Genomic DNA, 57,671 nt, shown 5'->3' on the forward strand with positions numbered 1-57,671 from the left:
CCGCGTTGTCCGTTTCACGCCCACATCCGCAAATCGAATCCACGACTGACGAAGCTACGTTCCGAGATGGCGGTGCTGTTTCCGCGGCGAGGCATGCTGTATGGGGAGCGAGAGGCGGATGTGACGACGGGAGAGTTTAGGGACGAACCCGATTCGGGCGTGGGGCTGCTCTTCATGGGCTACATGGGGGGCATCCATCGTCAGTTTGGTCGCATGGTGAAGACTTGGATGGCGAACTCGAGGTTTGGAGGAGGCGTGCATACTCAGAATGTGGGGGAGGACCTCATTGGTCCGGCGCGGGAGCCGGATCCGGCGAAGGACTACACCACGGTGCTGGGAGGGGCGTATTTTATGGTGCCGCCGCTCGCGTGGCTGGAGGAGTTCAAGCCGACCGCGGCGGCGGGTTCCGACCAATGATCGACTGGCGGCACATGGCGGAGTTGGCGACGGCCCAACAGGATTTTGGGTGGTTCTGTGTCTTCCTGGCTTGGGGGGCGATGGTGACTTTGGTGGTGATGAGGGGGTCGTGGCGGAAGGGTGACCGGGCGGTGTGGTGGTGGTGGGGATTGACAGCGGTGGGGGCGATGGGAGGAGCGATGGGGGAAGGGGTGATGCAGGTCTGGCCTCCGGCTTCGATTCATGCCGAGCGGGTGGGGTGGGATTGGTGGCTGAGCGGCATGGTGCTGTTGCAGGGGATGGCTTTGATACCGTGGGTGCGAAAGGCGGGTGCGCGTCGAAGTTTGGTGGTGGGGTGGGCGGGGCTGGGGGTGTTGCTGTGGGTGATGCGCGGAAGTGCGCCCACGCTGTTGCGGGGAGGAGGGCTGATGTGGGCGGCGACGACGGCGTGGCTGGCCGTGCGAGGCGTGCGGGCGGAGCGCGATGGTCGTTTTGATGCCCGGTGGGTGGAGGGGGCCGTGGGGCTGGTTGTGCTGGTGGTGGGACTGAGCTCGACCGGCTGGTTGGCGGAGGTGACACACCAACAGCGACGGTGGACGGACCTCTCGTTCCTCGGGTTGCCGGCGGTGTTGTCGCAGGCGGTATTGGCGGGCGCGGTGCTGTGGGCCCTGCGACCGGGAAAGGTGCTGTGGCCACGGGGACTGGGCACGGACGCCACGCGGGAGGTGTGGGTGCATTTTGTGGTCCTGGGGGGCTGGTTGGGGATGGGGGGCGCAATCGCATGGTGGACGGGGAGCGCGGCGCGAGAGGCCTTTGAGGAGACCATGCTGGCGCGGGCGGGGGCGGCTTCCGTGGTGGTGGATCGGGATCGCGTGCAGCGACTGCTGGGGCCGGAGTTTCAACTGACCGACTTCAAGAACATGTCGCAGAGCAGTGGGCGGTTGAATGCGTTGGCGACGGTGTCGACCTTGCCGGAGGAGGGGGCGGAAATCGCGGATCAATTGGCGCGGGTGGAGGCGGTGAATCCGGGGGTGTATTGGGCACATCTGGTTTCGCTGCGGGAAGGGTATATGGTGAGCAGTGTGATTTCCTCCCGCCTGGCGGTGGCGCGGGACGAGGTTTCGCTGATGCGACCGGTGCAGCGGGCGGACTGGTGGCACTGGGTGGAGCGGGAAGGTTTTTTTGAGGGACCGGAGATCGGCCCGTGGGGAGAATTGGTGCGTGCCTACGCGCCCCTGGTGCATGAGGAGGCAGGCATGCTGGGGTGGGTGGTGCTGGATTTTGGCGTGCGGGATTGGCTGGCTGCCCAGGCGCAGGCGAGGGCGCAGACCTTTGCGTTGGTGGCCGCGGGGGCGGTGGTGATTCTGTTGGTGCTGGGTGGGCGGTTGCAGGGCGCGGAGCGGCGGGCGATGCGGGAGCAGGCGGCCGTGGCCCAAGCATCGGATCGGGCCAAAACGGCTTTTCTGGCGAAGGTGAGTCATGAGCTGCGCACGCCGGTGCAGAGTATCCTGGGCTATGGGGAGTTGCTGGATGGTGAGGCGACCGAGGCCTCGACCCGTCGCTGGACGAATGCGATCCGCAGCCAGGGACAGCTGTTGGTGCGACTGGTGAATGACCTGATCGACTTGAGTGCGCTGCAGTCGGGCGCGTTTCGGTTGGTGGAAAAGCCGGAGCGCTGGGTGGCGGTGGTGACGGGGGTGGTGGATTCCCTGCGGAATCGGGCCCGGGCCAAGGGGCTGGAGTTGGTGGTGGAAGCGGAGGCCGGGCTGCCGGAGTGGGTGATGGTCGACGACGACCGTTTGCGGCAGGTGGTGTTAAATCTGGTGAACAACGCGGTGAAGTTTACCGACCGGGGCCGGGTGACGGTGCGGCTGCGGCAGGGGCGGGCGTTCGCTCGGGAGGAGGGGCTTTGTATGGACGTTATCGATACAGGTCCGGGAATCGCGGAGCAGGATCAGGCGCGACTGTTCCGGCCGTTTGTCCGCCTGGATCCCGCCGGCGGCCAAGCGGGGGCGGGTTTGGGACTGTCGTTGTCGCGGGCCATTTGCGAAGGGATGGGCGGTTCCCTCACGCTGCGCAGTGACGGGGTTTCCGGTTGTGTGTTTACGGCCCGTCTGCCGCTGGTGGTGACGGCGGAGGCGCAGGGCGACGACGAGCGGGAGGAGGTGATTGTTCTGACGGGGCGGCGGGTGCTGGTGGCGGACGACAATACCCTGGTGAGGGAATTGTTTGTGACCGGCCTGCGCCAAGCGGGGGCGTGGTGTGACATCGCCACGGATGGTCTGGAGGCGTTGGAGATGTGTGAACGGGTGCGTTATGATGCGGTGATCATCGACGTCGACATGCCGTGGATGGATGGGTTGAGCGTGGCCCGCAAACTCCGCGGGGGCGATGGTGGTCCGGGGCGCATCATTGCGGTGAGTGGCGAATCCCGGGGGGACGGGAAACGTGCGGTGGAGGCCGGGGTGGTGGACGCTTTTATGCTCAAGCCGGTCAAACTGGGGCGCTTGTTGGGGACCGTTGCCGGGGTGACGCCGGACTCCGGGGCGCCGTGGCCGCAACGCGGGGGGGACTTGATTCTACTGCGCAAGCTGCGGGCGATGTTTGAAGTCGAGTCGCTGCGACTGGCGGCGGAGATGCGGGAGGCCCGGTCGGGCGGAGACCACCGTCGGCTGTATTCGACAGTTCACTACATAAAGAACAGCGCGGACGCGGCGGGATACCAGGAGCTCAGTTTGTTGTGCCAGCAGCTCCAGCAGACGCTGGAAGCAAGTGGGCAAGGGTCAGGCGGGGTGGTGGATGAACTCATCACCGCTGTGCTGGAGTCACTTTCTCAACCCGCGGAACGGGGGAAGCCTTCCTAGCCCGCAAGCCGGGTGAAACGTGAACCAAAAACCAATGATGCAATGAGTCAGATCTATCACCTCGAATACTCGGCCCCGTTCAATGGACAGGACGCGACCTTTGGAAAATCCACCGCCACCCTGCCCCTCCCGGAGCAGGGCGGTATAACCGAACTCGTGCTATGTCCGACCGACGGCCATCTGGGACCGGGGCAGACACTGGAGATGAAGGTAACGGCGGCGGAAACCGAGTCTGCCATCGTGATTATCACGGCCGGCAACTGGCCGCGTTCCTGTAACTCGGCCGTCCAGCTCGAGCTGGGCGGGGGCTACAACGAGCTCAGAAAGGAATACGGCTCCAACGGCTACGGCGTGCCGGAACGGAGCGAGGTCACGCTGACTTTCGACGCCGAGGGTTTACTGCAGGTGGCCGCAGCCAAGCTGAACTTCTCGATCGATGTGTCCTCGAACAATTCCGCGACTGATCGCCATGAACACCGGGTGATTGTGGTGCCCAAGCCGAATCTGGACGACAGCACCCGCCTCAGCCAGATCACGGTCGAGCTGAATGGAGTGGCCACGACGCTCAATTGAGGAGGGGTCTGCCGGGCTGCAACGGTTGATCGTTCGCCGTGATGACGCGGTGGGCGGTCGACCGGTTGGCCGAGCTGGCGTGTTGTGAGTCCGTTGGTGACGTGGCGGAAAAAATCACCAGGCTGCCGGGAGCTTTTCCCGGCCCGCGGGCGGGGTCTCCCGTTCGGACACCGGGGCCTGATGGTAGGATTCGGAATGAGCCAAGCAGCGAAAATACTCCTGATCGAAGACCACTCCATGGTGCGCCAGATGATGGCGCATTTGGTGCGGGAGGATTTGGGGCATGAATTGGTGGCCGACTGCACTTCGGTGACGGAGGGCACGGCGGCGGTGCGGGAGCACAAACCCGACCTGGTGATCGCCGACTGGATGTTGCCTGATGGGCGGGGCTTCGAGGTGTTGCGGGAAACCGGTCCGAAGCTGCCGCGCACGCGCTGGTTGTTTGTGTCCTCCAATGAGCAGGGGCATCTGGTGCGTGAGGCGGTGCGGCTGGGGGTGCAGGGTTTTGTGATGAAGCGCTCCGACCTCTCGACGCTGCGCACGGCGATCACGCGGGTGTTGGCGGGGGAGACCTACTATTGCCCGACGGCGTCGGCGTTGTTGGTGGGCAATATGGTGGGCGAGGGGCAGTCTTCAGCGGCCAATCTTTCGCCGCGGGAGCAGGTGGTGCTGCGTGGGTTCGCCAGTGGAGAGAACCCCAAGGCGATGGCCGATCGGCTGGGGGTGAGCGCGAAGACCGTGCAGAACGTGCTTTCCACGATCAAAGACAAGCTGGGCCTCTTCGAGCCGGCGCAGTTGGTGCACTACGCGATCCGGCATGGCTACATCGAGGCGCCCTGAGCGGGATCGCGGGACGGCGGCGAGGTGAACTCGCTGCTTATCGCGGCAGGGAGTGCCGGGTCAGCTCGACGGTATGGTAACTCGGTCGCGTGAGCGGCTGGGGGTCGCGCGCGAAAATGACTTTGCTGGCCACTTGGGCGGAGCAGATGCAGCGGATCGACAACCAGAAGGATGAAAGCATGTGTCGCATGTTGAAGTGCTGAGACTGCAATACGCCTGCCAAGTTCTGGCAAATTTTTGCTATTTGTAGACTGATAACAGGGACGGGCCGGGACTTGCGATGCAGGGGCGGACGCTGGCAGCGTGCCTCCCCAAGATGGTTGACGGAGTGTTGATCGATGTAGTGCCGGTGTGGTTGCGCCGGGTGGCCGTGCACCAGGACTATGCTTGGTTCGTGGTCCTGGTGGTTTGGGCCGTGGTGGTGCTGGTAAGCTGGCGGCACCCGCAGCGGGGGCAGCGTTGGGGCTGGTTGCCGGCTTTGGGGATGATGGCGATCGGGTCGACGGCGGTGCAGTTCATGATCTTTGATCCGACCTTTGACTGGTTTCAGGATCGGTTGGTGCCGGGCACGACCAATGTCTATGAGCCCGCGTTGATCCCGGTGGAGTTGTTGGGGGATTTTCTGATGGTGTTGGGGTGGGCGGCGGTAGCGGCGTGGTGGTGGTGGCGGGCTCTGGCTGGGTGGTGGCGCTGGCTGGGTTTGGCGGCGGCAGCGGGGGCGGGCGCGTGGGCGTTGGGGGCACCGGAGGGAGGTTCGCTGGCGTTGGCTGCGGTTGTCGGACTGGGGGCGTTTCTGCAGGGGCGGCATGCGCCGCGGGGTGTGTCACGGTGGGGTTTGGCGGCGGGAGCGGCGATGATGGGGCTGTCCACGGTCGGTCCTTTGGCGGTGTGGACGGGAGGCGGGCAACGGGAAGCGGCGGCAACGGTGTGGGGATTGGGCGCCGCGGTCTTTTACGGGATGGTGGGCGTGGGGTTGATGGTGGTGGTTGGGCGGGAGGTATTGCGGGAGACGGAGGAATTGATCGATGCCGAGGAGGCGGTGCAGAGACGGCGGGAGTGGTGGCTGTTTGGGACGTTGGCCGCGGTATGGTTGGGGTTGGGGGTGGGCTACGCCCACCAGATGGGATTGGATAATCGGCTGGAGTTGCAGCGGCATCGGCTCCGCGCGGTGGCGGCGGAGGCGATGGTGTTTCCGCGGGAGCCGTTGGCGGATCTGGTGGATGTGCGGTGGCAGTTGGAGCGGGTGGAGGTGAGTCCGTTGGACCGGGAACCGCGCGCTTTGCGGGCGCCGTGGTTGGACAGTGTTGCGGCACAGGCGCTGCGGGAGCAGTTGGCGCAGGTGGTGATGGAAACGCCGTTCTTGGATCGCGCGCGGATTCTGGTGATCCGCGACGGGCTTTTGATCGAGTTGGCGAGCAGTCAGTTGCCGCGGGAGTCCTCCTTTGTGAGGGTGGAGCGAGAGGCGACGGCGGCGGATCGCGCGGCGTGGGCGCGGGCGGAGCCCTACATCGAGCGGGATGTGGTGGGGGAGATCGGGGATGCCTATTTTTGCCGGGCGCCGATTTTGACGCGCGATGGGCAGGTATTGGGTTGGTTGGATTATGTGCGGCAGGAATTCTTCCAGAGTCTGGAGCGTAAGTGGCGAGTGGGTCCGCTCACGGTGATCGCGTTGGGGTTGGTGGCCGGGTTTGTGGTGGTATTGCAACGGCGGTCGGTGCGAGCCCAACAACGGGCGTGGCGACGGGCGGCGGCGGAGACGGAGGCCAATCGGTTGAAGTCGACCTTTCTGGCCAAGGTGAGCCATGAGTTGCGCACACCGCTGCAATCGTTGCTGGGTTACAGTGAGTTGCTGGAGCGGGAGGCGAGCGATGCCGTGCAGCGGGCGCGGCTGGGGCGGCTGCGGGAGCATGGAGACCTGTTGCTACGCATCGTGAATGACCTGCTGGATCTGAGTGCGATGGAGGCGGGGCGGTTGCAGTTGGTGGAAGCGCCGGTGGAGCTGGATCGCTTGGTCGAGAAGACGGTGACCTCATTGGCGGCGCAGGCGGAGGCGAAGGGGTTGAGTTTGGAGTGGGAGGTGGCCGACGAGCTCAAGGGGCGTTGGTGCCTGGCGGACGCGGTGCGGGTGCAGCAGGTGGTCTACAACCTGGTGGGTAATGCGGTGAAATTCACGGACGTCGGGCGCGTGGTGGCGCGCTTGCGGGCGGCGGAAGCGGGGCGAATTCGCCTGGAGGTGGAGGATTCGGGGCCGGGGGTGAAGCTGGAGGATCAGGCGCGACTGTTCAGCGCGTTTGCCCGTCTGGATGCGGCGGCCTTGCAGGAGGGCACCGGGTTGGGTCTGGCGATGGTGGCGGCATTGTCGCGGCGCATGGGGGGCGACGCCGGGGTGACGAGTGATGGCGTCGCGGGGGCGGTATTTTGGTCGGAGTGGAGCTTGGAGGTGGTGCCTCCCCCGGCGTTCGAGCGAGGGGTGGAGTCGCCGGAGATGTTGGCCTCGTTGCGGGGCAAACGGGTTTTGGTGGCGGAGGACAATCCGTTGGTGGCGGAGCTCTTTCAGGCGGTCTTGGCGGAGCGCGGAGCGCGTTGTGAATGGGTGCCGGATGGTGAGTTGGCCTGGCAGCGCTTGTTGGCGGAGGCGTTTGATGCGGTGGTGCTCGATTTGGCGCTGCCGCGATTGAGTGGGATGGAGGTGGCCCGGCGGTTGCGTGCCCCGGGCGCGGGCTCGCGGTCGGTGCGAGTGGTCGGCGTGAGTGCGCATGCGAGCCAGCAGGACCAGATGGAGGCGCTGGCCGCGGGCATGGATGTGTTTTTGTCCAAACCGGTGAGGCTGGCGGAGCTGTGTGCGGCGCTGGCTGGGCCGACGAAAGATGGACGTCGTTCGGCGGCACCGTTTGAGGATCCGGTGAGCCGGGCGCGGGCTCGGTTGGAGGGGATATTCCGGCGGGACGCGCGGCGCCAATGGGAGGACGTGCGCGATGCGGTGAAGGTTGGAGACCCCCTGCGGGTGCGCCGGGCGGCCCACTATTTGGCCAATAGCGCAGGGGTGGTGGAGGACGTGGCGCTGCTGACGCTATGCCGCCGTTTGGAATCGGTGGCGGAGGCGGTCGCGCCACGCGAGGCAGTGAGTCGCGAGCTGGAGGGGGCGATGCAGCGTTGGCTGGCGGACGGTGCGAGCGAGGGTTGATCGCCGACGGCCGTTTCCGGGGGGCAGCGAAAGCGGCTCAGCCGCGGTTGGATGCGGTCCACTGAGCCGCTTGAGCGATCAGCTGGGCGGCGTTGGTGATGCCGAGACGCAGCTTGATGTGCTCTTTGTGGGCATCGACGGTTTTGGGGCTGATACCGAGGGCCACGGAAATCTCTTTGGTGGTGCGGCCGAGGCCGATGAGACGGAAGACCTGGAGTTCCCGATCGGAGAGTTTTTCAACGTCGAAGCCGGGGGTCTGGATGAGGGAGGCGGCGCTCAATGTTGAGACGTTGCTGCCGTCTTGGCGGCCGCGGAGCGCGGCGATGGTGGTCTCGATGCCGTCGGTTTTGTGGACAAAATCGTCGGCTCCGGCAGCGAAGGCGCGGCTGCGGTAGGTTTGGGGCTCCATCATGGTGAGCACGACGATGCGAAGCGAGGGGCGCAGCTGGCGAAGCTCGCGAATGAGGGTGAGGCCGTCCTGGTCGCCCAGCATGAGATCGAGCACGGCGACATCGGGTTTAAGATGCGTGACGGCTTTTTTGGCGCTGATGGCGTCGTTGGCTTCCCCGCAGATCGTCAAGTCCGGGCAGGCTTCCAGCAATGCGGCGATGCCGGCACGCACGAGTGGGTGGTCATCGACGAGGAGGATGCGGGCGGGAGAAGGATCCACGGAGTTCATCCTACGAAGTGGCGGAAGAATGCAAGTCGAGGCTGGAAGCATTGGCTGGGTTTACTTTTTATTTGCCAGCTATTTGCGCAATTTTGCCTATCCCTGATCGGGTGGGGGCACTGGGCCCGATAAGGCTTATTGGTGGTAAGAATTAACCTTATTTTTAATTCTGGACGATTTTTGCATAGCGATAGCGTCAGGCAACCGGTTCATCTAGAGGATGCTCCTGTCGTCGACTCCCCGCCTGGAAGGCAGTGCATTGGCACGGCCCGACTTCCCCCCATCGCTTCGCTCTTGGGCGAGATCAATCAAGAAATGGACCATGGTTGCCGGTGTGATGCTGGGAGCCGCGGTGGCGGGAGCCACTGACAACTGGGCTCCGGAGGGATGGTTCAATTCTCCTCTTTTCACCCAGAACGTCATCGCCGATCGCGTGACCGAAGGGCCGGACGGCAAGCTCTACGCCTCGTTCTACAATGGCGGCGCGATCGACGGTGTGAGGGACCGCGGGCAGTATGGCGCGATCATCCGTCTGCATGGTGACGGGTCGTTGGACGACTCGTTCAACATGGGGCCGCTCCTCACCGACGCATGGGCGATCGCGTTCCAATCTGACGGTCGACTCGTGGTGGGCGGCATTTCTGGCGATGAGACCTACCAGACGGGTCTGCCGCAGTATCGGGTTTATCGCCTGAACTACGATGGCAGTTGGGACTACAGCTTCCAGTCCCCGGTTTTCCGCGGCATTCCGCGCTTCATTGCCGTCGATCCAGTTGACGACTCGCTCATCGTGGTGCCCTCCAGCGGGGATAGTGGCAATGGAGGGATCCCGACGCTGGCCCGGTTGAACGCCGACGGTTCTTTGGATGGCAATTGGAATGAGCCCGATTTGGCGGGTGGCTTTATTTTCGCTCCGCCGGTCATCGACGGGAACGGGAAGATTTTGATCGGTGGGGTGTTCGACAACGTCAACGGAGCGACGCGTCACGGCGTGGCGCGGCTCAATGCCAACGGCACCTTGGATTCGAGTTTCGTGCCCTCGGGCTATAATCCGGATTGGGCACCACACCAGATCCGCGGCCTCGCGGTGCAGACGCAGGGAAACAACGCCGGTAAGGTAATCGTGGCTGGCGGCACGATTCTCGTTCCCGGCTCTGATGACGCTGCGGCCAATCGTCCGCTCATCCGCCTCAACTCGAACGGATCGCTCGACACCACGTTCAGCCTGACGACCCAGGGCGACGCCGGCATGTATGCGCGCCCGCGCTTGGTGGAGGTCCTGCCCGACGACAGTATCGTGATAGTGGGTGGTGGCGTGGCGCGGTTCAGCGCCGATGGCGTGCAGTTTCCGGCGCCGGTCAACGATCCGGGGGAATCCGGAACTTACTCCCGGCCGACTTTTTCCACCGAGTTCTTCTGGATGGAAGCGCTCTCCGACGGCAGTGTGATCGTGCCGCCGCAACAGGGGGCTTGGATCAATGGCGAGTATGCCCCGACGTTTGTGAAGTTTGATCCGACCGGTGTGGTCGACGGTAACTTCAACGCTCCGCAGTTCACGCGCACCGTTTATCCCAGTGGTGTGCACGGATACGGGGAGGGCGATGGTCGTTTCCTCGTTTGGGGTAATTTTGATACGGTGAACGGCGAGCCCCGGCCGGGTATCGTTCGATTCTTTAACAACGGTAGCATCGATTATTCGTTCAGCACCGACTTCGCTTACCCGCCCTCCTACGTCAGTAGCGCGCATGTCGCCGATGACGGCGATATCCTGGTCACGATCTTCGATCCGTTTGGCGGCGGGTCCCAGATCACTCGCCTGACCGACAGTGGTTCGGTCGACACGGGCTTTGCGATCGACGAGTCCCTTGCCGGCCAGCTGGGCGACGTGAGTTTGAATCCGCTCTCCGATGGTTCGATTCTGCTGGTGGGGGTGAACGCCCAGCGACTCTACGACGGCAACCTGCTCATCGCGAAACTGACGGATACAGGAGCCATTGACACCAACTTCAACGGAGCAGCGCTGTTGGACGTCGGCGCGGTTTTCCGCGATGGCGACGATGTGATCCAGGCAATGACCTTGGGTTATCTCAATTTCATGGCTGAGGACGCCAATGGTCGGCTCATCTTCAGCAAGTCGGTCGGACCCTATGTCGAGAATCAGACCTCGATGGATATCACGTTGGTGCGCACGAGCAGCACCGGTGTCGTCGAGGCTCCCCAAACGTTCTCCGCGCCAACGATCAACTGGCTTACCAATGGCGTGACGTTCCCGTCGATCTACCAAACGACCACCGAGAACTACCGGCAGGTTGCCACGACCTACGTCGGTTCCCCTTTCCAGAAGGTGGTGGCGCAACCTGACAACAAGATCATCGTGGGCGGCCTCTTCGAGGAGATCGCCGGTGAAGCCCGCTCGGGCATCGCCCGGCTCAATGCCGACGGCAGCTTCGACTACGGGTTTAATACGGGCAGTGGCGTTGCCTTCGACGCGGCGCCCAATCGGCTCGCGCAGATCACCGATATCATGGTGGCGGGTAATGAGCGCATCTGGCTGACGGGTTACTTCGATTCCTTCTCCGGTGAACCTGCGCCGGGTGTGGTGCAACTTGAGTCCGACGGCAGCCGCGTGGCGAACTTCAACGCCTTCATCGAAATGCTGCCTTACACGGGAAGCGACATGACGATCACGCCGACCGAGGGCGGCTGGGCGATGTTGCTCGGAGGCACCTACCGCACGCAGAACGAATGGTATCCGGTGGCTTTCCACCGCATGCTGCAGCTGCCGCTGGTCAACATCTACGCCCAGCCGCAGAACATCTCTATTCCCTACGGTTACTCCGGCGCGTTGCGCGTCGGTTACGACAACCCGCAGGCCGAGGTGAGCATTCAGTGGTATCGTAACGACGAGCCCATCCAAGGCGCCAACGACGCTGAGTTGAACTTGTTTGGGCAGAATGACACTGCCGGTTATTACTACGCGGTCTTCACCGCACCCAACGGCGAGACCCAGCAGACCAACATGGTCGAGGTGCGTCTCTCCGGCGCGGGCGCGTTCTGGCGGCGCGACTACGGCTTCAACGCGCCCCAACTCACGTCCGACCGTCTCGCCGGCCGGGTGACGTCCGATGGCAACGGCGGCTATTACGGCACTTGGGTGAATGGCAACTACCTCTCCGGCGCCGATGGTGTCGTCACCGGTCCGGTGGTGCACATCAACGCCGATGGCACGGTCGACGGCTCCTTCAACACGGGTGCGGCCCTCAACGATGCCTGGGCGGTTCAGCCGCTGCCGGACGGCGGTGTGTTGGTCGGCGGCGTGGCCTCGGAAGAGAGTGGCATCAGTGGCCAGGCGCTGCCGCGGGTCTTCAAGTTCGACGCTTTCGGCAACCTGGATCCCAACTACCAGTCTCCCGTCCTGGGTGGCCTGCCGCGTTTCATGACGCTGCAGCCGGATGGGAAGTTGATCGTTGTGCCGACCGGCAACAACGGCAGCAACGGCGGCCCGCAGTGGATCGCCCGTCTTAACACCGACGGCTCGCTGGATGAGAGTTTTCACCAAGTCTGGTTGAACGGCGTCATCTTCGCTCCGCCGGTCGTGGATCCCGTCAGCGGCAAGATCTACATCGGCGGCAGCTTCTGGACGGTCGACAACCAATACCGACCGGCGGTCGCTCGCCTCAACGCGGACGGCTCCCTCGATACGGAGTGGTATCCGTCCGGCATCAATCCCAACGACAACGCGCCCTACCAGGTGCGCGGCCTCGCCTTGCAGACCCAGGGCGACAATGCCGGCAAACTGCTTGTCGCGGGCAACCCGCTCTATGTGCCCGACGGGAACGAAGGCACCTTCGACGCGGCGGTCGTGCGACTGAACCTCAACGGTTCGCTCGACACGTCCTTCACTCACGTCAGCCAAGGCGACGCCGGTATGAGCCCGCGCGCGCGTTTGCTGCATCTGCACGCCAACGACGACTTCAGCATCGTCGGTCAGTCGGTCACCCGCTTTGACGCCGACGGTGCACTGCACAGCACCTTCCAAGCGCCCTCCTTCAGCGGCGAGGCCTACTGGTTCGCCGTCGATACCAACGGCAAGATCGTGGTGCCGACCGAATGGGGCACGTTGCTCGAGACGGCGGAGAACACGCCCGATGTGAGTGGCTGGGTCCGCTTCAACAGCGATGGCACCTGGGACACCGATTTCCACGTGGCCCGGTTTGAATTGGCGACCTTCCCCAACCGCTTCGCCATCATGGAGGATGACGGAATCCTCACTTGGGGAGGCTTCTCCAAAGCAGGTGACACGTATTGGCCCGGCATCGTGCGGATCGATTCCGACGGCCGCGTCGATACCAACTTCAATCCCTCGTCCCTCCAGTGGCCGGTCGGAGTCGTCTTCGCCGAAGTGACCCCCGGTAACCAAATCCTCGCCACCACGACCGACCAGGTCACTGGCGAGCGCGGCTTGGTGCGCTTGGACAGCGACGGCACGCTCGACGAGACCTTTGCGGTCGACAGCGAGATCGGCAGCATGACGGGCGTTGAGACCAAGGTGCTCTCCAGTGGGAAGATCCTCGCCTGGGCGGCAGATGCCCAACGGGTGATCGACGATGAGACCGGCTTCACCCGTTTGCTCTCCACCGGAGCGATCGATGACACGTTCACTGGCACTCCGACCCTGCCGGCTCTCGGTGCCGTTTACCGCAACGAGGATGGCTCCATTCGCAATCTCAGTATTGGTAACTTCCGCATCCTCACGGTCGATGCCGACGGCAACTTCTACGCCCGCACGACCATCGATGGTTACGGGGAGTGGACGGGCGGGATGCTCCACACCATTCAGCGTTTCAGCGCCGAGGGCGTTCTGGATACCAACTACAACGCGCCGGGCATCTGGTGGGGCACCTTCGAGAGCTATCCGACAGTGACCGATGCGCAGACCAACGGTGGAGTCGCCGACCAGGTGCGGGCCGATGTGGCCTACACCCCCTTCAATGGGGCGGTCGCACTGGACGATGGTTCGGTCATCGTTTTCGGCCGCTTCACCTGGTATGGCGACCAGTATTCCCCGGGCATCGTCCGTCTGACCAATACCGGTGCGGTCGATTCCGACTTCTCCGCCAGGGTAGGCTCGGGCGCGTCGTTCCTCGCGGCCCCCAACCGCAACGGCAACATCACGGCGGTCACGCCGGCCGGCAACGGTCAGTTCTGGGTCGCCGGCTTCTTCGATAGCTTTAACGGCCACGCGCTGCCGGGCATCGCGTTGCTCAACAACGACGGCAGCTTGGACACGAGCTTCGCGACCGACATCGAATTCCAAGCCTACTTCGCGACGGCGATGGGCGTGGGCGTCGATTCCCAGGACCGATTGGTTCTCGCCGGCTCCTATCAGACCTACGCCGGCGTCAACATCCAACCGTTCCAGCGCTTGGTGAAGACCATCGGCTTTGTGAACGGAGAGCTGCCCTACAACATCACTTACGCTGGCAATGAGACCATCGAACTTGATGCCTCGGTGGCTGGTATGGTTAACCCGGTCTTCGTCTGGAGAAAGGACGGCATCATTCTGCCCGGAGAGACCGGACCGATTCTCACCCTGGAGAACGCAGGGCCTGATGACGCCGGCTTCTATGCTGTTGAGGTCGAGGACGACAACGGACGCTTCGCCGGGAGCACCTCCACGCTCATGATGGCGGGCGCCTTCGCCGGATCGGGTCCGATCTATGGTATCGGCGATCTACCGGGCGGTGCTTTCTATTCACAGGTGCGTGATGCCACGCTGGTCGACGGCGTCATCCATGCGGTCGGCACCTCGGTGCGTCGCGGCAATGAGGGTAGCGCCGGTGACACGGGGGTTTACTGGCGCTCGGACAGCGGCCTCTACCTCTTGCCGGAAATTGAGCCCGACTCCCAAGGTTTTGGCTTTGTTACGGCCAGTGCCATCACGCCCACCGCCTCCCACATCGCCAATCGCACTCGCGTGGCGCTCGACAACACTCGGGCGGCATCGCGCGTTACCGTGGATGGCTTCGGCGTCGAACGCCTGCCGGATCCGACCAACTTCGGCAGTTACAGCGCGGCCACGACGATCTCCGCCGACGGCAACCAGTTGGGCGGTTTCTACTGGGTCGACACCGGAGGCTACCATGCCTTCCTCACCGACCTGAGCACCGATCCCGTTTCGGTCACCGAAATCGTGCCGACGCTACCCGACTACGAATGGGCCTTCGTGGCTGGTGGTCGTGGTATGTCGGCCGACGGCACCGTCGTGGTGGGCGACCTCGAGGACATCGAATCGGAGTATAACACCCTGCGTGGTTACCGCTACGATGTGGGTGCCGGTATGACGGTGCTGCCGACCTTGGAAACCGGCTTCTGGGCCTCCGCGATGGCGGTTTCGGCCGATGGTGTTCACACGCTGCTGCGCGGTGACTCCTCCGATTTCCCTGCTGGTGAGCTCTTCGTGCACAACAGCTCCGACGGTAGCGTGACCACCTTGGGCGCACCCCGCCCGGACGTGTATCCGCTCAACATCGCCGGGACGACGGACGACTTCAGTGTGATCGTTTGCTCCTTCTACGACGTGGATACCCATGAAGGCGGCACCTACATCCACAATTACAACGGTTGGTTCTCCCTCCAGGAGGCGCTGGCCGGAATGGATGCGGGCTTGGATGGCTGGAGCTTTGACGATGGCCTCGGCGTGTCGCGCGACGGTCGTCTGATTTATGGTTCTGGCAGCCGATACGGCCAGCAGCAGGGTTTCGTGATCGAGTTCCCGGCCGGTTATCTGGCCGACTTCGAACCGGCTCCGATGCTCGATGGTCCCAGCGACGACATCATCGTCGGCGCTTGGGTGGCGGGCACCTCTGATCATACCTTCACCGTGATCTTCGACCGTGATGGTTCCTACGTGCACATCGGCCTCGGTATCAACCTCGGTGAGGCCAATGGTTACGAGCGTGGTCACTACGGCTGGGATAAAGAGTCCGGCCTGTTTACGGTGACCACCGTCGCCGACTTTAATGGTGACCAAGGACTCGACGGCATCAACTTCCGCAGTGACCTCACCCTCAGTGTTTCGGGTGACCAGCTCACGCTCACCATTCCAAATGACGAGGTGGTGACGCTCAATCGCGTGACCCATCCCACTCACACGATGGTGGGCGCTTGGTCGCTCAACGACTTCAGCGAACAGGAGAACGGCGGTGCCTACGTCGTTCTGTTGGCCGATGGCACCTACTTCCACGCCGAAGAAGGTGAGCAGGACGCGGATGGTCAGAGCGGCATCGAGCATGGCTCCTGGACCTGGGAAGACATGACGAGCCGGTTCACCGCCTTCGACATTGATGCCGACACCAACGGCCAGTGGGGACTCTCCCACCCGCAAGGCGTTACCTACGCCGGGGTCTGGGACTACAGGTGGACCCTCCTCTACTCCGACGATGGAGGTAGCGCTTCGCTCCGCCGCGTCGCACCGCAACCGGTCGACATCGAAGCCCATCCGATGGGTGGCGATTACACCGAGGGCGACGAGATCACGCTCAGCGTCGGCGTCGTCGGCGAAGGTCCCTTCACCTACCAATGGCGCCATGAGGGCCAGGAAATCCCGGGGGCGACTGGCAGCACCTTGGTCCTTAGCGGTCTCGGTTTCGAAGACGCCGGTTACTACGACGTCGCTGTCACGGGTCCGGATGGTCTGAGCCTCTCCGACGGGGCTTGGATCAACGTGTTTGAAGCCCCGCCCCCCGGCCGGGTGCTGTTGAACTACTCGGCCCGCATCGAGCTCGATCAATGGGAGACGGCCAGTGTGCCGTTCCGCATCGAAGGCAGCGGTGACAAGGAGCTGCTCATCCGCGTCGTCGGACCGGCGTTGGGTGCCCTCGGCATTCCTAATGTCATGGCCGATCCCAGCCTGCTCGTCGTGGACGAACTCGGCTTCGATGTCACCGGCAACGATGACTGGGATTCGACCGGAGGCGTTTTGGCTGCAGCGGCCAGCTCCGTCGGCGCGCTCTCGTTGGCCGACGGTTCGGCCGATGCCGCGGTGATCGCGCTCCTGCCGCCCGGCAGCTACACGCTGCAGGTGGCCGGTGCCGATGCCGGCCAAGTGATTGCGGAACTCTACGACCTCGACGGGTCGGCCTCGACTTCCCGCTTGGTCTATATCGGTGCCCTGGCCCCCAGCACCACTGGTGGCCAACTCAACATTGGGTTTACGACGGCCGATGTCGGTTCCGCCGAACTGTTGGTGCGCGCGATCGGTCCCAGCCTCGGCCTGGCCGGAGCGATTTCCGATCCCAGCCTCACCGTGCTCGCTGGTGGCACCACCCTTGCCAGCAACGACAACTGGGGTGGCACCACGGAGCTGATGACGGCGTTCTCGGATGCCGTGGCTCCCATGTTGGACCCGAGCTCGGCGGATGCCGCGGTCGTGACCGACTTCAATGGCAATTCCGTTTATTCGCTGACCATGAACGGTAACGAGTCCGGCCTGACCCTCACCGAGGTCTACGACACCTATCGGCGTGAGCCGATCGTCTCGCCGGTGCTCCTGCACGCGCCGCAGTCGCTCACGGTGTCGGGCGGATTCACGGCTCGTTTTGAGCCGGTCGTGGCCAGCTCGTCCACCGTGGCCTACCAATGGTTCAAGAACGGTGCGGAACTCACGGGCGCAACGAGCCGAATGCTGGAGATCGCTGATGTGCAGTCGGACGACGCGGGCACCTACGTCCTGCGTCTCACCAACGCCAACGGCACGGTCGACAGCGCCCCCGCGACGCTCACCGTGCTCAGCGGTCCGGACATCACCAGCCAGCCCAGTGGCACCACGATCAGCTCCGGCACCACGGCGACCCTCGCGGTCACCGCGACCTCCGAGGCAGGCGATGCCACCTACCAATGGTATGCGGGCACGAGTGGCGACACCACGGCTCCGATCAGCGGGGCCACGGCGGCGACCTACACGACGCCAGCGCTCGACGCCTCGGCTGATTATTGGGTGCGCGTGACCGATTCCTTCGGCTCCGTCGATTCCGTCACCGCGACGGTGGTGGTGGAAACCGCCTCGGACATTTATGCCACGCATGCGGTGGTCGGCGCGGGTTACCGTGCTGGAGGCACCGTTACGATCGAGACGACGTTCTACTACACGGGAGCGGCCGTCACGGTAGGTTGGTCGGTGGATCTGCCCGCCGGTTGGAGCTTTGCTTCCACCAACGATCCGGGTTTCGCGTGGGTTCCGCCAGAGGAAGGTGATACCGGTAACATTAGCTTCGCGTTCACTCGGGTTCCGGTCAGCCCGGTCACCTTCAGCTACACGCTGAATGTGCCGGCGGGACAAACGGGTTCGGTGGAGCTTACGTCGACCGTGCTCTTCCGCGATGGCGTTAACCCCGAGCAACCTTTCACCGTGACGCCGAGTCCTTTGGTGATCACGGAAGCCCCGGCCTACCATTCGGGTGACAGCGATCAGGATGGCTTCTTCAGTCTGTCCGAATTGCTGCGCGTTATCGAGCTCTACAACACCCGCAATGGCACCACTCGCACGGGCCATTATAAGGTGCAGAGCGGGACGGAGGATGGCTTCGCGTCGAATCCGGACCTCGCCGACAGTGAGTCTGGCAACCTTACGGTGTTCCACAGTGGCGATAGTGATCAGGATGGTAAAATCAGCCTGTCTGAATTGTTGCGCGTGATTGAGCTCTACAACTACCGCCAAGGCACCACCCGCACCGGGCAGTATCATCCGGCCACCGGCACCGAGGACGGTTACGCCCCGGGCCCGGAGCCGACCTCCTGAACTCGCCGTGATCCGCGACTGACAACCCAAATCAGCCCATGAAACAACATCGATCCCTCCTCGCTTCGCTCCTGCTGTTCTTCGTGAGTGCGGCGCTGCTTCGCGCCGAATCCGTGGTGGCCACGCCGGACGTGGATGCCCTCTCGCCCGCCGGCGGTGAAGTTGAATTGACCGTGATCGTCGACTACGGCTCCCCGCCCACCGCGATGGGTTTGCAGGTCAACCTACCCAAAGGCTGGAGCTTCGGCGGTCTCACCGCCGGTCCGACGCCACCGCAGATCGTTCCTCCGGCCGGCACCACCGATAAAGTGGAACTGGCCTGGACCAGCGCGCCGGCGGGCGGAGCGGAGTTTAAGCTCAAACTCGCCTACCCGGCGGGTGCCGGCGGCACTTCGCTCACTGGTCATGCCGAGCTGCGCCGTGACGGCAAGAAGCTCGAACTGAAGCTGCACGTTCCGCTCGGCTAAGGTCCCACGGCCCTCGTCGGCCTGCGTAAGCCCCGCCGCGCCCGTTGCTTGGGCGCGAGCGGGGCTTTCCCGTTTGACCCGGCGGCGTCGCCCTCTAGGCAAAGCCGCTCCCGCGTATGAACCGCGTCTACATCAAAACCTACGGCTGCCAGATGAACGAGCGCGACAGTGAGGCTGTCGCGGCGATGCTGCGCGGCCGGGGTTATCGCATCGTGGACGCCGAGGATCAGTGCGACATCATGCTGCTCAACACCTGCAGCGTGCGTGACGCCGCCGAGCAAAAGGCCCTCGGCAAAGCGTCCTATGTCTCGCACCGGAAAAAGAAGAATCCCGACTTCGTTTTGGGCATTCTTGGCTGCATGGCCCAGAACCGCGGCGCGGCCATTCTCGAGCAGTTGCCCGATGTCGACCTCATCGTCGGCACGCAGAAGTTTCACCAGGTCCCCGATTACCTCGACAACCTGCGCGCCGCCCGCGAGGCCGGGGTGCTGGTCGGTTCGTCCATCGTCGACATTGAGGAGGAGGCCGGTTCGCAGAATACCATCCGCGAGCATTTCGAGCCGGAAGGGGAGCAGAAGGTCAGCGCCTTTGTTTCGATTCAGCAGGGCTGCAACATGTCCTGCCACTTCTGCATCGTGCCGAAAACCCGCGGCGACGAACGCTCCCGGCCGATGGAGGACATCGTGGCCGAGTGCCGTCAGCTCGCCGCCCGCGGCATCAAGGAGATCACGCTCCTCGGCCAGATCGTCACCAGCTACGGCCGCCGCGACTACACCCACACCAACGGCATTTCGCCCTTCGTGCAGCTCATCGAAAAGGTGCACGAGATCGAGGGCATTGAACGCATCCGTTTCACCTCGCCGCACCCGCGCGGTTTTAAACAGGACCTGGTCGAGGCCTATGGTCGCCTGCCCAAGCTCATGCCCTACGTGCACCTGCCGATGCAGAGCGGCAGCGACACGATCCTGCGGGCGATGAACCGCCCGTATTCGGCCGCCCGTTACAAGGAGATCGTCGACGCCCTGCGCGCCGTGACGCCCGACATGTATTTCTCGACCGACGTCATCGTCGGTTTCCCCGGCGAGACCGAGGAGGATTTCCAGCAGACCAAGGAGCTCTTCCGCGCCTGCAATTTCGACATGGCCTACATCTTCAAATACTCCATCCGCACCGGCACCGTGGCGGAAGAGTTGGAGGATCAACTGCCCGACGAAGTGAAGGAACGCCGCAACCAGGAGCTGCTCGATGTCCTGCGCGAGAACTCCCTGCGCCGCAACCAGTCGCTGGTCGGCAGCACACAGGCGGTCCTGATCGAGGGGCCGGACAAAACCGGCGAACACTTCACCGGGCGCACCCCGGGCAACCGCGTGGTCATCGTCGATGCCGACCCACGCTTGGTGGGCGAGGTGGTGCAGGTCAAAATCCACCGCGCCACCATCAGCACCCTTTACGGCGATCTGGTGCTGGAGGGAGTGGAAAGCTGATGTCGCGCCCACAGGAAACCGCGACACCGGCCAAAAATCTCTTCGCGCTCCTTCGCGTTATTCGCGGTTAATCAACCTCTCCGCCATGTCACTCACGCTCGCCACTCTCATCACCGGTCTCCTGCTGCTCGCGCTGGGCGTGGCTTTCATCGTGCCGTCGCCGGTGGTGGTGTCGTCGATCAAACGCTTCCCGCGTTCCCGTTCGCTGGCCTTCATCCTCTTCGGACTGGGCGCGATCTGGTTCCTCTACCGCGTTTGGCACCTGTCGGAGGCCGACTTCGGGCAGTTCCGCAAACAACTCTTTGTGTTCTTCGCGCTGGTCGCGGTCGGCGCCTTCATCTGGGTGCCGGACTTCCTCGCGGTGCGCGGGGTCTGCGTGCTGGTCCTGCTCGGTGCCACCAACCTGTTGGAACCGAGTTACATGAATTGGAACTACGGTGAACTCACCGATGGCGGGCGCATCTATCTCTACAAGGTCGCCGTGTTTGTGGCCGCCGGTCTGGCCGTCTACCTCGGCGCGTCTCCCTTCCGCGCCCGCGATTTTCTCAACTGGCTCTATCGTAAACCTGGCCGCGCCAAATTGGTGGGTGGTCTGATCGCGGCCTACGGCCTCGCCGTCACGACGGTCGCGTTCACTTACTGAGCCCCTTTTCGACTGTCTCCGTTTCATGGCTGCCGACTCCGCCGCTCCTTCTTCGTCGATTGATAACACGCCCGTGTTGCTGGTGCTCGCGGGCCCGGCCGGTTCCGGCAAGACCACGCTTTGTGAACGCATGGTGGCCGAAGTCCCGGGTTTCTCCCGCGTGGTGACCACCACGACCCGCGAGCCGCGCCCTGGTGAGGTGAACGGCGTGCACTATCACTTCTTCACCGCCGAAGAGTTTGACCAGCACCTTGCCGAGAATGCTTTCCTCGAGTGGGCCTGGGTGCACCGCAAGAACCGCTACGGCACCCTCGCGTCCTCCGTGCTCGATCCACTGGCGGCCGGTCACAGCCTCATCATCAATGTCGATGTGCAGGGCGTGGACAACTTCCGGCGCGCCGCTGCGGCCAATCCGCTGCTCGCCCGCCACATGGGCACGGTCTACATCGACGTGCCGATTCCCGAGCTGCGAGAGCGCCTCGAAGGCCGCGGCGAATCGACCGAAGAGATCGATCGCCGCATGATCACCGCCGAGCGCGAACAACAGGAGCGGGAAAAGTTCGATTACGTGATCACCAGCGCTTCCAAAGAAGCAGATTTTGTCGCCTTGCAGGCCATCTGGAAGCAGCTGCAGACTCGTGTGCAAGAGGGCTGAGGGCCACGCCCTTTTCCGCGCCAGCGCAGGTCCAAAAACACCCGCCGCAAAATTTGCGCAGTAATCGGGTTTGCATTCCCGAACCCCAATATGTTGGGGTGATCTTTGCCGCTCGACACAACCTGTGGGAGCCAGCGGCGCCTCTTACCCCGCCACCTTCAGCGTTAACTGTGGAGTTTTGTGTATATGAATCTTGATCCGTCTCTGTCCTCGTCTGTCTCCGAATCCGTCCCTTCTGCCGCCGCGTCGAGTCCTCGTCCGGTGCGTCATGATGCGAATGGGTTGGAAGACTACATCGCGGTGTCCCGTTACGCCCGTTACGACGAACAGAAACGCCGACGCGAGACGTGGGAAGAGGCGGTGGAGCGCGTGCAAAACATGCACCTGAGCCACTACGCCGATCGTTCGCTCCTCGAGGAGGCGGCGACGGCCCTGCGGCGGGGTGAGGTGGATGCGCGCGCGATGGCCAAGCTGGGTTCGCTCGGCTCGCTGCACGACGCGATCCGCGATGCTTTTGGAGCGGTGGCCGGCAAGCGGGTGCTGCCGTCGATGCGCAGCCTGCAGTTTGGCGGCGATGCGATCCTCAACAAGCACACCCGCATCTACAATTGTGCCTTCATGCACATCGACCGGCTGGAGTCCTTCAAGGAGAGCCTCTACCTCCTGCTCTGCGGGTGTGGCGTCGGCTTCTCGGTGCAACAGCAGCACGTGTCCCGCCTCCCGGCTCTGGCGCCGTTGCCGGCGGCCGATGCTCCGATGACCACCTGGGTCGTGGGTGACACCATCGAAGGCTGGGCCGATGCGCTGCACGAGCTCATGTGCTCGGCCGTGGAAGGTCGTCGTGTCCAGTTTGACTACTCCGACATTCGCCCGGCGGGCGCACCGCTGCGCACGTCCGGAGGCAAGGCCCCGGGCCCCGAGCCGCTCATGTATGCGCTCAAGAAGATCGAGACCGTGCTGCATGGCGCTGCCGGTCGCCAGCTCAAGTCGATCGAGGCCTACGACTGCCTCATGTGGGGCGCCAAGGCCGTGCTCTCCGGCGGTATCCGCCGTTCCGCTACGATCTGCCTTTTCTCCGTCGACGACGAGGACATGCGCAATGCCAAGACCGGCAACTGGTTTGAGAAGAACCCGCAACGCTCGGCTTCCAACAACTCCGCGGTGATCGTGCGTTCCGAGGCGACTCGCGAGCAGTTCGATATGCTCTTCGAGGCGCAGAAGCAGTTTGGCGAACCGGGCTTCTATTTCGTCGAAGATGCCGACCACGGCGCCAACCCCTGCGTGGAAATCGGTCTCAATCCGAAGCTTACGGTCACGCCCGACGTCGCCGACCGCCTCCGCGAACTCGGCCACGAGGGTGAGCTCAACGAGGGCGACGTGCTCTCCGGGGTGCAGTTCTGCAACCTCACCACACTGTCCTCCGCCGCCGCTGATTCCCCGGCCAAGTTCTACGAGCTGTGCGCGCAGGCCGCCCTCATCGGCACCCTGCAGGCCGGCTACACCGACTTCCAATACCTCTCGCCGGTTTCCCGCCTCATCACCGAGCGCGAGGCGCTGCTCGGCGTGTCCATCTGCGGCGTGCTTGATCGCCCGGACGTGTTGCTCGACGCCAATGTCCTGCGCCAGGGCGCCGAGGTCGTCAAAGCGGTCAACCTCATCGTCGCTCGCGCGCTCGGTATTCACCCGGCCGCCCGCACCACCTGCGTGAAGCCCGAGGGCACCGCCAGCCTCCTGCTCGGCACCTCCAGCGGCGTGCACCCGCACCACTCACTGCGCTACTTCCGCCGCGTGCAGTCCAACACCCTCTGCCCGGTCTTCCAGCACTTCAAGAAGCACAACCCCCACATGGTGGAGCAGAGTGTTTACGACCCGCACGGCCGCACCGAAGTCATCACCTTCCCGGTCGAAGGGCCGGAGTTTGGCATCTATCGCGAGGATCTCGATGCGCTCACCCACCTCGACTACATCCGCCACGTGCAGACCAACTGGGTGCAGGCGGGCCGTCGTCACGAGAAGCACTCCAAGGGCCTGCATCACAACGTCTCCTGCACCGTCACGGTGAAGCCGGACGAGTGGGACGCCGTCGCCAACATGATCTGGGACAACCGCGATTCCTTCACCGGTGTCGCCCTGCTCCAGGACTGCGGCGACAAGGCCTACGCCCAAGCCCCGCGCGAAGCGGTGAGCACCGCCGCCGACGTCGATCGTTGGAACCGCCTCCAGTATCGCGAAGTGCGCTACACCGACCTCTGCGAGGACGAGGACATCACCGAGCTCAAGCAGGTCATCGCCTGCGCCGGTGGCGCCTGCGAACTCGCCTGATCAGACGAATCCGACCAACGCTTTTGCGGGCCACCACGGTGGCCCGCTTTTTTTTGGTCTTAGCGTAAGCTCTCGCGCAGTGCGCGAGCGAGTTCGGCGCGTTCAAACGGCTTCTGCAGGAAAGTGGTGTAGTCGTCGGTTTCGAGGATGGAGCTGATCGATTCCTGGCTGAAGCCGCTGACAAAAACCACGGGAAGCTCGGGATACTCCGGGCGGATACGGCTCAGCAGTTCGACACCGGTGATGTCGGGCATCGTAAGGTCGAGGAAGATCACACTCAGGTCGGGAGTGGCTTTGATGATGGCGAGGGCCTCGTCGGCTTTGGCCGTGTCGTGGCACTGCAGGCCCAGTTTCTCCAGATGTCGCCGCAACACGAGCCGCACACTGTCTTCGTCGTCGATGATGAGGGCTTGACGACCGGCGGGCGCCACCCAATCGGCCGACCAAGCGGAGGGAGGGGGCGGGGCTTCGCGGACTTTGGAGGCCGGCAGGTAGATGTCGAAACGCGTGCCCACGCCATCGGCCGAGATGACGTTCAGGCCACCGTCATGCAGGCGCAGGACGTTGAAGACGATGGCCAGCCCAAGCCCACGCCCGGTGAATTTGGTGGAGAAGAACGGGTCGAAAATACGGTCGAGCGTCGCACTGGCGATGCCGCAGCCCTCGTCCTCGATGCTGACGCACACCCAACCCTCCGGTGGCTTCAATCCGGTGGGAGGGGCGAGCCGGAGATTGTCGGGCAGGGTGGGCACGGCGCGGCTGGTTATTTCGAGGTTGCCGGCCTTGCCCTCCATGGCTTCGAGGCCATTGAGGACGAGATTGGTAAGGAGTTGTTGGATACGCCCGGCGTGGCCGTCGATCGGGGGCAGGTGCGGGTCGAGGTCCAGCTTCACGTGGATGCCCGCCGGCAGGGAGGGGGGCAGGAGCTTGGCGCTTTGCTCGAGGATGGGGGTGATGTTGATCGGGCGCCGCTCGAAGCCACCGCTTTCGGCGTAGGAGAGCATCTGTTCGCAGAGGTGGGCGGCCCGTCGGCCGGCATCTTTGATCTGGGCCAAATAATCCTTTTCGCGGGCGGGCACGGCGTCGCAATCGGCGATCATCTCGGCGTGGCCCATCATGATCGCGAGCAGGTTATTGAAGTCGTGAGCGATGCCGGCGGCGAGCACCCCCAGGCTCTCGAGGCGCTGGGCTTCCTGCATGCGGCGTTCGCCCATTTGCCGCAGTTGCTCGAGCTCCCATTTTTCGGTGGCATCGCGAAAGATGATGATGGCCCCAGTGACCTTGCCCTCGTCGTTGCGGATGGGCGCCACCGAGTCGTCCACCCGGCGGAGCTCTCCGTCGCGATTCTCAATGGTGTAGTTTTCGTCGAAGTGGAGCAACTCTCCGTCCTCGAGCACGGGTGCGAGCGCGTCTTCCACCAGTTTCTTGTTGGCCCGGAGTTTAAACACCTCGTGGTAGGGGCGGCCGATGGCGGCTTGGCGGGTCCAGCCGGTGACGGCTTCGGCCACTGGGTTGAGGAAGGTGACCCGGCGGTCCAGGTCGACCGTGATGACACCGTCGCCGATGCTGTGCAGGGTGGTGCGCAGCCAGCGTTCCATCTTGCGCAACTGGGAATCGGCGTCGTGGCGGTAGGTGGCAGTCTCGATGGCAGCGCGCAGTTCCTGGTCTTCGAAGGGTTTGACGAGGTAGCCGTAGGGGCTGGTGCGTTTGGCGCGGTCGAGGGTGGCCTGGTCGCTGTGGGCGGTGAGGAAGATGATGGGAATGTCGTGCAGCTGGCGGATGCTGGCGGCGGTGCTGATGCCGTCCTCGCTTCCGGCCAAATGGATATCCATCATGATGAGGTCAGGTTTGCTCTCCTGCACGACGCGGCGGGCGTCTTCGGCGTTGTCGACGGTTTCGATGACCTTGTAGGACTGGCGTTCGAGGGATTCGCGCAGATCTTCAGCTAGAATGGCTTCGTCTTCGACAACGAGGATGCGGATGGGGGCGTTCATGAGGAGGATCGAAAATGGAGTGGGCGGCGGCGTTGGTGCTGCAGGCGTGATTTACACGGACGACACACGTTTGATGGGAGAGGTGGGTTCGTCGGGATGGTCCAGACTCCAGCTGAGCGTAAAGCTGGGGGCGGACCCGGCTGCCGGGAGTTGCAGGTTTACGCGGGCTTGTTTGCTGAGCAGACGAATGAGACGGAAGCCGAGGGTTTTACTGGTTTCGGGATCGAAGCTTGCCGGCAGGGGCGGTCCGTCGTTGCTGAAGTGGAGCGCCGCGCCATCGGCTGGGGAGCGAGTCAGGCGCAGGGTGATGCCCAGCGCAGCCCCGTCCTGACGGCCGTATTTGCAGGCATTGGTCAGGATCTCGTTGGCGATGAGGCCGAGAGGCACCACGGTGTCGGGCGGAAGGGCGATGGGCTCCAGATCCAAGTGGAGGTGGATGGGCCGTTCCGGAGCGGTGAAGGTGCGCACGAGGCTCTGGGCGAGCTGGCGCAGGTAGGTGTCGAGCTCGATGCGGGCCAGGTCGGTGTGGGCGTAGAGCATCTCGTGCACCATGGCCATGGTCTGGATGCGGCGCTGGCTTTCGCGGAAGGGTTCCAGCACGGCTTCGTCGTGAATCTGGTTGGCCTGCAGGTTGAGCAGGCTCTTCACCAGCTGCAGGTTGTTCTTCACGCGGTGGTGGATTTCGCGCAGCAGGACCTCTTTTTCAGCGAGGGAGTCGGTGATACGGTCGAGGTTTTTTTTGCGTTCGGTGATGTCCTCGCAGACGCCCACATAGCCGGTCACCGAGCCCTGGCGATGCAGGGCGGAGGCGGTGGCGTGCACCCAGCGCTGGCTGCCATCGGGGTGCTGGAAACGGAACTCCAGATCGATCTCGGGGCGCAGGATGTCGGCATCCTGCCAAGGGGCCAAAAACGCGTCCCGATCCTCGGGGTGCACGTGATCGCTCCAGCCCAGGCCCTGGGCCTGCTCGGCGTCGAGGGCAGCCATGGTTTGCCATGCGTGATTGGTGTAGACGCAGAGGCCCTGGGGGTCGGTCTCGAAGATGCCGACGGGCAGGGTCTGCGCGAGGGTGCGAAAGCGTTCTTCGCTGGCGGTGAGGGCGAGTCGGGAGCGTTTGGCGGTGTCGATGTCCTGCAGGGTGCCGAAGAGGCGCACGGCTTTGCCGGCCGCAAACTCCGCCTGGCCGACGGCGCGCACCCAACGTTCGCGTCCTGTGGCGGTGATGATGCGCGCTTCGATGTCCCAGGGCGCCCCGGTTTGGGTGGCGTGTTCCACGGCTTCGGTGAGGTGGGCGCGGTCTTCGGGGTGGTAGTAGGCGATGGCCTCCTCGACCTGCACCTCGGTGGTGCCGGGCAGCTCATGCAGTGCGTAGGTTTGTTCGGTCCAGAGCAATTGGTGCTTGGCGATATGGTATTCCCAGCCGCCGATCTCGGCGATGGTCTGGGTGGTGCGGAGCAGTTCGTTGGTTTTGTGGTGTTCGGTGATGTCGAGGTCGCCGCCGACGTAGCCGACCACCTCGCCGTCTCGTTCCACTGCCGTGCCGGTGGAGTGCACCCAGCGGATCTGTCCGTCGGGTCGAACCCAGCGGAATTCATAGACGAAGATGCTGCGCTTTTTTACGGCTTCGAGCCAGGCGGCCAGCATGGGTTCGAGGTCATCAGGATGGACGGCGTCGCGGTAGCCGTGACCCAGTGCCTGCTCAAAACTGAGTCCGGTGATTTCCTGCCACGCGTCGTTGACGTAGTGGCACTCGCCGGCGGAATCCACTTCCCACAGGCCGACGGGCAGGGTGGTGGCAAGCATGCGGTAGCGGGACTCCTCGGCGGCGAGGGCGAGTTGGGTGCGCTTGGAGTCATCGATGTCCTGAAGGAGCCCGCGGATACGGTGCACGCCCCGGTGATCCCGCTCGGGGCGACCGGCGAGGCGCACCCAGCGGCCGGCGGACTTGGGGGCGGATGCGCGTTTAAGTTGGAGCTCGATGTCGAAGTCACGCTGGTCGTCCAGAGCTGTTTGCAGGGCGCGGGCGAGGCGGGCGATGCCTGGCGGGTCGAAGAGGTTAAAGAACTGTTCCCAGGTGAGGCTGTGGGTGGAGGCGAGGGTGGAGATCTGAGTGGTTTCGGCGGCGAGGTGAAACTGCTGGCGAGCGACGTCGTAGTCCCAACTACCCATGCGGGCGAGCCGTTGGGTCTGGTTGAGTTGTTCGAGGTATTGGCGCCGGGGGGTGATGTTGGTGCGGATTGCGATGAAGCTCTCGGGTTTACCCTTGGGCCCGAGCATGGGCACGATGGTGGTATCGACCCAGTAGAGTTCGCCGTCTTTGGTGCGGTTGCAGATCTCGCCGTGCCAGATTTCGCCGTGACTGATGGTCTTCCAGAGGGTCTTGAAGAAGGCCGGGTCGTGTGTCCCGGAATTCAGCAGTCGGTGGTTCTGGCCGATGAGCTCCTCGCGGCGATAGCCGGAGATGCGGCAGAGCATGGCGTTGACCTCGGTGATGGTGCCGCGGCGGTCGGTGATGGCTACGATGGCGTGCTCGTCGAGCGCACGATTGAGCGACTCGAGGCGGGCGAGGGATTGCGCCAGTCGCTTTTGGGCGAGGTGGAGTTCGGAGTTGTCGGTGGCTACGCCGAGGTAGCTGGTGGCCACGCCTTTTTCGTCCCGGATAGCGGTGACTGATAGCAGGACCGGCACACGGGTGCCGTCCTTGCGCAGGTAAGTCCACTCGTGAGTGTTGGGCAGGCCGAGGTCGGCCTTGGCTACGAAGGTCGGAAAACCAACCTGAACGGCAGCGCCGAGTTCGAGGGAAAATTGTTGGGCGCGGGCGGCGACTTCGGCGGGGTCGTGAAAGGCGGCCGGGGTGAGCTTTCCGATCATCTCTTTGCGGGTATAGCCCAGCAGGCGTTCCGCTGCCGGGTTGAAGATGGTGATCGTGCCTGAGAGGTCGGCGGCGATGATCGCGGCGCCGGCATGGTTGAGAACCGCTTCGTGCAGGCGGGAGGCGGCGGTGAGTTTGTCGGTGGCGGCTTGAGCGGCGGCGCTCTTGTGGCGGTAGTTGGCGCTCAGGGTGGCTATGACGACGAACAGCAGCACGTCGATCACGACGCCAGTGGCCGCGATGAGGGCGGGTTGCAGGGTCGTGGTGGCCGTCTCGAAGCGGGCGTTGGTGGAGAATTCGAGGGTCCAGGGCTGGCCGGAAATGTTGATGGTGCGTTGCTCGCGGTAGGAGGCGTCGGTCAGCGCTCCGGCTTCCAAGGAGGCCGCAGCGGCCGTGTCGTGCAGAAAGTTGGCTTCGCCGACGGCCGTTCCGTCGTAGACGCGCACGTCGACCTCGCGGCGGGTGTGGTCGAGGATGCCCTCCATGAGGTTGCGCAGGCGGAAGGGGGCATACACGTAACCGCGGAGAGCGGCGCGCCGCTGGGTGACGTTGGCTGTGGGCATGCCCTCGGTGTAGAGCGGCAGGTAGGTGAGCACGCCGGGTTGCACATCGGTCTCGGTCTCCTGCAGGAGGATGACCTTGCTGGTCATCGCCGGGAGCCCGGTGTCGCGTGCGCGCTCCATGGCGGCCCGGCGCACCGGGTGCGAGAACATGTCGTAGCCGAAGGCGCGGCGGTTTCGGCGGTCGAAGGGTTCGAGAAATTCGATCGAGGTGTAGATCTCGCGCGGCCCCACCGGGCTGATGGCGAAGTCGGGAAAGCCTTCGTCGCGCAGCCGTTGCTCAAAGGCCGGCACGTCCTGCGGGGCCACCTGGCGGGCGAAGCCGATGCCTTGGATACCGGGGAAATAGTCCTCCACGCGGAGTGTCGCTACATAGTCGCGCCACTCCGCCCGGGTGACCTCGCCGGACGCGTTGAAAAGGCCCACCCCGCCGCGCAAGACCTGCTCGTATTCGAGCATGCGCTTCTCAATGAGATCCGCGGCTTCGTTGGCCGAGAAGGCGAAACGCTCTTCAGCGCGACGCTCAGCATAGCCGTTGGACACCCGCCACCCCACATAGGTCACAACGAGAGATGTGCACAAAATGACCCAAGCGGTCGTAGGATGGTGGAGAATCCGGCGCAGCACGGCGGCGAGGTAACAGAGCGAAAGAGTGGGAAGCTTGGTCCGGCAAATGCAAGTGGCTTGCCCGCTCTGGAGGCAAGGGACCGTAATTCGCTATCGGTGTAAAGCTTGCGGGCTTGAGCGGGAAACTCCGGCGCGCGCACACGGCGGCGCCGGGCGTGCCGCTGGCGCCGCCGTGCGCGGGTAGACTGTGGCGGTGGAGCGGGGGGCGGCCGTTAGCGCCGGGCTCAGCTGGTCGGCTCGGGGCCGGGGGCGAAGCCGTCGACGGTCGCGGCGTCGCGGTGGTATTCGCCCGTGCGGGTGGTGCCGTCGCGGGTGTTGTAGAGCTCGATCACCCGCAGCAGTTCCGACAACGATACCTGCGCGTCACGATCGTAGTCGGCCGAGTGGTAGCTGCTCAGACTGGCGGGCGCATCCAGGACGGTGGTCGGATCGGGGGCAAAGCCGTCGGTCGTGCCGGCGTCGACCAGGTAGCGGCCGGTGCGGGTGGTGCCGTTGCGGGTGTTGTAGAGCTCGATGACGCGCAGGAGCTCAGAGAGGTCGATCTGGTTGTTCTGATCGTAGTCGGCGCTGTGGAAACCGAGCGCGGTGGTCGCATCGACGGCGCTCAGCTCGTCGAGACGCAGGGAAACGGCGGCGGTGCCATCGAGTTGGCCGCCGGAAAGGCGCACGATTTCGACCGCGGCGGGGTCGAAGCTCGGGTCGGCCGTCCAAGCCACCACGGCGGGCAGGCTGGTGACGGCGATGGCGGCGTAGGCGGAGTTGCCAGCGGTGTCGAACAGGCGGAGCTCGACGGAGGTCGCGGCATTGTCGGGCAGCGTGCTGGCTTGGAGGGAGAGGGCGTTGTAGGCGCTCAGATCCAAGGGCGCGGACGAAAAGTGGAGCTCGAGGAACGAGTCGGCGTCGTTGAGGACGCCGGTGCCGGTGATGTCGTAGGTGCCGCTGCCTTGGGCAAAGCTGCTGGCCGGGGCGGTCGTGCCCGTGATCGAGCCGCTCGCCTCCCAGGTGCCGGCGAAGTAGGCGTCGCTGGCGCTCAGGTCATCGAAGGACTCCAGGGTGGATTGAGCGGAGAGCGCGGTGGCGGCGATCAGCCAGGCACCACCGCAGAGAAGCGAAGAGAGGGAGCGTTGCCGGTGTTGCATGGCGTCAGAGGGAATAGGGGAGCGGAAGGACCAACGGCGTGGAGCCGGTGACGCCGCTGCGCTTGATGATGCGAATGGGAGTGCCGGCCGGAATCACGACCGCACCGCGGTTGGTGGTCGCGCCGGGAGCGCGGACCCATTGGCTGCCGTCGTGGTAGTAGTTGACCCAGGAGGCGCCGGTGGCGACGGCGAGCAGATCGGCCTGATCGACGTCGGAATTGCTGGCCCAGCCCGCGAGGTGCGTCTGCAGCGCCAGACCATCGAGCGTCACATCGAGCGGGAAGCCGGTGTGAGTGAAGGTGGTGCCGAGGTCGGCCACCGGGATGTTGGTGGCGGTGACGGGCGCGGCACCGGCGAGGGTCAGGGTGAAGGCGTCGGCCTTGCGCACCACTGCGATCATGCCGTTGGGCGGGAGGCGCGTGGCGCCAGCATCGTCGGTCGCGCCGGTGGTGAGCTGCCATTGGCCGGCCGTGGTGTTGTAGTAGTAACTCAGGCGGGTTTGTTCGCCGAGCGCGATGACGTCGGCGGCCTCAGGGCTCTCGCCGCCGAGGAAGGTGTCGCTACCGAAGAGCGAATCGAGGGTGTCGACGGGCAGGAGTTGAAAGTGGTCTCCGTCGCTCACGCCGAGGGTGGCGAGGTCGCGGCCGGCAACCGTCAAGGTGTCGGCGGTGTTGGCGGTGACCTGCAGGCGGGCACCGGCGCCCGCGCCGTCGATGATCAGCACGTCGTAAGGGAAAGCGGGCACGGCCAGCGCATCGGCCGTCCATCCGGCTCCGCTCACGGTGAGGGTCGTCGCGCCCACGGTGGTAATCGCGCCGCGTTGCAGTCCGGCAGCCACCGGTCGGTCGACCAAGGTGAGCGCCAAGGGGGTCGTCACGGGAGCGGCGGACGTGCCGCCATCAATGGTGAGCACTTCAACGCCGAGGGGCGGAGTGTAAGCGACCTCGGCGGTTGCCGTGAGGGCACCAGCCACGGCCATGGCCAGGAATTTGGAGTAAGGCAGGTTCATGGTAGGCGTGGGGACCGTCAGTAAGGACTGCCCGGGATCCGGAGTCGGGCAAGCCCAGAAACCACGTAGTCGGGAATTTGGCAGTCGTTTCTAACTCCCGAGCTGGTGGGTGTTTGCGGTATTGGGTATGCCTGTTGTTCGGTTCGACGGGGCAAGGGCGCTTCATTAAGGGTCCGAATTGGCGGTAGAAATTGGTCTATAGTTTGTGCTCTATCGGTCTGCCACCAAGTGATTTGCGAAATCGGGCTCCGGTGGGCGGGGGTAGGTGTGCAGAATATAGGCTTGCGCGGCTTCACGGAGGAAGACTGAGCTGATTGCCCTCCTTCGTTGGCCCAAGCTGTGCAAAATACTGACGAAAAAGAACTAGCACCATTCGGGTGGGGCCGGGGACCCGAAAATATTGAGTAATATCTGTTCATAACTTGGGGAGTTTTACCTATATCTGCTGGCCAATGGCCTGAATCTCCCGAGTTTCTCGCACCTTCCTTGCCTTGCCGACCTGCACCATGCGCTTCTTTCGCTCCCTTCCCGCACCTCGCGTCTCTCTCGCAATCGCCACGCTGGCTTTTCCTTTTGTTGGGCCGACGGTCCAAGCCGCCGACTCCTCGGCCGCAGCTTACAGCCTGCACGATCTGCTGGTCGCGGCGCTGAACACCAATCTGGAGCTGCGGGCCAAGCGCATCGATCCGATCCTGCAGGACCTGCAGGTGGATGCCGCGTGGGGCGAGTTCATGCCCAACGCCGTGATCGCGGGCAACTACTCCAGCACGGAGCGCCCCAAGACCTCGCAGGAGCTCTCCTCCCTCGGCTCCATCTTCGGCGGCGAGGATGACCCGATCCTCAACGACGACCTCGGCCGTCTGCAGGTCGGTCTCACCGGCAAGCTCCCCACCGGTATGACCTACGAGGCCATGACCGGCGTCGATGAGGCCCGCAACGACTACAACAACTTCAACTCGGAGTTCATTTCCAACTCCACCCTCGCCATCACCCAGCCCCTGCTGCGCGACTTCGGCTTCAAGGCCAACCTCGCCGAGGTGCGCCTGCGCCGCCGCGCGGCCGACGCTTCCCGTTTCGAGCTGCGCGCCGTCGCCCTGCGCATCATGCGCGACGTCACCAACGCCTATCACGAGCTGGTTTACGCCGAGGAAAATGTGCGGGTGAAGGAAGAGGCCGTGCAGGTCGCCGAAGACCTCGTGCACGAGAACAACCGTCGCTTCGAAGAGGGCCGCATGGCACCGATCGACGTCACCCAGGCCCAGAGCCGCGTGGCCGAGGCCAAGGAAGAGTTGCTGGTCGCCCGCAACTTCCTCGAGCAGCGCCAGAATCAGATCCTCGAACTCACCCGCGATTCCTTCGATCTCGATGACACCGAGATCGTCGTCGAAACCGACTTCATCCTCGACGACGCGCCGGTCATCGACCGCGAGGCCGCCCTGGTCGACCTCTTTGAGCTCAACCCGTCCTACCTCGGCAGCCTCGAGCTCATCGAAGCCGAGAAGATCCGCGTCGCTTACGCGAAGAACCAGCGCTGGCCGCGCGTCGATCTGCGGGCGACCTTTGGCTACAACGGCATCGGCGGCACGCTCACCCGTTCCTACCGCAACTACTGGGAGCGCACCCAGCCGAGCTGGAGCGCCGGTCTCGTGGTGAACTACCCGATCTGGGACAAGGCCGGCCGCAGCCGCGTGCAACAGTCCGAGATGCGCAAGGAGCAGGCCATCCTCGAACTCAAGCGCACCGAGGTTGTCCTCCTCTCCGCCTTCGACACCGCCCTGCGCGACCTCAACAACGCCGCCGCGCGCATGGAGCTGGTGCAGGATTCCGTGCGCCTCGCCGACTCCGCCCTCAACGCCGAGCTCAAGCGCCTCGCCTCCGGCCTCACCACTAGTTTCAACGTGGCCCAGGCCCAGCGCGACGTCTCGACCGCTCGCTCCCGCGCCCTCGCCACCCGCGTCGATCTGAACCGCGCCTACACCCAGCTTGGTTTTGTGCTCGGCACCCTGCCACGTGACTTGAAGATCGAGATGATCGACGAGTAAGCCACCCCCGCCCCGCTCCCGCTCCGTCCCTTTCGTTCGTCCGCCCATGACCTTGCCCGCCTTCCGCCGTCCGCTGCTCGCCGCTGCCGCGCTGTTGCTCACCTCCCTCACCGCCGCTGCTTACGAAGGCATCGTGCTGCCCTACAAGGAGGTCGTGGTGTCCTCTCCGGTGCAGAGCACGATCGTCGAGGTGCTGCACAAGGAGGGGGATCAGGTGACCGCCGGGGCCACGCTCGCCCAGCTCTACAATCGTATTGAAGAACTGGATATGCAGCGCACCGCCGCGGCTTTGGAAAAGCGCGAGTTCGACTTCGAGGGCTCCAAGAATCTCTACGCCGAGCAGATCATTTCCGAAGACGAAGCGATGAAGGGTCGCATCGAGATGGAGCTCGCCCGTCTGCAGGCTGAGCAGGCCAAGGAAATCTTCCGCCAACGCACCATCACCGCGCCGATCAACGGCATGGTCGTCGAGCAAATGCGCGAGATCGGTGAGGCCGTGACGGCCGCCGAGCCCATGTTCCGCCTCGTCGATATCGACCGCGTCTACGTGCAGATCTACGTGCAGGTCGACGAAGCCTACACCCTCAAGCTCGGCGACACCCTCGAGGTGCGTTGCCGCGCTGCCGACCGCGACGCGGTTTACCAAGGTGAGGTGGAGTTCATCGACCCGCGCGTCGACGCCGCCTCCGGCCTCGTGCGCGTCAAGATCGTCGTCGATAACCCCGGCCATCAGATCAAACCCGGTCTCCGCGCCGAGGTGATCCCCGCCGACTAATCGTTTCCCGCTGCAGCCCCGATCGATCGACGGGCGTCCTTTCTTTCATCTCCCTCCTTTTCCTCCTCCATGAGCAGACTCGACCCTGTATCCTCCGGTGAAGCCGCCGCCCGCCTGGAAGCGTGCCGCTTGTTCGACGGACCGGTGAAGGACTTCTGGCCGATGTTTGCCCGCACCTGCGCCGAGATCGCCGGTGCGGCTGGCACCCGCGTGGTGGTGCAGGCGGGCGAGGAATGGAAACTCGCCGCCGCGTGGCCGAACCCGCGTGACTTCCCGGCCCCCATGCATGGCAGCAGTTTCCAAGCGCTCGCCAAGCAGGCGCTGCATGAGGGCGTCGCTGCCGCCACCGCCGGCGAAGGTCAGCGCGCCGGTCTGCTGTTGGTGGCGCTTTCCACCGGCGATACGAATGATCGCTGTCTGCTCGCCGCCGCCATCGCGCCCGGAGGTCAGGAAGACCTCGCCGAAGCCGGCGCGTTGCTGCGCCTCGCGGCCGACACCCCGCTGCTTTATCAACGTCAGCGCCAACTCGAGCGTTCGAAGCGCGACGTCGAAAACTTCACCCAGGCGCTCGAAATCCTCGCCGTCACCAACCTGCACACGCGCTTCCTCGGCGTGGCGATGGCTTTGGTGAATGAGATTGCCACGCGTCACCATTGCACGCGTGTGGCGCTTGCCTGGCAGAAGGGCGCCTACCTACGCGTGTTGGCGGTGAGCGGCACCGACAATTTCGAGAAACGCATGAATGTCGTGCAGAAGCTCGAGGCCGCGATGGAGGAGACGCGCGATCAGGATGAGGAGATCATCTGGCCGGCCAGCGAACATGCCGAAGTCATCGTGCGTGACCACCAGGCTTACGCCGACATGGAACACGTGCCCGCCATGCTTTCCGTGCCGGTGCGCGTGGATGGCGAAGTCAAAGGTGTGCTGCTGCTCGAACGCGCTGAAGCCTTTGGTGAATTTGATGCGCTCGCGCTGCGCGTGATCGCCGATCAAGTCGCCCGCCGCCTAGACGATCTGCGCACCCACGACCGCTGGTTTGGCGCCCGCTGGGCCGCCTCGTGGCGCCAGGGTCTGGCTAAATTTCTCGGCCCGCAAAACACGTGGTGGAAGGTCGCCGGGATCGCCGGTGCGCTCTTCCTCGCTTTCGCCATTTTTGTGCCGCTGCCCTACCGGGTGAATGCCACCTTCATTGTGCGGGCCGAAGCGCTCGCGCATTTGCCGGCGTCCTACGACGGTTATCTGGCCGAGTCCAAGGTGCGCCCCGGCGACCTGGTGACGGCCGGCCAGGAGTTGGTGCGGCTCGATACCAGCGACCTGCGGGTCGAACTCGCTTCCGCGCTCTCCGAACAACGCCGCTACGCCGCCGAAGCCGAGAAGGCCGAGGCCGATCGCAAGCTGGCCGACATGCGCGCCTTCCGCGCCATGCAGGCGCAGGCCTCCGCGCAGGTGGACCTCGTGCGTTACCGTCTCGATCGCGCCAGCCTCAAGGCGCCGTTTGACGGCGTCGTGGTTGAGGGTGACCTGCGCGAACGCATCGGTGCCCCGGTCCGCGCCGGAGACGTGCTCATGCGCGTGTCGCGCCTCGACGGTCTCTACGTGCAAATGGAAGTGCCCGAGCGGGACATTGATCTCATCGCCGAAAGCGAGACCGCGCAGATCGCCTTCACCACCCGCCCGGAGGACACCTTTGATGTCACCATCGAGCGCATCGAACCCGCCGCCGTGGTCGATCGTGATGGCAACTTTTTTGTCGTGCGCGGACGCCTGCAAAACAACGCCGACTGGCTCCGCCCCGGCATGACCGGCGTGGCCAAGGTCGAGTCCGGCCACCGCAACTTCCTCTGGATCGCGACCCACCGCCTGGTCGACTTCATCCGCCTCAAGTTCTGGTGGTAAACCCGCACCGCCCGCCGATGCCGAACCCGCCGCCACCGTCGCGATGAGCAACGAGAACCGCACGCTTTTTAACGAGTCCTGGCACCGCGTATCCGGTCAGCGGTTACGCTTGCGCCCGTCCGTCACCCTGCGCCGACAACGCTTCCGCGGGGAGAACTGGTTCGTGGCCCGCGATGGGTTCACCAATACCTTTTTCCGTTTCCGTCCCGAAGCCTACGACTTCATCGCGCGCCTCGACGGCCGCAAAACGGTCGAGGAGATCTGGATGGGTTGCCTCGAACGTTCGCCCAAGAACGCTCCCGGGCAGGGTGAAGTCGTCTCGATGCTGGCGCAGCTTTACCAGGCCAACCTGCTCGCGGCCGACACCACCGCCGACACCCATCGCCTCTTCGAGCGTCATCAAAAGCGCCGGAAGCAGCAGGTCATGTCCCAGGTCTTCGGCATCTTCTTTCTGCGCATTCGGCTCTTCGATCCGGATCCGCTGCTCAACCGCACCTGGCCCTTCCTGCGCTGGCTCGCCAGCAAGACCGCCGCCATTGGCTGGTTCCTCTGGCTCGGACTCGGTCTGAGCGTCGTCGCGTCCAACTGGGACCGCGCCCTCGACCAGTCGCAGGCCGTGCTCGCGCCGGGCAACCTGTTGCTGCTCTACGGTGCCTTCACCCTCGCCAAACTCATCCACGAATTTGGTCACGCCTTCGCCGTGAAAGCCTTCGGTGGGGAGGTGCACGCCATGGGCATCACGCTGTTGGTGTTTACGCCGATTCCTTACGTGGATGCGACGGCCGCGTGGGCCTTCCGTGAGCGCTGGAAGCGCGTGGTGGTCGGACTCGGCGGCATGATTCCGGAGCTGGCCTTTGCGTCGGGCGCCGCGCTGGTGTGGGCGGCGACGGGTCCCGGCACGCTGAACAGTCTGGCCTACAACGTCATGATCGTGGCTTCGGTCTCCACGTTGTTGTTCAACCTCAATCCGCTGCTGCGTTTCGACGGGTATTACATCCTGTCCGACCTCACCGAATCGCCGAATCTGCAGATGCGTTCGGCTCGGCAGTGGCTGCACAATTTTGAATCGCGGGCGCTCGACGTGAAGACGCTCGAAAGTCCGGCCAGCACCCGCAAGGAAGCCGTATGGTTGTCGGTCTTCGGCGTCGCGAGCTGGTGCTATCGCATGTTTATCACCGTCGCCATCATCCTGCTGGTGGCCGACCGCTACTTCGGTCTCGGTTTGCTGGCGGGCGTGCTGACCTTTATCGGCGCCTTTGTCATGCCGGCGGTCAAAGCCTCTCGCTATCTGGTGCGCGAGCCGCGCATCGAACGCGCCCGCAACCGCGCTTGGGCGTGGGCCCTCGGCGGACTCGCGGTCGTCATCGGCTTCCTCGGCCTGGTGCCCATGCCCAACCATTTCCGCGCCGTCGGCATCGTGCGCGCCGAAGGCTCCTCAGACGTCTTTACGCAGGTCCCCGGCTGGGTGACGCAGGTTCCGTCCGCGCCCGGCGCGACCGTGGCCACCGCCACGCCGCTGGTGGTGATGGAGAACGCCGAACTCGATCTCGCCATCGCCGCCGCTGAAGCCGAGTTGGTCGAAGCCCGCGGTCGCGAACGCCAGATGTTGGCCGGCCTCGCTGCCGGTATTGAACCGTCCCGGGTGCGCCGCGAAGCCGCCGCCGAACGGGTGGACGCGTTGGAGGAAGACCGCGCCGGTCTCACCGTGCGCGCCCAGTCCAGCGGTCGTTGGGTGGCACAGGGTTTGGATGATTGGAATGGCACCTGGCTGCCGCGCGGCGTGCGCCTCGGCGAGGTCGTTGGGGCCGGCCCCGATTGGGAATTCTTTGCCGTCGTGCGCCAGGACAACGCCAGTGAACTTTTTGGCGCGGCCAATGACCGTGCCGAGGTGCGTTTTAAAGGCACCGCCGGTCAGGACATCGTGGTCGACGCGTGGCGGGTGGTGCCCGGTCGCCAGACCCTGTTGCCCAGCGCCTCGCTCGGTTGGCTGGGCGGTGGACCGATCGAGGTGCGCAACGACGACGGCCGTGGTCTCGAGGCGACGGAGCCGTTCTTCCTCGTGGTGGGCCGCATCGCCGCCGAGGACGGTGTCGATCCCGACACCGGTCGCAGCCCGCTCTGGCAAGGTCGCGCCGGCGTGATGCGGTTTGATCTGCCGTGGAGCCCCTTGCTCGTGCAGTGGGCCCGCGACTTCCGCCAACTCCTGCAGAACCGTTACCAAATCTAACCGCTAACCCGCCCGGCTTTTCCGACGAATCCCGCGATGGCTGTCCCGATGGTAGAGGTGCGCCGCACCGAATTGCCCAAGATCGAGCCCCTCCCGAAGGGCTTGGACGGTCTCGTGCATCGTGCTCACGGCTCCTGGCACACCCGCGACAGTTACCGCCGCCGACTCGAGGTGCGGGCGCAGCGGGCACACGCCGCGGCCGGAGAGTTTGCGCCGTTGGGGGATGGTGAATTGCGGGCGGCCATGCGCGAACGCCGTGCCATGGTGCGCCGCGGTGGACGTCCGGTCGCCGAACTCTTTGATGCCGCGCTGCCCGTCGCCGCCGAATTGGCCCATCGCGCTCTCGGTCTGCGCGCCTACCCGGTGCAGCTCATGGGCGCCCTCGGTCTGGGTGACGGTCGCCTGGTCGAGATGGCCACGGGGGAGGGGAAAACCTTCACCATCGCGCTCGGCGCCGGCGTGTTTGGGTGGCAGGGCCGCACGGTCCACGTCATCACCGCCAACGACTACCTGGCTCGGCGCGACGCCGATACCATGCGCGCGGTCTATGAGGCCTTCGACCTAACCGTCGCGGCGGTGACGTCCGAGATGAAACAGGACGCCCGCAAGGCCGCCTACGGAGCCGACGTGGTTTACACGACGAGCAAGGAACTCGTGGCGGACTTCCTGCGCGACCGGCTCGCCCTCGGTCCCATGGCCGATCCGGGACGGCGCACCGTCGCTCGTCTTGTGCGTCGCGGAGATAGCTTGGCCGCCTCCCGCATGGTTTTGCGCGGCTTGCACACGGCCATCGTGGACGAAGCCGACAACCAGTTGATCGATGAGGCGGTGACGCCGCTGATCATCAGTCAGCCGCAGGAAAACATGGCCCTCATCGAGCTCTGCCGCCTCGCCAACGAGGTCGCCGCCGCGCTGCTGCCGGGCGAAGACTACGAGCTGAACATCCGGCACAAGGAGGCCAAGATCACCGAGGAAGGGCACCGCAAGATCGCTGAATGGTGTGCCGAAAAGCAGCGTTCGCGCTTCAGCCAACCCGTTTGGGTGGCCTCGCTGGCCGTGCAGGCGCTCCAAGCCCGCCACTTTTTCATCAAGGACAAGCAATACGTGGTCGTAGATGGGCAGGTGATCATCGTCGATGAGTCCACCGGACGTCTTATGCCCGGTCGTTCCTGGCGTCTCGGCCTGCACCAAGCGGTCGAAGCCAAGGAGGGGCTCGATATTTCTGCGCCCACAGAATCGCTGGCGCGGCTCAGTTTTCAGCGCTTTTTCCGGCTGTTTCGCCAACTCAGCGGCGTGACCGGCACCGGAGCGGAAGCCTCAGCCGAATTCTGGCGCATCTACCAGCTTCCGGTGGTTCAGGTGCCGACGCATCTGCCCTGTCAGCGGCAGGTTTGGCCCACCCAATATTTCCTCCGTGCGGAGGGCAAATGGGCCGCCATCGTGGCCGAAATCGAGCGCCTGCATGAGCTGGGGCGCCCGGTTTTGATCGGCACCCGCAGCGTGTCGGCCAGCGAGCATCTCGGCCGGTTGCTCGAGGCCAAGGGCCTGTCTTTTGCCCTGCTCAACGCCGTCCGGCACGAGCACGAGGCCGCCATCGTGCTCGGTGCGGGCGAGCATCGCGCCATCACTGTGGCCACCAATATGGCTGGTCGCGGCACCGACATCCGCCTCGCGGCCAAGGTCAAAGCCCTCGGTGGCCTGCACGTAATCCTCACCGAATTGCACGAATCCGGCCGCGTGGACCGCCAATTGCAGGGCCGCGCCGCCCGCCAAGGTGACCCCGGCAGCACCCGTTCCTACGCCTGTTTGGAGGACGATTTGGCCGAACGTTTTGTCGCCAAACCGATCCGCCGCCTGCTCCGCACCGTGCTGCCGAGCGGCCGTCCGGCGGCCGGTTTGGCCCGTTTTCTCGCCCGCCTGACCTTCCGTCGGGCCCAGTCGGTGGCCGAAAAATCGACCTTTCGGCAGCGTCGCTTGGTCCTGGAGCAGGACCAAGAGCTAGCACGCGCTCTAATACCCGGACAATCCGTCGATCAGATTTAGTAAACTACTGCAGTGGATATTTTTACAAATCCAATCATTAGCGCTTGCCTGAGGGAACGTCATTTTGACATCTCTGGGGTCCGGCCAATTGAAATGGGTTCTCGTCACGGCCGTCTGCTGCTCACTTTTTCAGCAGTTCAAACTAGGTTCTATACCCTAGGCGTTCCCTCCTCACTCCTTGCGTGAATCGCACTAAGTCCAGCACCCCGGCACCGTCCTATGCCATTGAGCCATTGGAGACTCGTCTCCTGCTCTCGGCTACGGCGTTGCCTGATCAACTGACCCCGATTGCGGGCAGTGATGCGCTGGTGGTGATCCATGCTCCGAGCATGGTTGAGGAACAAACCAACGTTGCCGCGGCTGCCGCCGAAGCCGGGAATGGCCTCTTCGCCGACCTCCCGCTGGCCGAAATGGAGCACGTCGCGGCTCTCAACGAAGAGCCGGCGACGACCGAAGAGACGCCCGCCACGACCGATGAGGGCGAGTCCCCGACCGAGCAGGTTGAGGTGACGCAGACCGCGACCCCGACCGCTCCGACGACGGAAGAACCGGCCCCCACCGATGAGGTGCTGCCGGAGTCCCCGGACGCCACAACCACTCTTGATCAACAAGTTACCACGCTGAACACGGGGCAGGGACCTCCGTCCGGCTCGACCGACGGCACGACTTCCACCCCTGAAACTCCGACCAGCTTGGCCGCGGGCGGGGATTCTGTTGTGCCTGAAGATGCGGGTGGATTGGACACGGGAGACTACACTTTGGGGGCGGGAGAGACCCTCACCATCACGATCGGCGGCACGGCCGACGGTGATTACAACACGATCAACGCCTCGGGCACCGCGACCCTCGCCGGTGACTTGGTGGTCGAGTTCAGCAACGGCTTCAGCCCGACGGTCGGCGACACGTTCGACATCCTGACCTTCGCCGGCATCAGCGGCCAGTTCAGCGGCGCGTCCGGCATCTTCGGATTTGGCGATGGCACCGTCTATCTCGAGATCGTGCAAAAAGCCGACCGCATCCAATTGGTTGCAAAATCGTTCAGCTACGGGACCGATAACTTCGTCTTCGATCTGGCCGGCGACAGCTTCAAGCAGCAGCTCGGCGAATTCCTGAGCTTCAGTTATTTTGCATTAACGTCGGTGAGCGTGACCGGCTCGCTCGAGCTCAGCTCCTTTGCTCAATTGCAAGGCGCTTTCACTTTGACCCGCCTCACCGACCTCGGCGTCACGATCGGTTCCGGCACCGACACGGTCTCCGGCTTCACCCTCGCCGCCACCGATGTGGATCTCTTCGTCGGCACCGGCGGCCCCTACTGGCTCGACACCAATGGCGACGGCACGGTCGACGCCTCCAGTTCGGCCGCGGTCGGCTTCGCCGCATCCGATGTCGATGTCGCGTTGCTCTGGGCCAAGCCCAACGACGAGACCAACGGTTCCCGCTACTACGCGGTCGAAGCCACCGCCGGCACCGCCAGCCTGGTGGGCCTCGGCTCCGATTTCACTTTCTCGCTCGCCGGCCTCAGCCTGACCCTCAACCGCGGCGTCGCCAGCAACGGCAGCTCGGCCGACCCGATCAACTTCTCCGCGCTCGGCACCGGTGGTTATAACATCGTGGTCGGCGGCAGCACGGTCACTCTAGACTATAATAGCAGTGTTCGCCGCGCCTCCGTGAACCAGGCCGTCATCCAGATCGGCGGATTCGTTTCCTTCGAGGGTGGTCTTTCGCTCGATCCGCAGGGCGACCAAACCGTCACCCTCACCGACAGCTCCACCAAGTCCGCCAGCCTGCTCACCCTCACCATGAGCAACGTCAATGCCTTCATCGGCGTCGACGGCCCCTACTGGACCGACTCCAACAGCGACGGCACCATCGACAGCAACGATACCCCGGATGCCAACTCTGTCGGCGTCGCCGTCTCCGGCGTGAACCTCGCCCTCGCGCTCTTCCGTCCGACCGACACCTCCGACACCGCGCGCTACTACGGCCTCAGCCTTTCCGGCACGAGCGGTTCCCTCGTTGGCATCGACGACCTCACCCTCACGGTCAACGACTTCACCTTCGAAGCCAACCGCGTTACCGGCGGCACCGACTCCACCCCGGTCATCGATTTCACCACCTTCTCCGGCGGCGCCCTCAGCATCAGCACCGGCAGCGGTTCGGTCAGCATAGACTACGATGCCCGCGTCTTCCGCGGCACCACCGCCGATGCCACCATCGCGCTCAGCGGCTTCATCTACGTGCGCGGTGCGTTCGCCTTCGATTACAACCCGGGTCTTGCCGAAGCGGTTGACGGCGGCGGCACCCGTTCGCTCGACGCCCTCATCATCGGTTCGGCCGATGCCTACGTCTTCGCCGGCCTCGGTGGTCCCTACTGGGTCGACTCCAATAACGACGGTGTCGTCGACGATGCCGATATCCCGGCGACCGATGGCGCGCTCGGTTTGGCCCTCGGTGGGGTTGACCTCGCTCTCGCGCTCCTTCGCCAGACCGGCGTGGCCGATGCCGACGCGGTCGAATACACCGCCCTCAAGGCGCACGCCGATTCCGCTTCCTTTATCTACTACAGCGACATCGCCACGCTGGAGGCCTCCGACGTCAACATCGAGGTCAACACCGCCAACGACCCGAACGACTCGATCGTGGCCGGCGATTTCAGCAACCTCACCGGCGGTGGCCTCACGGTGGAAACCGGCGGTGACTCCATCCTCATCGATTTTGATGCCGAAGTGCTCCGCGCCAACGTCGGCCTCGGCACCATCCAGCTGTCGCAGTTCATCTACCTGCGCGGCGGTTTTGCCATCGAGAAGCAAAACGACGCAACCGCCAACCTCGTCGGCGGCGGCACGGCCAACCTCGACGTCGTCACCATCGGCGCCAACGACCTCGCCCTCTTCGTCGGCGCGAGCGGCCCCTATTGGGCCGACTCCAATGGCGACGGCGTCATCAATGGCGATGACACGCCCGATTCCGCCGCGGTCGGTTTGGCTGCTTCCGGCGTGAGCGCCGCCATCTTCTTCGGTGAGGGTGCCGACGATTCCCGCTACTACGCGATCAACGCCACCATCGGCACCGCCTCGCTGGTCGGTCTCGACAGCGACATCTTCACCGCGTCACTCACCGGCCTCACCGTTGAGTCCAACTACGCCGCCGACACCGATGGTGCCGAGCTCGACGCCGTCATCGATTTCTCTGCCTTCACCGGCGGCGGTCTCGAGATCGCGACCAGCAGCACGACCTCCATCACGCTGGACTATAATAGTAAGGTCGCCCGCGCCACCGTCACCCAGGCGCTCTTCCAAGTTGGCGGATTCATTTCTTTTGAAGGTGGCCTCGCCATTGAAGACCTCGGCTTCCGCGACTTCACCCTCACCGACAGCGCGACCGTCAACGTCGAGGCGCTCACCTTCACGATGACCGACGTGCGCGCCTTCGTTGGCGTGAACGGACCCTACTGGACCGACTCCAACAGCGACGGCGTCATCGACGACAACGACACGCCCGATGCCAACGCCATCGGTGTGGCCGTGAGCGGCGTCGACCTCGCTCTCGCGCTCCTGACGCCGACCGATCCGACCATCGCGGTGCGTTATTACGCGCTGTCGCTTTCGGGTGACTCCGGTTCCCTCGTGGGCGTCGACTCCGTCACGCTGTCGACGTCCGACTTCGCTTTCGCCGCCAACGGCGTATCCGGCACCACCGACGATTCCGCGCCGGTGATCGACTTCTCCGCCCTCGATGGCGGTGGCCTCTCGCTCGCCACCGGCGGTGACGCGGTCTTCTTCGATTACAGCGACCGCGTCCTCCGCGGCTCCACCGCCAACGCCACGCTTGCGGTTTCCAGCTTTGTTTATGTGTCCGGCGGATTCGCCTTCGACTTCAACCCGGGCCTCGTCGAATCCATCGACGGTGGCGGCACTCGCGAACTCGATGCCCTGATTCTCGGTGCCTCCGATGTCCGCGTCTTCGTCGGCCTCGGCGGACCTTACTGGACCGACTCCAATAGCGATGGTGTCATCGACGACAGCGACACCCCGGCCAGCGAGGGCGCCATCGGTTTCGCCATGAGTGGCGTTGACCTCGCGCTCGCGCTCCTGCGCCAGACCGGCGTCGCCGAAGCCGATGCGGTCGAATACACTGCGCTCAAGGCCCACGCCGACACCGCCGCCTTTGTGGGCTTCGCCGATCTCATGCGTCTCGATGCCTCCGACATCGACATCGAGGTCAACACCGCCTTCGACCCGAACGACAGTATCACCGCCGGTGACTTCAGCGGCCTCTCGGGCGGCGGTCTCACCGTCGCGACCGGTGGCGACGATATGGTGCTCGATTTCGATCGTTACCTCGTTCGAGCCAGCGTGGGTCTCGCGAACATACAAGTCTCCGAGTTCGTCTCCTTCACCGGTGGCTTCGCTTTCGAGAAGGGGGTGCCGATTGTCGAAGACCTCGGTGGCGGCGTCACCCGCAACCTCGACGTGGTTACGATCGGTGCGACCAACTCCTACCTCTTCGCCGGCACGGGTGGCCCTTACTGGACCGACTCCGATGGCGACGGTGATATCGATGGTGATGACACGCCCGACTCCGACGGCGCCGCCGGTGTTGCCATGGGTGGCGTCAATTTCGCCCTCACGCTCATGCGCCAAACCGGCGTCGATGCCGCCGATGCGATTCAATACGTCGCGCTCAAGGCCACCGCCGCCTCCGCCTCTTGGGTCGGTTTCGAAACCGCGGTTTCGTTTACCCTTTCCGACATCACCGTCGAAATTAACAAGGCCGTCGATCCGGCCGGCGTTGTTACCGCGGCCGACTTCTCCGGCCTCGATGGTGGCGGTCTCTCCGTCGCGACCGGCGGTGATCCGATCCTCATCGATTTTGATCAGGAACTGATCCGCGTCTCCATCGGCAACGCCAACATCGGCGTTTCCGAGTTCGTGCAGATCAGCGGCGCCTTAACCCTCGAGCAGGTGACCCGCACCATCACGTTGGCCGACGGTTCCGTCGCCGATGTCACCAGCCTCACTTTGGGTGGTTCCAATGTTTCCGCTTTCGCCGGCATCAACGGCGGCGGCAGCGACGACCAAAAGCGCGGCTTCGAGCTCTCCGGCGTTGAGTTTGCTCTCGCGCTCTTCACGCCCGACGAGGCCCAGACCGATCTCGACGGCATCAACTGGATGTCGCTCAAGGCCTCCGCCACCTCCTTCAGCCTCACCGGTATCCCCGGCCTCACCCTCAGCGGTGGTCCGCTCACCGTTTCGCTTAACCAGGTGCTCGGTCTCGCCGACGGCATCGACGCCAACGGCTGGGTGGTCGACTACTCCAGCTCGTCGCTCAGCGTCGCGACTGGCCCGTCCTCCACGCTGGCCCTCGACTTTGATGGCACCGATGGCGAACTGCTCGAAGTGGGCGGCAACCTCACCGTGGGCATCGGTAGCTTCTTCCACGTTTCCGGTGACTTCGCCTTCCGCCGCTCGCTCGCCGATGTGACTTTGGCCGATGGCGTTGAAGTCGAAACCGACCTGCTCACCATCGGTGGCACCAATCTTTCTGCCTTCGCCGGCGTTAACGGTCCGGCCGATTCCGGCAACGCCGTCGGCCTCGTCCTCTCCGGCGTTGAGTTCGCGCTCGCCATCTTCAGCGAGCGTATCAGCGCGGGTGATACGACTACCATCCCGTCCAGCTGGATGGCTCTGCGCGCCAGCGCGACCTCCGCCTCCTTCGCCGGCCTCAACGGCATCACGCTCGAAACCCGCAGCGTCTCGGTCGAAATCAACCGCGCTCTCGGTCTCGAGCCGGGCGACATCCACAACGTCGTCGACTTCTCCGCTGATCCGCTGGCCGTTCGCACCGGCACCGACTCCACGCTCGATCTCAACTTTGATGGCGCCGACGGCGAACTCCTCGCCGCCCGCGGCATCCTCGACATCGATCTTTACGGCTTCGTCCAGTTCCGCGGTGAGCTCTCCTTCACCCGCAGCGACGACACCGTGACCCTCGACGACGGCACCGAAGTGGACGTGGCCCAACTCACCCTCGGTTCCAACGGCCTCGACGTCTTCGCCGGTCTCGCCACCGATGGTGAACCGTCTCTCGGTTTCCAACTGCAGGACGTCAACCTCGCCTTGGTCGTGCAGACCTCGCTCGCCGATCCGTCCCTCCAATGGGTCACGCTCGATGCCGAAGCCGGCTCGGCTGCCTTCATCGGCGTCGAAGGTCTCACCGTCGAATCCGACACCATCAGCATCGAGATCAACCGCGCCGCTTCCGACGGCTCGATCGTCAACTACGCCACCGACACGCTCACGGTTGCCACCGGTCCGAGCACCTCGCGCGTCATCGACTTCAGTTCCGATGCGGGTGAAACCCTCCGCGCTTCCGGCAACGTTCGCCTCGATGTCTTCGGCTTCATCCAGCTCGAAGGCGGTTTCGCTTTTGAGAAGACCACCCGAACCCTGACCCTCGCGGACGGCACCGAAGTCGACACCGAATTGCTCACCGTGGGTGGCACCGGCGTCACGGCCTTCGCCGGCGTCAACGGTCCGGTCGAATCCGGTTACGCCATGGGCTTCGCGCTCAGCGGCGCCGACTTCGCCCTCGCGCTCGCCAATGGCGAAGTCGACAACACCGCCGTCAGTTGGACCTCTCTCCAAGCCACCGCCACCAACCTCAGCGTGGTGGGTGTGCCCGGCCTCACGGTCAGCGGCGATTCCCTCTCCGTTGCCATTAACCGCTTCAACGGTTCGGTGACCGGCCGCGACAGCGCCGACCTCGTGGTCGATTACGCCGACGGCGCCACCGCGCTCTCCATCGCCACCGGTCCGTCCTCATCCTTCACCTTCGATATGGAAGGGGCCAAGGGTAACCTGACCCGTATCTCCGGCGATCTCACCCTCGTGGTGGGTAACTTCTTCTCGGTCACCGGCGGATTCGGGTTCGAGCAATCCCGCGGCACCGTCACGCTCGCCGACGGTCGTTTGGTCGACGCCGATCTGCTCCTCATCGGTGCCGACAGCGTGGACGCCTTTGCCGGTCTCAACGGCGGCTCCTCCGACGCCCTGGGTCTCTCCCTGCAATCCGGCGATCTCGCCCTCGCGCTGGTCTCCGACCGCGCCAATCCGGGCTGGCGTTGGATGGCCCTGCAGGCCGCCGCCGCCGAGGTGTCCTTCGTCGGCCTCGATGGTTTCACTCTACTCGGCAAGGGCCTCGTGGTGGAGATCAATCAAAACACCAGCTTCACCACCAACACGGTTCTCGCCCTCGATCTCGACGGCACCCTCGGCACGGTCACCTTCACCCTCGGCGCCGACACCTCCTCCTTCGACATCGCCTCCACCGATGACGACACCGCCATCGCCGCCGCGCTCACCTCCGCTCTCGAAGCGCTCGATGGAGTAGGGGAGGGCAACGTGCTCGTCTTCGGCAACCGCGCCGACGGCTTCACCCTCGAGTTCATCGGCGACCTCGCCAGCGACGATCTCACCGGCCTCTCCGTCGCCACTGTCGATCCGACCCTCAATTCCTCGGTCACCGAGGTCACCGCCGCCGTCAACGGCATCAGCGAAGTCCAACGCCTGCGCCTCGCCGCCAACACCGCTGCCTTCGGTTCCTTCGCCCTGCAGTTCGGCGACCAGACCACCGGCACCATCACTTACTCCGCCAACCAGAGTGTGCTCGCCGCCGACATCCAGGCCGCCCTCGAAGCGCTCTCCAATATCGGCGCGGGCAACATCACCGTGGCGGAAGCGACCGGCTCCACCGCCGCCGTTCGCCTCTTCGACATCACCTTCACCGGTGACCTCGCCGGCCAGGACGTCGCCACGCTGCTCGTGCGCAACGTCGTTTCCGGCATCTACGCCAACGCGCACTACACGCTCACCCTCGGTTCGCAGAACGTCACCCTGACCTTCGGCTACAGCAGCGACACCTCCGCCGTCGTCCTCGCCGCATCCGATTCCGACGCCACTATCATCGGCAACCTCACTTCCGCCATCGAATCCCTCGATGGCATCGGCGCTGGCAACGTGCTCGTCGCCGGTAACCGCACCGACGGTTACACCATCGAGTTCGTCAACGCCCTCGCTTCCACCCCGGTCTCCGGTCTCTCCGTCGCCACCGCATACCAGCCGGTGCAGACCTCGGTCACTCAGATTTCCACCGGCGGCACGTCGGCCAACGAAATCCAACAGATCACGATCACCGCCAGCCTCACCGCCCGCGGCACTTACACGATCTCCATCGGTAACTACACCACGGCCAACATCCGCTTCGCCGGCAGCGACGTCACCAACAACGCCCGCTACATCCGCCAGGCTCTCGCCGCCCTCCCGATCATCGGCTCCGGCAACGTCTCGGTCGTTTACGATCAGACCTCCACGATCTCCGAGCAGCGCTACACGGTTACCTTCCGTAACGGTGTCGCCGGCCGCAACTTCCCGACCGCCACGGTCAACAACACCAAACTCACCGGTGCCGCCGTATCCATCACCTCCCTACAGGATGGTTCTTCCGGCGCCCGCGCCGCCCAGCGCATCACCGTCGAAGCCGATGAGGGGGGCCGCTTCCGCCTCTCCATCACCGACAACGGCACGACCTACGTCACCGATTACCTCACCATCGGCGCGTCCGCTTCCGATGTGGCCCGCGCGCTGACCGCCTCCTGGAGCCCGGCCTCCTCCGGCACGGTGGATAAGGAAAACGACACCACCTACGTCATCTCCTTCAACCCGTCCTCCTTCGAGGGTCGCGATCCGTCGCTCATCGTCATCTCCGCGGTTCCGTCCGGCACCGCCGCCGTCGTTTCCCTCGACCAGGCCGGTGGCGCCCAAGTCACCCGCGCCGGCAGCCTGTCGCTCTCCATTTCCACGGTCACCCCGGGTGTTGCCGCCATCGGTGAAACCCAACGCATCGTGATCGACGAAGGCGCCCCGGGCACCTTCACACTTAGCTTCACCGTTGCCGGACAGACCTTCACCACCGCCGCCGTCGATCTCGACGCCGACGCCGATGCGCTCGTCACCGCCGTCTTCGATGCCTTCAAGGCCGACTACGCCACCCTCACCATCACGGTGCGCGAATACGGCAATCGCACTTGGGAGATCGATTTTGAAGGCGACCTCGCCGGTCTCGATGTGGCCGATGCCGTCGTGACGATCAGCGTCACCAACACCGTCGCCTCCCTCACCACCGTCCAAACCGGCACCACCAATACCAACGGCGGCGGCACGGTCATCGATTGGCAAACCGATCCGCTCGACGTGATCACCGGTCCGAGCACCACCCAGACGATCAACATCGATGGTGCCGACGGTAACGTTATCCGGGCCTCCGGTTACGTGCAGGTGGAGCTCTTCGGCTTCGTCACTCTCGCCGGCAACTTCGCCTTCGAGAAGAAGGAGAACACCATTGCCTCCGAGGATGGCACCGCGCTCGAGGACTTCGACATCCTCACCATCGGCAGCGCCGACGCTTACCTCTTCGCCGGTATTGGCGGCCCTTACTGGACCGACTCCAACAACGACGGTGTCATCGACAGCAACGACACGCCCGACACCGCCGGTGCCATGGGCATTGCCGTGGGTGGCGTGACCGCTGCCATCGCCGTGCTCAATGACCGCGCCAATCCGGACATCGCCTACGTGGGCCTCAAGGTCGTTGCCGACTCCGCCGCCATGGTCGGTCTCGGTGACCTCGCCACCATCGATGCCCGCGACATCACCGTCGAAATCAACACCGCCCGCGATCGCACCGATTCGACCGCGACGCCGACTCCGTTTGATTTCAACCGCTTCGAGGGCGGCGGCCTTGCCGTTCTCACTGGCGGTGACACCCAGGTCATCGCTTACAACAGCGAGCTGCTTCGCATCCGCGTTGCCGATGCGACCGTCGCTATCGGCGGTTTCGTTTACATCCGCACCGCCTTCCAACTCGAGAAGAGCCCGTCTGTCGTCGAGGTCCTTGATGGCGGTGCGACGCGCGATCTGGACGTGCTGCTCATCGGTGCGGACAACGCCTACGTGTTCGCCGGCTTGGGTGGCCCGTATTGGGTCGACTCCAACAACGACGGCAAGGTCGACGCCAACGACACGCCCGACGCCGACGGCGCGATCGGCATCGCCATTGGCGGCATGACCTTCGGTCTCGCGCTGCTCAAGCAGACCGGCGTGGCCGATCCGGCAACCTACGTGGCCTTCAAGGGCACGGCCGACTCCGCCGAGCTGGTCGGCATCGAAGACTTCCTCTCGGTCGGCGCCTACGGCATCATGATCGAGGTCAACACCGCCAACGATCCGTCCGGCACCGTTGAGGCCGGTGACTTCAGCTCGATGGAGGGTGGGGGACTGACGATCGCCACCGGCGGTGTCGACGACGTGCTCATCGACTTCGATCACGCGCTGACCCGCGTCCAAGCAACCGACGCGCTCTTCCAGCTCGCCGACTTCATTTACCTGCGCGGTGGCTTCGCTTTCGAGAAGGGCGTGCCCGTGGTCGAGCAACTCGACGGTGGCGGCACCCGCGACCTCGATGTGCTGACCTTCGGCATCAGCAACGCCTACCTCTTTGCCGGATCGGGCGGACCTTACTGGGTCGACTCCAACGGCGACGGTATCGTCAACGGCGACGACACCCCCGACGCTTCCGGCGCTCTCGGTCTCGCCATCGGTGGCGTGAACGCCGCTCTCGCGCTGCTCAAGCAGACCGTCGAGACCGACCCGATCACTTACGTCGCCCTCAAGCTGCACGCCGACTCCGCAGCCTTCGTCGGTCTCTCCGACCTCTTGGTCCTCGAAGCGACCAACATCACCGTAGAGATCAACTACGCCGACGACCCCAGCGGCGTCGTCCGCGCCGGCGACTTCAGCCAGATGACCGGCGGCGGCCTCTCCATCCTGACCGGTGGCGACTCCATCCTCATCGACTTCAGCGACGAACTGCTCCGCGTGAACATCGGCACCGCCAAACTGCAGGTGGCCAGCTTTGTATTCCTCGAAGGTTCCCTCGCGCTCACCCGCACGCCGCAGACCATCACCCTCGCCGACGGCACCTCCGTGGCGACCTCGATGCTCAACCTCGGTGGTTCGAACCTCAACGTGTTCGCCGGCGTCAACGGTCCGGCCGACGCCGAAGGCGCGATCGGCTTCAGCCTCACTGGCGTCGACTTTGGCCTCGCACTCTTCACGCCGGACGAAGGCCAAGACGCGCTCGCCAACCTCACCTGGTTGAGCCTCAAGGCCGAAGTGACCAGCATCGGCGTGATCGGCATCCCGGGCCTGACCCTCTCGGCCACCGACGTGGCGATCGAACTCAACCAAGTTTCCGGTGCCGACGCCGCCACCGCCGATCTCCGCGTGGTCGATTACGGTGCCCAATCCATCACGGTCGAAACCGGCCCGTCGTCTTCCGTCGAAATCGACTTCGCCGGCGAGCTCGGCCAGCTGATCCAGGTCAGCGGTCAGATGAACGCCAACGTGTTTGGCTTCTTCCACGTCGCCGGTGGCCTCGCATTCCGCCAAGCCTCCGAAACGATCACGCTCGCCGACGGCACCGAAGTCGAAACCCGCGCCCTCACCCTCGGTGGCACCGGCCTCACCGCCTTCGCCGGCATCAACGGCCCGGCCGCCAACAGCGGCGCAATCGGCTTCAGCCTGACCGGCGTCGAGTTCGGTCTCGCGATCTTCAGTGAAGTCGTCGACCAGAACGATCCGTCCGCTGTCGCCGGTCGCTGGCTCTCGCTTTCCGCCACCGCCGACTCGGCTTCCTTCGACGGTATCCCGGGCGTGACCATCAATTCCGAGAACGTGGAAGTGCAGATCAATCGCCAGCTCGGTCTCGCCGAAGGTGACACCCCGAACGTGGTCGATTTCAGCACCACGCCCTTCGAGCTGCCGACCAGCAGCAGCACCAGTTTTGAACTCGATCTCGACGGCGCCGAAGGCGAGCTGCTGCGCGCCAATGGTTTCCTCGAAATCGACCTCTACGGTTTCGTTCAACTCCGCGGCAATCTGGCCGTTTCCCGCACCGATGGCAGCGTCACCCTCGACGACGATTCCACCGTCACGACCGACCAACTGCTCATCGGCGGTGAAGACCTCGATGCCTTCGCCGGCATCGCCGTCGGCGGTGAACCGTTCCTCGGCTTCGAACTCGGCAACGTCGACTTCGCGCTCGCCATCCAGACGGACCAAGCCGACGCCACCCGCCAGTGGGTGACTTTCGATGGCGAGGCTGGCCGCGCCGCCTTCATCGGCGTCCCGGGTCTGACGGTCGAAGCCGACACGGTGAACCTCGAGATCAACCAGGCCGCCTCCGACGGCACGATCGTCGATTACGCCACCACGCCGCTCACCGTCGCCACCGGCACGGGCACGAGCCGCGACATCACGCTCTCCGCCGAAAACGGCGAAACCCTGCGCGCTTCGGCCAACATCAATCTCGACGTCTTTGGCTTCGTCCAACTCTCCGGCGGCTTCGCCTTCGAGAAGACCCAGACCCAGGTCACCTTGGCCGACGATACCGTCGTCGACACCGAGGTGCTCGAAATTGGCGGCTCCAATGTCACCGCCTTCGCCGGCATCGATGGCCCGGTCGATTCCGGCGCCGCCATGGGCTTTGGTCTCTCCGAGATGGACTTCGCGCTCGGCCTCTTCACCGGCACGGTTTCCGGCGAGAACGTATCCTGGACTTCACTACAAGCGACGGTCGGCACCTTCGAAACCGTCGGTGTGCCCGGCCTCGAGGTGGATGGCGATACGCTCTCCATCGAGATCAACCGCTTCAACGGTGACATCGATGGCCGCGATTCCGCCGACCTCGTCATCGACTACACCGCGACCAACCTTTCCATCGCCACCGGACCGAGCACTTCCATCACGCTCAATATGGATGGGGCGCAGGGTAACCTGACCCGCATCGTCGGTAACCTCGACGTTTCCATCGTCGGCTTCGTTTCCGTCTCCGGCAGCTTCGGTTTCGAGCAATCCCGCGGTTCCGTCACCTTGGCCGATGGCCGCACGGTTGACGCCGACCTCCTCCTCATCGGTGCGACCAACATCGACGCCTTCGTCGGTCTCAACGGCAACACCGCCGACGAGCTCGGCCTGAATCTCGACAGCGGTGATTTCGCCTTCGCTCTCGTCGCCGACCGCGCCAACCCGAGCTGGCGCTGGATGGCCCTCCGCGCTTCCGCCGATGAAGCCTCCTTCGTGGGCGTCGACGGACTCACCCTGACCGGCAAGGGCCTGCTGGTTGAGATCAACCGCAACCTTAGCTCTTCCAATAACACCGTTCTCGCCCTCGACCTCTCCGGCACGCTCGGCGAAGTGGAGTTTGGTTACAGCGGTTCCACCAGCTCGCTCACCCTTACCCAGGATAGCAACGACGCCAGCGTCCGCGCCGATCTGCTCACCGCGCTCGCCGCCCTCGACGGCATCACCGCCGATGACGTGATCATCTACGGCAGCCTCGCTGAAGGCTACACGCTTGAGTTCATCGGCGCGCTGCAGGGCCAGGACGTGACCGGGCTGACGGTAAACACGACCGCGCCGACGATCACGACCGACGTGACCGAACGCATCGCGGCCGCCGCCGGCGTAAACAGCGTCCAGGAACTGCGCCTCACCACCAACGGCGCGGGCTTCGGTGCCTTCACTTTGACCTTCGGCAGCGAAACGACCGCTGCCATCACGCTGACCGACGACGCCACCGCGCAGGCCGCCACCATCAAGGCCGCCCTCGAAGCGCTCAGCGGCATCGGCACTGGTGACATCACCGTCAGCGAAGCGACCGGCTCGGTCTCCGGTGACCGCCGCTACGCCATCACCTTCGGCGGCAGCCTCGCCGCCACCGAAGTTGCTCTGCTGCGCGCCAAAGTCACGCTCTCCGGCGTGGTGCAAAACGCCACCTACACGCTGACCCTCGGCACCGCCGAATCGACCCTGACCTTCACCTACAATGGCAACTCGGTCGACGTCGCCATCCCCGAGGCCGCCTCCGACGCCTTCATTGCCTCGGCGATCCGCACCAACCTCGAGACCCTCGCCGGCATCGGAGCCAACAACGTCGAAGTCACCGGCACCCGCACCGACGGCTTCACCATCACCTTCATCGGCGCCCTCGCCGGCCAACCCGTCAACGGCCTCACCGTGGCGACCGCGCTGCCCGAGATCACCACCACCGTCGACATCATCGGCAGCGGCACCTCCGGCCAGCTCGAGATCCAGGTCATCACGATCGACAACTCCAGCCTCTCCGGCTCGGGCCGCTACCGCCTCACCCTCAACGGTGAAACCACCGTCGAGATCCGCTTCGCCGGCAGCGACGTTACCAACAACAAGCGCTACATCCGCCAAGCCCTCGAAGGCCTCAGCTTCGTTGGCGCGGGCCGCGTGACGGTGACCTACGACTCGTCCTCCACGATCAGCGAACAACGCTACATCGTGACCTTCGCCTCCAGCGTGTCCCCGCGGATCAGCGGCGTGATGACGGTCAACAACTCGGGCCTGCGCAACGCGACCGTGTCCACCACCCGGACCCAAGCCGGCAGCCTCTCAGCGGGTCAGTCCCAACGCATCACGATCACCGCGCCGACCGGTGGCACCTTCCGCCTGCAGATCACCGACAACGGCGTCACCTATACCACCAGCGTGCTCTCCATCGGCGCGACCGCCTCCGAAGTCGCCCAAGCCCTCACCGCCGCCTGGACCCCGATCTCCTCGGGCACGGTCGAAACGACCGGCACCGACGTTTACGTCATCACCTTCAATCCGGACTCCTTCGAAGGCCGCACGCCGGACACGATCGCGGTGCTCGCCACCCCGACCGGCCCGTCCGCCACCCTGACCTCCGAGATCACCGGCGGTTCGACCAAGAACCTCGGCGGCGCGATCACCGTGGCGGTGACCATGACCACCGCGGGTCAGGCTCCGACCGGCGAGACCCAACGCCTCGTCCTCGGCCAAGGTGCCAACGGCACCTTCACGCTCAGCTGGGTGATCGACGGCACGACCTACACCACCGCCGCGGTCTCCTTCGACGCCACCGCCGACGAACTGGTCGACGCGGTCTTCAACGCGCTGAAGGACGACTTCACGACGCTGACGATCACGGTGACCGAATACGGCAACCGCACTTGGGACATCGAATTTGAAGACGACCTCGCCGGCCGCGATTTGGTCGCCGCCACCGTTGCGCTCACCCTCGACACCACCAGCGCCTCCCTCACCACCATCCAAACCGGCACGACCAATACCGCCGGCGGCGACACGGTTATCGATTGGAAGACCGATCCGCTCGACGTCATCACCGGTCCGGGCACGACCACGACCCTCGATATGGACGGCGCCGACGGAAACCTCGTCCGTGCCACCGGTTACCTCCAGATCCAGATCTTCGGGTTCGCCACCCTCGCCGGTAACTTTGCCCTCGAGAAGAAGGAAAACACCATCGCCTCCGAGGACGGCACCGCCCTCGAAGACTACGACATCCTCACCCTCGGGTCGGCCGACGCCTACCTCTTCGCCGGCATTGGCGGTCCTTACTGGGTCGATTCCAACAACGACGGTGTCATCGACAGCAACGACACGCCCGACTCCGCCGGTGCGATCGGTGTGGCCGTTGGTGGTGTCACCGCCGCGCTCGCGCTCCTCAACAATCAGGACGCCCCGGACATCACCTACATCGCGCTCAAAGCCGTCGCCGATTCCGCCTCCGTGGTGGGTCTGGGCGACCTGCTCTCCATCGATGCCCGCGACATCACCGTCGAAATCAACACCGCCCGCGATCGCAACGACTCCACCGCCACTCCGGACGTCTTCGACTTCAACCGCTTTGAAGGTGGCGGCCTCGCGGTTCTCACCGGCGGCGACACCCAGATCCTTTCCTACGATACCGAGTTGCTCCGCGTGAACGTGGCCGATGCCACCATCGCCTTGGCCAACTTCGTTTGGATCCGCACCTCCTTCAACTTCGAGCGCAGCCCGTCAGTCGTCGAGGTCCTCGACGGCGGCGCCACCCGCGACCTCGACGTCATCACGATCGGCGCGGACAATGCCTACGTGTTCGCCGGCCTGGGCGGCCCGTATTGGGTCGACTCCAACAACGACGGTAAGGTCGACGCCAACGACACGCCGGACGCCGACGGTGCGATCGGCATCGCCATTGGCGGCATGACCTTCGGCCTCGCGCTGCTCAAGCAGACCGGCGTGGCCGATCCGGCAACCTACGTGGCGTTCAAGGGCACGGCCGATTCCGCCGAGCTGGTCGGTATCGAAGACTTCCTCTCGGTTGGCGCCTACGGCATCACGATCGAGGTCAACACCGCCAACGATCCGTCCGGCACGGTTGAAGCCGGTGACTTCAGCTCGATGGAGGGTGGGGGACTGACGATCGCCACCGGCGGTGACGACGACGTGCTCATCGACTTCGATCACGCGCTGACCCGCGTCCAGGCGACCGACGCGCTCTTCCAGCTCGCGGACTTTATTTACCTGCGCGGCGGCTTCGCCTTCGAGAAGGGCGTGCCCGTGGTCGAGCAACTCGACGGTGGCGGCACCCGCGACCTCGACGTGCTGACCTTCGGCATCAGCAACGCCTACCTCT

General features: G+C 64.5%; 23 protein-coding genes (2 of these 23 cut by a window edge). 17 read left to right on the forward strand and 6 right to left on the reverse strand.

The window, feature by feature from the left end:
* From K1X11_RS15235 to K1X11_RS15250, 4 genes are all read left to right on the forward strand, one after another.
* Positions 1 to 417: the end of a Dyp-type peroxidase gene (locus K1X11_RS15235; RefSeq protein ID WP_221031673.1), read on the forward strand. 993 nt of this gene lie to the left of the window's left edge; only the last 417 of its 1,410 coding nucleotides appear in the window; its start codon lies off the left edge, out of view; it ends in the stop codon at positions 415 to 417.
* On the forward strand, positions 414 to 3,260 hold the full coding sequence (locus K1X11_RS15240) for a hybrid sensor histidine kinase/response regulator (protein ID WP_221031674.1): 2,847 nt from the start codon (positions 414 to 416) through the stop codon (positions 3,258 to 3,260). Before K1X11_RS15235 ends, K1X11_RS15240 begins: the two co-directional genes overlap by 4 nt.
* 42 nt (positions 3,261 to 3,302) lie before the next feature.
* Complete coding sequence (locus tag K1X11_RS15245; protein WP_221031675.1) at positions 3,303 to 3,833, forward strand: hypothetical protein; 531 nt, start codon at positions 3,303 to 3,305, stop codon at positions 3,831 to 3,833.
* Between the two features lie 195 nt (positions 3,834 to 4,028).
* Positions 4,029 to 4,673: a response regulator transcription factor gene (locus K1X11_RS15250; RefSeq protein WP_221031676.1), complete on the forward strand. Its 645-nt coding sequence runs from the start codon at positions 4,029 to 4,031 to the stop codon at positions 4,671 to 4,673.
* A 37-nt stretch (positions 4,674 to 4,710) separates the two neighbouring features.
* Here K1X11_RS15250 and K1X11_RS15255 read toward each other — a convergent pair whose 3' ends face one another.
* The gene (locus K1X11_RS15255) at positions 4,711 to 4,854 is read right to left on the reverse strand and encodes a hypothetical protein (protein ID WP_324726000.1); all 144 of its coding nucleotides are present in this window, start codon (positions 4,852 to 4,854) and stop codon (positions 4,711 to 4,713) included.
* A gap of 147 nt (positions 4,855 to 5,001) precedes the next feature.
* Here K1X11_RS15255 and K1X11_RS15260 point away from each other — a divergent pair, with 147 nt between their 5' ends.
* Positions 5,002 to 7,857, forward strand: coding sequence for a hybrid sensor histidine kinase/response regulator (locus K1X11_RS15260; RefSeq protein ID WP_221031677.1), 2,856 nt, complete (start codon positions 5,002 to 5,004; stop codon positions 7,855 to 7,857).
* A gap of 37 nt (positions 7,858 to 7,894) precedes the next feature.
* On the opposite strand, the gene K1X11_RS15265 is transcribed toward K1X11_RS15260, so the two are convergent.
* Positions 7,895 to 8,536 carry a response regulator transcription factor gene (locus tag K1X11_RS15265; protein ID WP_221031678.1) on the reverse strand — a complete coding sequence of 214 codons (642 nt, stop codon included), beginning with the start codon at positions 8,534 to 8,536 and terminating at the stop codon, positions 7,895 to 7,897.
* A 313-nt stretch (positions 8,537 to 8,849) separates the two neighbouring features.
* Between K1X11_RS15265 and K1X11_RS15270 the strand changes: the two genes are divergently transcribed.
* The 6 genes from K1X11_RS15270 to K1X11_RS15295 all read left to right on the forward strand — a co-directional run bounded on the left by K1X11_RS15270 (position 8,850) and on the right by K1X11_RS15295 (position 23,897).
* Positions 8,850 to 18,326 (forward strand): Ig-like domain-containing protein, encoded by a 9,477-nt coding sequence (locus tag K1X11_RS15270; protein WP_324726001.1) that lies wholly within the window; start codon positions 8,850 to 8,852, stop codon positions 18,324 to 18,326.
* Between the two features lie 38 nt (positions 18,327 to 18,364).
* Complete coding sequence (locus K1X11_RS15275; RefSeq protein WP_221031680.1) at positions 18,365 to 18,793, forward strand: hypothetical protein; 429 nt, start codon at positions 18,365 to 18,367, stop codon at positions 18,791 to 18,793.
* 116 nt (positions 18,794 to 18,909) lie between these two features.
* A complete protein-coding gene (gene miaB / locus K1X11_RS15280; RefSeq protein WP_221031681.1) occupies positions 18,910 to 20,277 on the forward strand; it encodes a tRNA (N6-isopentenyl adenosine(37)-C2)-methylthiotransferase MiaB in 1,368 nt (455 codons plus the stop codon).
* 85 nt (positions 20,278 to 20,362) lie between these two features.
* The gene (locus tag K1X11_RS15285; RefSeq protein ID WP_221031682.1) at positions 20,363 to 20,920 is read left to right on the forward strand and encodes a hypothetical protein; all 558 of its coding nucleotides are present in this window, start codon (positions 20,363 to 20,365) and stop codon (positions 20,918 to 20,920) included.
* A 25-nt stretch (positions 20,921 to 20,945) separates the two neighbouring features.
* Complete coding sequence (locus tag K1X11_RS15290) at positions 20,946 to 21,575, forward strand: guanylate kinase (RefSeq protein WP_221031683.1); 630 nt, start codon at positions 20,946 to 20,948, stop codon at positions 21,573 to 21,575.
* Positions 21,576 to 21,761: 186 nt separating this feature from the next.
* Complete coding sequence (locus K1X11_RS15295) at positions 21,762 to 23,897, forward strand: recombinase (protein WP_225919507.1); 2,136 nt, start codon at positions 21,762 to 21,764, stop codon at positions 23,895 to 23,897.
* Positions 23,898 to 23,956: 59 nt separating this feature from the next.
* On the opposite strand, the gene K1X11_RS15300 is transcribed toward K1X11_RS15295, so the two are convergent.
* From K1X11_RS15300 to K1X11_RS15315, 4 genes are all read right to left on the reverse strand, one after another.
* Positions 23,957 to 25,891, reverse strand: coding sequence for an ATP-binding response regulator (locus tag K1X11_RS15300; RefSeq protein WP_221031684.1), 1,935 nt, complete (start codon positions 25,889 to 25,891; stop codon positions 23,957 to 23,959).
* Positions 25,892 to 25,942: 51 nt separating this feature from the next.
* The gene (locus tag K1X11_RS15305) at positions 25,943 to 29,905 is read right to left on the reverse strand and encodes a PAS domain S-box protein (protein ID WP_221031685.1); all 3,963 of its coding nucleotides are present in this window, start codon (positions 29,903 to 29,905) and stop codon (positions 25,943 to 25,945) included.
* 269 nt (positions 29,906 to 30,174) lie between these two features.
* A complete protein-coding gene (locus K1X11_RS15310) occupies positions 30,175 to 31,089 on the reverse strand; it encodes a hypothetical protein (protein WP_221031686.1) in 915 nt (304 codons plus the stop codon).
* Between the two features lie 4 nt (positions 31,090 to 31,093).
* On the reverse strand, positions 31,094 to 32,098 hold the full coding sequence (locus tag K1X11_RS15315; protein WP_221031687.1) for a hypothetical protein: 1,005 nt from the start codon (positions 32,096 to 32,098) through the stop codon (positions 31,094 to 31,096).
* 506 nt (positions 32,099 to 32,604) lie between these two features.
* Between K1X11_RS15315 and K1X11_RS15320 the strand changes: the two genes are divergently transcribed.
* The 6 genes from K1X11_RS15320 to K1X11_RS15345 all read left to right on the forward strand — a co-directional run.
* The gene (locus tag K1X11_RS15320) at positions 32,605 to 34,140 is read left to right on the forward strand and encodes a TolC family protein (RefSeq protein WP_324726002.1); all 1,536 of its coding nucleotides are present in this window, start codon (positions 32,605 to 32,607) and stop codon (positions 34,138 to 34,140) included.
* 46 nt (positions 34,141 to 34,186) lie between these two features.
* Positions 34,187 to 34,915, forward strand: coding sequence for an efflux RND transporter periplasmic adaptor subunit (locus K1X11_RS15325; protein ID WP_221031689.1), 729 nt, complete (start codon positions 34,187 to 34,189; stop codon positions 34,913 to 34,915).
* 69 nt (positions 34,916 to 34,984) lie between these two features.
* On the forward strand, positions 34,985 to 36,811 hold the full coding sequence (locus K1X11_RS15330; protein ID WP_221031690.1) for a GAF domain-containing protein: 1,827 nt from the start codon (positions 34,985 to 34,987) through the stop codon (positions 36,809 to 36,811).
* A 43-nt stretch (positions 36,812 to 36,854) separates the two neighbouring features.
* On the forward strand, positions 36,855 to 39,038 hold the full coding sequence (locus tag K1X11_RS15335; protein WP_221031691.1) for a M50 family metallopeptidase: 2,184 nt from the start codon (positions 36,855 to 36,857) through the stop codon (positions 39,036 to 39,038).
* Between the two features lie 36 nt (positions 39,039 to 39,074).
* A complete protein-coding gene (locus K1X11_RS15340; protein ID WP_221031692.1) occupies positions 39,075 to 41,081 on the forward strand; it encodes a preprotein translocase subunit SecA in 2,007 nt (668 codons plus the stop codon).
* A 182-nt stretch (positions 41,082 to 41,263) separates the two neighbouring features.
* On the forward strand, positions 41,264 to 57,671 hold the beginning of the coding sequence (locus tag K1X11_RS15345; RefSeq protein ID WP_324726003.1) for a hypothetical protein. It continues 40,511 nt past the right edge of the window; only the first 16,408 of its 56,919 coding nucleotides appear in the window; its start codon is at positions 41,264 to 41,266; its stop codon lies beyond the right edge, outside the window.

The organism is Actomonas aquatica (assembly GCF_019679435.2).
Taxonomy (GTDB): Bacteria; Verrucomicrobiota; Verrucomicrobiia; order Opitutales; family Opitutaceae; genus Actomonas; species Actomonas aquatica.

What these genes read in the sequence shown, in the direction of transcription:
- K1X11_RS15240 (WP_221031674.1), top strand. Translation starts at nt 414, where the DNA reads ATGATCGACTGGCGGCACATGGCGGAGTTGGCGACGGCCCAACAGGAT.
- K1X11_RS15245 (WP_221031675.1), top strand. Translation starts at nt 3,303, where the DNA reads ATGAGTCAGATCTATCACCTCGAATACTCGGCCCCGTTCAATGGACAG.
- K1X11_RS15250 (WP_221031676.1), top strand. Translation starts at nt 4,029, where the DNA reads ATGAGCCAAGCAGCGAAAATACTCCTGATCGAAGACCACTCCATGGTG.
- K1X11_RS15255 (WP_324726000.1), bottom strand. Translation starts at nt 4,854, where the DNA reads ATGCTTTCATCCTTCTGGTTGTCGATCCGCTGCATCTGCTCCGCCCAA.
- K1X11_RS15265 (WP_221031678.1), bottom strand. Translation starts at nt 8,536, where the DNA reads ATGAACTCCGTGGATCCTTCTCCCGCCCGCATCCTCCTCGTCGATGAC.
- K1X11_RS15270 (WP_324726001.1), top strand. Translation starts at nt 8,850, where the DNA reads ATGGTTGCCGGTGTGATGCTGGGAGCCGCGGTGGCGGGAGCCACTGAC.
- K1X11_RS15275 (WP_221031680.1), top strand. Translation starts at nt 18,365, where the DNA reads ATGAAACAACATCGATCCCTCCTCGCTTCGCTCCTGCTGTTCTTCGTG.
- miaB (WP_221031681.1), top strand. Translation starts at nt 18,910, where the DNA reads ATGAACCGCGTCTACATCAAAACCTACGGCTGCCAGATGAACGAGCGC.
- K1X11_RS15285 (WP_221031682.1), top strand. Translation starts at nt 20,363, where the DNA reads ATGTCACTCACGCTCGCCACTCTCATCACCGGTCTCCTGCTGCTCGCG.
- K1X11_RS15290 (WP_221031683.1), top strand. Translation starts at nt 20,946, where the DNA reads ATGGCTGCCGACTCCGCCGCTCCTTCTTCGTCGATTGATAACACGCCC.
- K1X11_RS15295 (WP_225919507.1), top strand. Translation starts at nt 21,762, where the DNA reads ATGAATCTTGATCCGTCTCTGTCCTCGTCTGTCTCCGAATCCGTCCCT.
- K1X11_RS15300 (WP_221031684.1), bottom strand. Translation starts at nt 25,891, where the DNA reads ATGAACGCCCCCATCCGCATCCTCGTTGTCGAAGACGAAGCCATTCTA.
- K1X11_RS15310 (WP_221031686.1), bottom strand. Translation starts at nt 31,089, where the DNA reads ATGCAACACCGGCAACGCTCCCTCTCTTCGCTTCTCTGCGGTGGTGCC.
- K1X11_RS15315 (WP_221031687.1), bottom strand. Translation starts at nt 32,098, where the DNA reads ATGAACCTGCCTTACTCCAAATTCCTGGCCATGGCCGTGGCTGGTGCC.
- K1X11_RS15320 (WP_324726002.1), top strand. Translation starts at nt 32,605, where the DNA reads ATGCGCTTCTTTCGCTCCCTTCCCGCACCTCGCGTCTCTCTCGCAATC.
- K1X11_RS15325 (WP_221031689.1), top strand. Translation starts at nt 34,187, where the DNA reads ATGACCTTGCCCGCCTTCCGCCGTCCGCTGCTCGCCGCTGCCGCGCTG.
- K1X11_RS15330 (WP_221031690.1), top strand. Translation starts at nt 34,985, where the DNA reads ATGAGCAGACTCGACCCTGTATCCTCCGGTGAAGCCGCCGCCCGCCTG.
- K1X11_RS15335 (WP_221031691.1), top strand. Translation starts at nt 36,855, where the DNA reads ATGAGCAACGAGAACCGCACGCTTTTTAACGAGTCCTGGCACCGCGTA.
- K1X11_RS15340 (WP_221031692.1), top strand. Translation starts at nt 39,075, where the DNA reads ATGGCTGTCCCGATGGTAGAGGTGCGCCGCACCGAATTGCCCAAGATC.